General features: G+C 60.9%; 53 protein-coding genes (2 of these 53 only partly in view). 37 read left to right on the top strand and 16 right to left on the bottom strand.

Translation table 11 applies throughout. The annotated features are described in order from the left end of the window. Both AC1DD5_RS10260 and trxA read right to left on the bottom strand, forming a co-directional pair. Positions 1-445, bottom strand: partial view of a hypothetical protein gene (locus AC1DD5_RS10260; protein WP_477521368.1) — the 5' portion only. Its footprint begins 38 nt before the window's first position; the window shows 445 of its 483 coding nt (coding positions 1-445); its start codon is at positions 443-445; its stop codon lies off the left edge, out of view. A gap of 98 nt (positions 446-543) precedes the next feature. Then, positions 544-924: a thioredoxin gene (gene trxA / locus AC1DD5_RS10255; RefSeq protein WP_442005139.1), complete on the bottom strand. Its 381-nt coding sequence runs from the start codon at positions 922-924 to the stop codon at positions 544-546. Between the two features lie 470 nt (positions 925-1,394). Between trxA and AC1DD5_RS10250 the strand changes: the two genes are divergently transcribed. The 3 genes from AC1DD5_RS10250 (at position 1,395) to AC1DD5_RS10240 (ending at position 3,182) form a co-directional block, all read left to right on the top strand. Continuing rightward, on the top strand, positions 1,395-1,883 hold the full coding sequence (locus tag AC1DD5_RS10250) for a GNAT family N-acetyltransferase (RefSeq protein ID WP_477521367.1): 489 nt from the start codon (positions 1,395-1,397) through the stop codon (positions 1,881-1,883). A gap of 72 nt (positions 1,884-1,955) precedes the next feature. Further along, entirely contained in the window at positions 1,956-2,183 is a 228-nt protein-coding gene (locus AC1DD5_RS10245) for a hypothetical protein (RefSeq protein ID WP_477521366.1), read from the top strand. 45 nt (positions 2,184-2,228) lie between these two features. Next, positions 2,229-3,182, top strand: coding sequence for an NADP-dependent oxidoreductase (locus AC1DD5_RS10240; RefSeq protein WP_477521365.1), 954 nt, complete (start codon positions 2,229-2,231; stop codon positions 3,180-3,182). 43 nt (positions 3,183-3,225) lie between these two features. Here AC1DD5_RS10240 and AC1DD5_RS10235 read toward each other — a convergent pair whose 3' ends face one another. After that, positions 3,226-5,610, bottom strand: coding sequence for a glycosyl hydrolase family 95 catalytic domain-containing protein (locus AC1DD5_RS10235; RefSeq protein ID WP_477521364.1), 2,385 nt, complete (start codon positions 5,608-5,610; stop codon positions 3,226-3,228). Then, on the bottom strand, positions 5,610-6,611 hold the full coding sequence (locus AC1DD5_RS10230) for a LacI family DNA-binding transcriptional regulator (RefSeq protein ID WP_477521363.1): 1,002 nt from the start codon (positions 6,609-6,611) through the stop codon (positions 5,610-5,612). Before AC1DD5_RS10230 ends, AC1DD5_RS10235 begins: the two co-directional genes overlap by 1 nt. A 235-nt stretch (positions 6,612-6,846) precedes the next feature. Here AC1DD5_RS10230 and AC1DD5_RS10225 point away from each other — a divergent pair, with 235 nt between their 5' ends. The 4 genes from AC1DD5_RS10225 to AC1DD5_RS10210 all read left to right on the top strand — a co-directional run bounded on the left by AC1DD5_RS10225 (position 6,847) and on the right by AC1DD5_RS10210 (position 12,388). Beyond that, the gene (locus AC1DD5_RS10225; protein WP_477521362.1) at positions 6,847-8,118 is read left to right on the top strand and encodes an ABC transporter substrate-binding protein; all 1,272 of its coding nucleotides are present in this window, start codon (positions 6,847-6,849) and stop codon (positions 8,116-8,118) included. 66 nt (positions 8,119-8,184) lie between these two features. Further along, entirely contained in the window at positions 8,185-9,144 is a 960-nt protein-coding gene (locus tag AC1DD5_RS10220) for a carbohydrate ABC transporter permease (protein ID WP_477521361.1), read from the top strand. Next, on the top strand, positions 9,144-10,049 hold the full coding sequence (locus AC1DD5_RS10215) for a carbohydrate ABC transporter permease (RefSeq protein ID WP_477521360.1): 906 nt from the start codon (positions 9,144-9,146) through the stop codon (positions 10,047-10,049). The genes AC1DD5_RS10220 and AC1DD5_RS10215 overlap by 1 nt, the downstream gene beginning before the upstream one ends. Then, the gene (locus AC1DD5_RS10210) at positions 10,049-12,388 is read left to right on the top strand and encodes a beta-glucosidase (protein WP_477521359.1); all 2,340 of its coding nucleotides are present in this window, start codon (positions 10,049-10,051) and stop codon (positions 12,386-12,388) included. The genes AC1DD5_RS10215 and AC1DD5_RS10210 overlap by 1 nt, the downstream gene beginning before the upstream one ends. A gap of 420 nt (positions 12,389-12,808) precedes the next feature. On the opposite strand, the gene AC1DD5_RS10205 is transcribed toward AC1DD5_RS10210, so the two are convergent. From AC1DD5_RS10205 to AC1DD5_RS10185, 5 genes are all read right to left on the bottom strand, one after another. Beyond that, a complete protein-coding gene (locus tag AC1DD5_RS10205) occupies positions 12,809-13,630 on the bottom strand; it encodes an HTD2 family dehydratase (RefSeq protein WP_477521358.1) in 822 nt (273 codons plus the stop codon). Further along, positions 13,590-15,038 carry an MmgE/PrpD family protein gene (locus tag AC1DD5_RS10200; protein ID WP_477521357.1) on the bottom strand — a complete coding sequence of 483 codons (1,449 nt, stop codon included), beginning with the start codon at positions 15,036-15,038 and terminating at the stop codon, positions 13,590-13,592. Before AC1DD5_RS10200 ends, AC1DD5_RS10205 begins: the two co-directional genes overlap by 41 nt. 8 nt (positions 15,039-15,046) lie before the next feature. After that, positions 15,047-16,231, bottom strand: coding sequence for a cytochrome P450 (locus AC1DD5_RS10195; protein ID WP_477521356.1), 1,185 nt, complete (start codon positions 16,229-16,231; stop codon positions 15,047-15,049). Next, on the bottom strand, positions 16,228-16,419 hold the full coding sequence (locus AC1DD5_RS10190) for a ferredoxin (RefSeq protein ID WP_477521355.1): 192 nt from the start codon (positions 16,417-16,419) through the stop codon (positions 16,228-16,230). The genes AC1DD5_RS10195 and AC1DD5_RS10190 overlap by 4 nt, the downstream gene beginning before the upstream one ends. A 198-nt stretch (positions 16,420-16,617) precedes the next feature. After that, positions 16,618-17,529: a LysR family transcriptional regulator gene (locus AC1DD5_RS10185; RefSeq protein ID WP_477521354.1), complete on the bottom strand. Its 912-nt coding sequence runs from the start codon at positions 17,527-17,529 to the stop codon at positions 16,618-16,620. Positions 17,530-17,646: 117 nt separating this feature from the next. Between AC1DD5_RS10185 and AC1DD5_RS10180 the strand changes: the two genes are divergently transcribed. The 9 genes from AC1DD5_RS10180 to AC1DD5_RS10140 all read left to right on the top strand — a co-directional run bounded on the left by AC1DD5_RS10180 (position 17,647) and on the right by AC1DD5_RS10140 (position 26,021). Further along, positions 17,647-18,852 (top strand): FAD-dependent oxidoreductase, encoded by a 1,206-nt coding sequence (locus AC1DD5_RS10180; RefSeq protein ID WP_477521353.1) that lies wholly within the window; start codon positions 17,647-17,649, stop codon positions 18,850-18,852. A 54-nt stretch (positions 18,853-18,906) separates the two neighbouring features. Further along, on the top strand, positions 18,907-20,055 hold the full coding sequence (locus tag AC1DD5_RS10175) for a CaiB/BaiF CoA transferase family protein (protein WP_477521352.1): 1,149 nt from the start codon (positions 18,907-18,909) through the stop codon (positions 20,053-20,055). Next, positions 20,052-20,933: an HpcH/HpaI aldolase/citrate lyase family protein gene (locus tag AC1DD5_RS10170; protein WP_477521351.1), complete on the top strand. Its 882-nt coding sequence runs from the start codon at positions 20,052-20,054 to the stop codon at positions 20,931-20,933. Before AC1DD5_RS10175 ends, AC1DD5_RS10170 begins: the two co-directional genes overlap by 4 nt. Next, positions 20,930-21,727: an SDR family oxidoreductase gene (locus tag AC1DD5_RS10165; protein WP_477521350.1), complete on the top strand. Its 798-nt coding sequence runs from the start codon at positions 20,930-20,932 to the stop codon at positions 21,725-21,727. The genes AC1DD5_RS10170 and AC1DD5_RS10165 overlap by 4 nt, the downstream gene beginning before the upstream one ends. Before the next feature lie 31 nt (positions 21,728-21,758). Next, positions 21,759-22,475 (top strand): alpha/beta fold hydrolase, encoded by a 717-nt coding sequence (locus AC1DD5_RS10160; RefSeq protein ID WP_477521349.1) that lies wholly within the window; start codon positions 21,759-21,761, stop codon positions 22,473-22,475. A gap of 60 nt (positions 22,476-22,535) precedes the next feature. Then, a complete protein-coding gene (locus AC1DD5_RS10155; protein ID WP_442005088.1) occupies positions 22,536-23,450 on the top strand; it encodes a dioxygenase family protein in 915 nt (304 codons plus the stop codon). Next, the gene (locus tag AC1DD5_RS10150) at positions 23,447-24,511 is read left to right on the top strand and encodes a maleylacetate reductase (RefSeq protein WP_477521348.1); all 1,065 of its coding nucleotides are present in this window, start codon (positions 23,447-23,449) and stop codon (positions 24,509-24,511) included. The genes AC1DD5_RS10155 and AC1DD5_RS10150 overlap by 4 nt, the downstream gene beginning before the upstream one ends. A gap of 119 nt (positions 24,512-24,630) precedes the next feature. Next, positions 24,631-25,866, top strand: coding sequence for an NAD(P)/FAD-dependent oxidoreductase (locus AC1DD5_RS10145; protein ID WP_477521347.1), 1,236 nt, complete (start codon positions 24,631-24,633; stop codon positions 25,864-25,866). Further along, a complete protein-coding gene (locus AC1DD5_RS10140) occupies positions 25,863-26,021 on the top strand; it encodes a hypothetical protein (RefSeq protein ID WP_477521346.1) in 159 nt (52 codons plus the stop codon). The genes AC1DD5_RS10145 and AC1DD5_RS10140 overlap by 4 nt, the downstream gene beginning before the upstream one ends. A gap of 128 nt (positions 26,022-26,149) precedes the next feature. Here the strand turns inward: AC1DD5_RS10140 and AC1DD5_RS10135 are convergent, their stop codons facing one another. After that, on the bottom strand, positions 26,150-27,511 hold the full coding sequence (locus AC1DD5_RS10135) for an integrase core domain-containing protein (protein ID WP_477521345.1): 1,362 nt from the start codon (positions 27,509-27,511) through the stop codon (positions 26,150-26,152). A 157-nt stretch (positions 27,512-27,668) separates the two neighbouring features. On the opposite strand from AC1DD5_RS10135, the gene AC1DD5_RS10130 reads away from it, so the two are divergent. The 3 genes from AC1DD5_RS10130 to AC1DD5_RS10120 all read left to right on the top strand — a co-directional run bounded on the left by AC1DD5_RS10130 (position 27,669) and on the right by AC1DD5_RS10120 (position 29,671). Then, positions 27,669-28,973, top strand: a complete 1,305-nt coding sequence (locus AC1DD5_RS10130; RefSeq protein ID WP_477521344.1) for an MFS transporter — start codon at positions 27,669-27,671, stop codon at positions 28,971-28,973. Between the two features lie 23 nt (positions 28,974-28,996). Then, positions 28,997-29,302 (top strand): antibiotic biosynthesis monooxygenase family protein, encoded by a 306-nt coding sequence (locus AC1DD5_RS10125; RefSeq protein WP_477521343.1) that lies wholly within the window; start codon positions 28,997-28,999, stop codon positions 29,300-29,302. A gap of 180 nt (positions 29,303-29,482) precedes the next feature. Further along, complete coding sequence (locus AC1DD5_RS10120) at positions 29,483-29,671, top strand: hypothetical protein (protein WP_477521342.1); 189 nt, start codon at positions 29,483-29,485, stop codon at positions 29,669-29,671. Positions 29,672-29,690: 19 nt separating this feature from the next. Here the strand turns inward: AC1DD5_RS10120 and AC1DD5_RS10115 are convergent, their stop codons facing one another. Beyond that, positions 29,691-32,120, bottom strand: coding sequence for a LuxR C-terminal-related transcriptional regulator (locus AC1DD5_RS10115; protein WP_477521341.1), 2,430 nt, complete (start codon positions 32,118-32,120; stop codon positions 29,691-29,693). Positions 32,121-32,583: 463 nt separating this feature from the next. On the opposite strand from AC1DD5_RS10115, the gene AC1DD5_RS10110 reads away from it, so the two are divergent. The 7 genes from AC1DD5_RS10110 (at position 32,584) to AC1DD5_RS10080 (ending at position 39,646) form a co-directional block, all read left to right on the top strand. Next, complete coding sequence (locus tag AC1DD5_RS10110; protein WP_431114914.1) at positions 32,584-33,774, top strand: acyl-CoA dehydrogenase family protein; 1,191 nt, start codon at positions 32,584-32,586, stop codon at positions 33,772-33,774. Between the two features lie 12 nt (positions 33,775-33,786). Then, on the top strand, positions 33,787-34,293 hold the full coding sequence (locus AC1DD5_RS10105) for a flavin reductase family protein (protein WP_431114915.1): 507 nt from the start codon (positions 33,787-33,789) through the stop codon (positions 34,291-34,293). 80 nt (positions 34,294-34,373) lie between these two features. Continuing rightward, positions 34,374-35,852: an aldehyde dehydrogenase gene (locus AC1DD5_RS10100; protein ID WP_477521340.1), complete on the top strand. Its 1,479-nt coding sequence runs from the start codon at positions 34,374-34,376 to the stop codon at positions 35,850-35,852. 66 nt (positions 35,853-35,918) lie between these two features. Then, entirely contained in the window at positions 35,919-36,293 is a 375-nt protein-coding gene (locus AC1DD5_RS10095; protein WP_477521339.1) for a nuclear transport factor 2 family protein, read from the top strand. Positions 36,294-36,352: 59 nt separating this feature from the next. Further along, positions 36,353-37,363 carry a fumarylacetoacetate hydrolase family protein gene (locus AC1DD5_RS10090; protein ID WP_477521338.1) on the top strand — a complete coding sequence of 337 codons (1,011 nt, stop codon included), beginning with the start codon at positions 36,353-36,355 and terminating at the stop codon, positions 37,361-37,363. Between the two features lie 64 nt (positions 37,364-37,427). Beyond that, positions 37,428-38,633, top strand: coding sequence for a VOC family protein (locus AC1DD5_RS10085; protein WP_477521337.1), 1,206 nt, complete (start codon positions 37,428-37,430; stop codon positions 38,631-38,633). A gap of 71 nt (positions 38,634-38,704) precedes the next feature. Beyond that, positions 38,705-39,646 carry an NAD(P)H-binding protein gene (locus AC1DD5_RS10080; RefSeq protein ID WP_442015766.1) on the top strand — a complete coding sequence of 314 codons (942 nt, stop codon included), beginning with the start codon at positions 38,705-38,707 and terminating at the stop codon, positions 39,644-39,646. Between the two features lie 89 nt (positions 39,647-39,735). Here AC1DD5_RS10080 and AC1DD5_RS10075 read toward each other — a convergent pair whose 3' ends face one another. The 3 genes from AC1DD5_RS10075 to AC1DD5_RS10065 all read right to left on the bottom strand — a co-directional run bounded on the left by AC1DD5_RS10075 (position 39,736) and on the right by AC1DD5_RS10065 (position 42,467). Continuing rightward, entirely contained in the window at positions 39,736-39,912 is a 177-nt protein-coding gene (locus tag AC1DD5_RS10075; protein ID WP_477521336.1) for a hypothetical protein, read from the bottom strand. Between the two features lie 65 nt (positions 39,913-39,977). Then, positions 39,978-40,787 (bottom strand): alpha/beta fold hydrolase, encoded by an 810-nt coding sequence (locus AC1DD5_RS10070; protein ID WP_477521335.1) that lies wholly within the window; start codon positions 40,785-40,787, stop codon positions 39,978-39,980. A gap of 108 nt (positions 40,788-40,895) precedes the next feature. Continuing rightward, positions 40,896-42,467 (bottom strand): GMC family oxidoreductase, encoded by a 1,572-nt coding sequence (locus tag AC1DD5_RS10065; RefSeq protein WP_477521334.1) that lies wholly within the window; start codon positions 42,465-42,467, stop codon positions 40,896-40,898. A 186-nt stretch (positions 42,468-42,653) separates the two neighbouring features. Here AC1DD5_RS10065 and AC1DD5_RS10060 point away from each other — a divergent pair, with 186 nt between their 5' ends. The 3 genes from AC1DD5_RS10060 (at position 42,654) to AC1DD5_RS10050 (ending at position 45,655) form a co-directional block, all read left to right on the top strand. Then, a complete protein-coding gene (locus AC1DD5_RS10060) occupies positions 42,654-43,661 on the top strand; it encodes an AraC-like ligand-binding domain-containing protein (protein WP_477521333.1) in 1,008 nt (335 codons plus the stop codon). A 357-nt stretch (positions 43,662-44,018) separates the two neighbouring features. Further along, positions 44,019-45,245, top strand: coding sequence for an acetyl-CoA C-acyltransferase (locus AC1DD5_RS10055; protein ID WP_477521332.1), 1,227 nt, complete (start codon positions 44,019-44,021; stop codon positions 45,243-45,245). Continuing rightward, on the top strand, positions 45,242-45,655 hold the full coding sequence (locus AC1DD5_RS10050; RefSeq protein WP_477521331.1) for a hotdog fold thioesterase: 414 nt from the start codon (positions 45,242-45,244) through the stop codon (positions 45,653-45,655). The genes AC1DD5_RS10055 and AC1DD5_RS10050 overlap by 4 nt, the downstream gene beginning before the upstream one ends. A gap of 127 nt (positions 45,656-45,782) precedes the next feature. On the opposite strand, the gene AC1DD5_RS10045 is transcribed toward AC1DD5_RS10050, so the two are convergent. Together AC1DD5_RS10045 and AC1DD5_RS10040 are read right to left on the bottom strand one after the other, a co-directional pair. After that, the gene (locus tag AC1DD5_RS10045; protein WP_477521330.1) at positions 45,783-46,802 is read right to left on the bottom strand and encodes a dihydrodipicolinate synthase family protein; all 1,020 of its coding nucleotides are present in this window, start codon (positions 46,800-46,802) and stop codon (positions 45,783-45,785) included. 40 nt (positions 46,803-46,842) lie between these two features. Further along, entirely contained in the window at positions 46,843-47,856 is a 1,014-nt protein-coding gene (locus AC1DD5_RS10040) for an ornithine cyclodeaminase family protein (protein WP_477521329.1), read from the bottom strand. A 140-nt stretch (positions 47,857-47,996) separates the two neighbouring features. Between AC1DD5_RS10040 and AC1DD5_RS10035 the strand changes: the two genes are divergently transcribed. The 8 genes from AC1DD5_RS10035 to AC1DD5_RS10000 form a co-directional block, all read left to right on the top strand. Then, positions 47,997-49,373, top strand: a complete 1,377-nt coding sequence (locus AC1DD5_RS10035) for an aldehyde dehydrogenase family protein (protein WP_477521328.1) — start codon at positions 47,997-47,999, stop codon at positions 49,371-49,373. 103 nt (positions 49,374-49,476) lie between these two features. Further along, the gene (locus AC1DD5_RS10030; RefSeq protein WP_477521327.1) at positions 49,477-50,979 is read left to right on the top strand and encodes a bifunctional 3-(3-hydroxy-phenyl)propionate/3-hydroxycinnamic acid hydroxylase; all 1,503 of its coding nucleotides are present in this window, start codon (positions 49,477-49,479) and stop codon (positions 50,977-50,979) included. Positions 50,980-51,027: 48 nt separating this feature from the next. Next, complete coding sequence (locus tag AC1DD5_RS10025; protein ID WP_477521326.1) at positions 51,028-51,966, top strand: VOC family protein; 939 nt, start codon at positions 51,028-51,030, stop codon at positions 51,964-51,966. A gap of 30 nt (positions 51,967-51,996) precedes the next feature. Further along, positions 51,997-53,028, top strand: coding sequence for a fumarylacetoacetate hydrolase family protein (locus AC1DD5_RS10020; RefSeq protein ID WP_477521325.1), 1,032 nt, complete (start codon positions 51,997-51,999; stop codon positions 53,026-53,028). Continuing rightward, positions 53,025-53,876, top strand: a complete 852-nt coding sequence (locus tag AC1DD5_RS10015) for an ABC transporter substrate-binding protein (protein WP_477521324.1) — start codon at positions 53,025-53,027, stop codon at positions 53,874-53,876. Before AC1DD5_RS10020 ends, AC1DD5_RS10015 begins: the two co-directional genes overlap by 4 nt. 87 nt (positions 53,877-53,963) lie before the next feature. Next, positions 53,964-54,980 (top strand): fumarylacetoacetate hydrolase family protein, encoded by a 1,017-nt coding sequence (locus AC1DD5_RS10010; RefSeq protein ID WP_477521323.1) that lies wholly within the window; start codon positions 53,964-53,966, stop codon positions 54,978-54,980. Then, positions 54,980-55,588: a cupin domain-containing protein gene (locus AC1DD5_RS10005; protein WP_477521322.1), complete on the top strand. Its 609-nt coding sequence runs from the start codon at positions 54,980-54,982 to the stop codon at positions 55,586-55,588. Before AC1DD5_RS10010 ends, AC1DD5_RS10005 begins: the two co-directional genes overlap by 1 nt. Next, positions 55,585-56,989, top strand: partial view of an acetoacetate--CoA ligase gene (locus AC1DD5_RS10000; protein ID WP_477521321.1) — the 5' portion only. It continues 566 nt past the right edge of the window; 1,405 of the gene's 1,971 nt are visible here — the first part of the coding sequence; the start codon lies at positions 55,585-55,587; its stop codon lies off the right edge, out of view. The genes AC1DD5_RS10005 and AC1DD5_RS10000 overlap by 4 nt, the downstream gene beginning before the upstream one ends.

Here is a 56,989-nt window from a genome sequence, read left to right as displayed (position 1 = left end):
TCGTTCCCGTCCGTGCGGGCGGGTCGTCATCCCCTGCCTCAAAAGACACGAGCGCAAGGTCGAGTGCGGCGTTGAGGGGCAGAGGGTCTTGAGCGATCTGACTCAGCGTGCTGCCTCCATGAAGCGCCGCAAGAATCAGAACAGCCGTCTTCTGAGGATCGACATCGCTCTTCGGACCTCGTGGGGAAGGGCACGGGTTCCGCCGCATGACGCCGGACCGGAGCAAACGATCCAACGCCTCGGCGAGGAGCTCGCGCCACTGATCGAGGAAGTCGGAGCGGTCACGCACGTCGCCGGTCTGGCGCAACGCCAACGCGTATGGGGACTGCGGGGTCATGAGCTCCTCGACGATGCGATGGCGCCAGCTGGTCAGCATCGCCCGGTCAGTGATCCCAGCCAGGTGAACTCTTTCGCGGGCCAAAACCTCCCCGAAGTATGTCCTCATCCCATCCTCCTTCCAGGTCGGCTCGATCGGCCGGGATGGCCTTCCCGGTTCCGGACCGGTCTTGTCCAGGTACGGGCTGGTTTCCGTTCCTGACGACGTCAATTCTCCGACAGGGACTTATTCGTCCCGGCGGCAATGGCAGTGCGAACCTCGCGCATGTCGAGGTTCTTGACGAACTCTACGACCTGCGCGAGAGCGGTAGCCCGAAGGGCGCCAACCTGATTGAAGACAAGGACTCCCTCACGAAACGCCATCAGCGTCGGGATGGAAGTGATGCCTGCGGCTGCTGCGACGCGCTGCTCCGCTTCGGTATCGAGCTTGCCGTGAACGATGCCAGGATTATCCTTTGCGGATCGCTCGAAGATTGGGCCGAACTGCTGGCAAGGGCCACACCACGGGGCCCAAAAATCAACGAGAACAATGTCGTTATCCTTAATGGTGGTCTCGAAATTATCGTCCCTGAGCTCGACGGTTGTCATAAATTCCTTCTCCTCGATACGCGTGCTAAACAGTGGGTCTTGCCGTGCTTTGGACGTGAAGTCGGGATAGGCCAAGGGCCCGCGCCACGGCGCTGTTGCGGGGGACGCACGATGAAGTCGTCCGCGCCGACGGCGTCGTTGCCGGTACATCCACGTCTGCAGCCTCCTGCTCTCGTTCGGTCGGCGTGACCGTACTCCCAGTGGTTCCCGCCATGCTGGCTCCCTATCAGTCCGGTTGTGGGCTGCACATACTTATATGCGTCGGTCCTTTGCGCCGTCTTACCAACAACCTCAACCGCGATCCTCTTTGGAACGACATCACCAGGGTGAGGATCCAGCCCCTTTCAAGGGCGCAACTCTTATCGATGTGTCGCGGTAAGACATGCCCGTTTTGTGCCGCTAACCTTGCAGATCCAAAAATGCGCTGTAGAAAAAAGCGTTTAGGTGATGGGTCGGATGTAAGGAGATGAATGATGAAGTCGATTGTGATGCCGGAACAGGCCTGGAAACGGGGGATTCCTTTTTCGATGTCAACCCGGGCAGGCGGGTCAAGACAAAGACGATCTTTCTACATCGGGCCGTACGGATACGGCATACCCTGCACAGTCAATCAGCGAAAGGACGCCTCAATGACCGCCTTCGAATTCCAAGTCGTCAACGACGAGAAAACCGGCATCTACGAGGCCATTCTCGGCGACACCGAAATCGCAGGGCTGCCCTACAACCTCGTCGACGACGATCGACTTGTGCTGCTGGCCACCTCAGTGTTCCCCAAGTTCCGTAAACAGGGAATCGCCACCGAGCTAATCCGCCGCGTCTTCGATGATGTGCGCGCACAAGGAAAAACGGTCACCATCATGTGCCCGATCGTTCGTACCTTCATCGAGCGCAACCCGCAGTACGCCGACCTCATCGACCCCAAGCACCCAGGAGTGATCAGAGGGTCACACGGATCCTAAACCCAACGCTCTGGGGGAGTGAAACGAGAAGTGTTGGAGACGTGCCGAATTTTCCAATTGAAAGGTCGAACGATGGCAATCGCATTTGGTTTTATCAAGCGAAATTTTCGTCCGGTTTGGTGGGCTTACGTCCTTTTGGGCCCCGCATCGCGGGGCGATTACTTCGCACCTATCGTGCATTCGCACGACGACTTCGAACAGGCATCTGAAGCGGACCTTGCCGGCTTCGAAGTGGAGACGGACACGCACGCGTACCGCTACGCGGTACGGCGGGACGACCTTCCGAACGAACACCTCTGAGATCACGGAGGGAGCTACAGCTGGCGCTCAACGCAAGGATCAACTATGAGTCATGAGACAAGACAACAGACAGGCAACCAAATGAAGGCGATAGTGGTAACGGATCAGGCCGCAGGGGCGGTCGGAATGAGGCTGCTGGAGCGTCCAGAGCCAGCCGCGGCAATCAACGACGTCATCGTTGAGGTCCATGCGTCGGGATACGTACCGACTGAGGTGGAGTGGTCGTCTACCTGGACGGATCGGGCCGGACGTGAGCGGTCGCCGTCGATCATCGGACACGAACTGGCTGGAGTGGTGACGGCCCTTGGTTATGGCACTACAGGGCTTTCGCTGGGACAGCGGGTGTTTGGTATCTCGGACTGGCATCGTGATGGCACCCTAGCGGAGTATGTGGCTGTCGAGGCACGCAACCTTGCGCCCTTGCCGGGCGATGTCGACTTCCAGGTCGGTGCGAGCCTGCCGATCTCGGGCCTCACAGCCTGGCAGGGGCTGTTCGTGCACGGCCGCCTCCAGCCGGGGCAGACCCTCCTCGCGCATGGGGCGGCCGGCGCTGTGGGGACCATGGTGACACAGCTCGCGCGCGAGGCCGGTGCCTATGTCATCGGCACCGGACGCGCCGCCGACCGTCAGAAGGCGCTTGACTTCGGCTCTCACGAGTTCTTGGATCTCGACAATGGCACCCTCGAAGACATCGGCGCAGTCGACCTGGTGTTCGACGTCATCGGCGGGGACATCCAGAAGCGGTCCGCAAACCTAATCCGGGCCGGGGGAACGCTGGTGACCGTCACCGGGCTGGCCGACGCGCGGCCCAGAGACGGGCTGGCGGTCGACTTCGTGGTCGAGTCCATTCCCGCCCAACTGACCGAGATCGCCCAGCGCGTGCGGGATGGCCGGCTGCGAACGAACATCGGGAACGTCTCTATTCTCGACGACGCCATTGCCGCCCTCAACCCGACCGAGCGACGAAAGGGCAAGACCATCATCACCGTTCGTTCATAGGCACTCCGCACGCTGATTGGTGGTCGACCGCCCGCCGGAGTTCCTAGCTCCGCAGCCATTCCAGCTCGACGTGTAGCGGACGCTCGCCGATGGTGAGCTGTCCGCCCGCCAATGGCTCGCCGTCAACGCGGATCGACGCCGGCCGGGGGAGCCGCACCCGCGTCCCCGCCAACGGTGCCAGCCACCCCGCTCCAGGAAGTCGATGCACGGTGAAGGAGGCACCGTGCCTGTCCCAGCTGAGATGGTCGATGGCGAGCCCTCCGCGTGCGCGAAGTCCCGTCACGGACCCGCGCGGCCATGCGGCAGGTACCGCCGGCAGTACTGACAGCGAGTCGGTGGTGGACCCGAGCAACATCGAGGCGACGAGTCCTGGAAGACCTCCGCTTGCGTCCAGGTTGAAAATCCTGCCCGCATCGTGCGTTGTTGTGAGCGTCGGGCTCCAATGATCGATCGCGAGCCAGTTGATGCAGGTCTCCGCCGCCGCAGCATCACCGAGCGCTGCAGCGGCCATCCCGAGCTGGACGAGGCCGAAAGCCATCTCCATACGTCCAGGCGGCGCGGTGGGCGCCTCAGCACGCCACGCTATCTTGTTCCTCACCGTTTCAGAGGCGGCTGCACGCAATCGCGTCGCCTCCTCGCCGTCGCCATCAAAGGCCGGATCAATCTCGTACCACAGCGGGTAAAGCTGGGAGGCGTGGCGGTGCGCGATGTTCTCGTTCCACTGTGGGTCAAGCCATTCGGCAAGTGTGCCGTCGCCTGCGACGCGATAGGCCGGCAGGTGGCGCAGGACATGTGACCATCGTTCATCCAAGGAGTCGTCGCCCCGGGCCCGGCCAAGCAGTCTGGTCGCCCGGGCAGCATCGCGGAGAATGGCGACGTCGATCGTCGCGTCAGTCGCGAGGGGGACCCGGGCGCTTCCCGGTGTGTTTTCGGGTGAGTAAGAGGGGACAATCCTGCGCACGCCGTCGACTTCAGGAAATGCGGTTTCGGCAAAACGGAGGACTCCTTCGGCCAGTTCCCACACTCTGTCGTCCACGATCGATCGATCGCCGGTAGTGGCCACGGCATCGGCTATGACCCGCAGAACCCACCCGCCGCACCCGGTCCAGAACAGGTGGGGATATTGCTCGGCGAAATGGTTGGTGCGGCCGTGGGTCGACATCCGCGACGGTAGTAGCATTCCCTCGGCACCGAAGACCAGTCGTGCGTTATCCCGGTAGTCGTCAAGATGCGGGAGTACGAGGTTGAGGAGCGACAGGGCAAGCTCCGGGGTGCCTGTTGGAGTCATACCTGCCATGGCGCCATTCTGTACGTTGCCGTTCAGGGTGTAGTCGGCCGACCAAGCAGGCCGCCAGGTTCCCTGCCAGACACCCTGGAGGGTCGGCGGCAGCTCGCCGGTGGAGGCGATGATGTTCGCCCGTCCGCTCAAATACGCTGCCTCGACCACCCGGCGGAGCGCATTTTCGTCACCGATGCGGGCCTTTGCCCATAGTTCCTCGGTTCGTGTCTCGGACGAGCCGCTTTGCAGATCGAGCATTGACGCGGCAGCGAGGGGATAACGCGCTTCCCGCTGCTCGTTGCGGACTTCATCCCACGACGCCGGAATGGCGCCGGCCGCTTTGGCGTTTCGCCCGGTGGTCGGCAGCGCGATGTCGACGCGGATCAGCCGAGGGACGTCGGGCCCCGTCTGTGCATCCGAGCGTGTAACGTCTCCATCGACCTCCCACGTCGTCCCCGTCACTGCCGTAACGGCAGCACGGATGGCAGTGGGCCCATCGCCTGCAGAAGCCACGAGTAAGCCACGGGCCCCGCCCTCGAAAATCGCATTGACAGCGGCTGAAGCGTCGGGAACCCCGGTATCAAAGGACGTCGGCTCGCCGGCACCCAGGCTTAGCTCGACCATGCTGGTGCTCTCCCATTCCGACTCGAGCGCAAGCAGGACAGACTCGCTACCGTGCGGGGCGATGAGCCGGAGCGCGTGCCGCCTAAGTTCGAGGTCGGTCCACTCAACCGCGATCTCGCCAAGAAGCGGATCTATGGTCCGCTGCGACATAGAGACGCCGCCGGGGGTATGTATAGTCAGTGTCGCGCAGAGACCAAGTGGGTCCGTCCAGATCAGGTCGTCGCCATACCCGCTGGCGCGGACGCCGTCGCTGAGCGCGCCGCTTGCGGCGTCGGCATCAGCACAGAGGAGGGCGTCCCGCAGCCGCCCACGCACAGGAGCGAGGTCGGGTGCGTCAGGTCGGGGATTCACGGGGAGGAAGTAGCCCTCGTGCGCGAGGGAAATGGTGATGGCGTCGGCCGGACCGTACGCGACGGCACCGACCCGACCACTGCCGACGATAAGCCCTTCCTCCCAGGTAAGCGCCTTCGTGGCCGTCACAAAGACGGGTCCCTGTTGTGCGGGGGCAGCGGGAAGGCCAGTCATTAAGCCGACTCTCGCTGCACGAGGGAAGTGCTAAGAATCGGCCGTCGGTCGACTTCGCGCCCTCGCAGGACCGCGAGGATGGTCTCCGCGGCGACGTGGCCCATATCCTCCAACGGCTGCCGAACTGTTGTGAGTGTTGGATCCATGGTGGTCGCGATGGTGACGTCGTCGAAGCCGATCACGGCGACGTCGGACGGAACGCGTCGACCCGCTGCCTGGAGGACCCGAATCGCCCCGCTCGCCATCAGGTCGGAGGACGCGAAAACGCCGTCGAGGTCCGGGTATCGCTTGAGGAGCCGCGCCATCGCAGCTGAACCGCTCATCAGGGTGAAGTCGCCATGCACGATCGGGCTGTGGTCGATGCCGAGCTGCGTGAGCTCGTCGCGCCAACCCCTGATACGCTCGCGGGCTGGCTCCATATCGTTCGGGCCAGCAATGATGCCCAGTCGTCGCCGTCCGGCGTCGGCAAGCGCCCGGGCAGCGAGCCTTCCGCCACCGTAGTTGTCAGAGTCGATGACGATCGCGTCGGGAGCAAGTGGGACGCGGGGTTGCCCAACCCACGCGATCGGAATGGGGGAGTCCGTGAGCACCTGCGCCAGATGCGTGATCTCGTGCTGAAGGATGACGATCGCACCGTCGATCGCCCCCGAGCGCAGAAACCGTGGGATACGGTCGCCCTCGTCGTGGTCGGCCGGGACCAGTATGGGTTGGACTTCGCCGGCGTAAAGGCCCTTCGCAGCGCCCTTGAGCACCGAAGTGAAGAACGTGCCTGTCAGGCTGTCAAGCTCGTTGAAGGCGACGATGAGAGCGATCGCCCCCGCGCGCCCGCCGCGCAGCATGCGTGCTGCACTGTTGGTCTCATAGCCCAACTCCTTTGCGGCGTGCTCGACAGCCGCTGCCATCGTGACGTCGACATTCGTCTCACCGGCGAGTACCCGCGCAGCCGTGGCACGGGACACGCCCGCCATTTTGGCAACATCCACCAGGGTGGGTCTTGGCATTGTACATCCTTCTGAAGGTTGTCGACGGCGGACCTTGGTTCATCGAAACGCGTCCCATTGGCGAAACTTTGTTATCCAACAGTATAGAGATCGATACCCCGACGATTGAAGTGTTGTCCCAAAAAGCTATTGCGTGGCGCCAAACTGCAAGCTACGGTTGGCCCAGAGATCGTTCTCTGGCCCCAGACTGAACGCTCTGAAATCCCTTCCAAGTCCCCAAAGAAGAGGAATTGTCGTGAAAAGAAGCTTGTCGGCGATAATCGCCGCTGCAGCAGCACTTGCCGTCGCTCTCACCGGATGCTCCTCCGGCGGCAGCGGAAAAGCAGCCGATCCGAATGCGGAGGTTTCCTTCTGGTCCTTCACCGGGATCAACGCGAAGGACAGCGTCAATGAGTACGCCAAGAAGGTGCCCGGCGCGAAGGTCAAGCTGACTGAGGTCGGAAGCACCACCGAGACTGCAACTGCCCTCACCGCCGCGCTGGCCGGGGGCAAGGTCCCCGATCTCGTCATGATCCAGAATGACGATTTGCCCAAGTTCGTCGAGAACAGCACCAACTTCCTGGACCTGCGAAAGCTGGGCGGTGACAACATCGCCCACGACTATCTCGACTGGGCCGCGGGTGCTGCGACCGCGCCGGACGGCTCCGTCATCGGCATTCCGACGGATGTCGGAGGACTGGGTTTCGCCTACCGTGCGGACCTCTTCGAGCAGGCCGGCCTGCCGACGAACCCTGATGAGGTCGCTGCCATGTGGAAGGATTGGCCCTCGTTCATCGAGATGGGACGGAAGTACACCGCCGCCACGGGTAAGCCTTTCGTGGACAATATTGAGACCAGCGTCTTCTTCTCGACCGTTAACCAGGTCAGTGAGAAGTACTATTCGGACGAGGGAAAGCTCGTCTACGACACGAACCCCCAGGTGAAAGACGCGTTCGACGTCGCGGTCAAAACCCACGACGCCGGCATCAGTGCAGGTATTGCGGCGTGGTCCTCGGGCTGGGCTCCAGGCCGTGCGAACGGTGCCTTTGCCGTCACCATTGCTCCCTCATGGATCCTCAAGGGCATCAAGACTGATGCCCCTGACACCGCGGGCAAGTGGCGCATCGCCAGCGTGCCCGGCGTCGGTGGCAACTGGGGTGGCAGCGTCATTGCCATCCCGGCCCGCGCGGAGCACCCCGAGGCCGCCTGGCAGTACATCAAGACAATGATGTCGGCTGAGGGTCAAACGGACCACTTCACACAGTCGGGCACCTTCCCGGCGGCGACCTCCGCCGTCGCAAGCCAGTCAGTCCTGGACTACTCCGACCCCTTCTTCGGAGACTCGAAGATCGGAAAGGTTATGGCCACCTCCGTCCAGCACTTCCCGTCGTTCTATAACGGCCCCGACACCACCCCGATCAACGGTGCGCTCCTGAACACCCTCGTCCAGCTGGAAGCCGGCGGTGTCACTTCCGATAAAGCCTGGACGACCGCCCTCCAGACGGCCAAGCAGGCCATCGGCGGCTGATCGTCCCACCCACCCGAGTGGCCCGGTGCGGACAGGGCCGGGCCACTCTTCGACGGAGGTACACCTATGTCATCGGCGACAGCCACTCTCTCCCGCAAACAGCGCAAAGCCCCGATTCAGAAGGCCACGCGGATCCGTAACCCGCTCGCTGAGCGAATCGCTCCCTACGCGTACGTTGCGCCCTTTTTCATCATCTTCATTGTCTTTGGACTTTTCCCCCTCGTCTTCACCTTTTACGTCTCGCTTTTCGACTGGAATCCCATTGGAAAGCAGACCTTCGTCGGCTTTAAGAACTTTGAGCAGCTCTTCGCCGACGGACGGTTCTGGAATGCGCTACTGAACACGTTTGGGATCTTCCTGATCTCGACGATCCCGCAGCTGCTCCTAGCGCTTTTTCTCGCGCACCTGCTCAACCATGCGCGTCTTCGCTGGGCGAACTTCTTTCGCATGGCACTGCTGGTTCCTTACATCACCTCAGTGGCAGCGACCGCGATCGTCTTCGCTCAGATCTTCGACAAGAACTTTGGCCTCATCAACTGGTTCCTAGGACTGTTCGGGCTCCCGTCGGTGAACTTCCTTGCCACCAACTACGGCTCCTGGATCCTCATCTCGGCAATGGTGATGTGGCGCTGGTTCGGGTACAACACCCTGCTTTACCTGGCTGGATTGCAATCGATGCCCCGGGAGATGTTCGAGGCGGCCTCCGTGGACGGCGCTTCGAGCTGGCAGCAGTTCCGGCATCTGACGATCCCATCGCTGCGTCCCATCATCGTGTTCAGTGTCATCATGTCAACCATCGGTGGGCTGCAAATCTTCACGGAGCCGCTTCTCGTATCGCCCGAATCCGGCCTCACCTGCGGGGCGGGCCGACAGTGCCAGACTCTTTCCCTCTTTCTTTATGAGCAGGGTTTTGGCCTCTTCAAGTTTGGCTATGGTTCCGCAATCGGCGTCGTGCTGTTTGTGATCGTGGTTCTCGTATCGCTCCTTAACTTCTTCCTGTCCACACGTACGAGAAAGGCCAGCTGATGTCCGATGTAATCGATGAGGTTATCCCGCAGCGCCTGGCCGTCCGTGGGGTGAAACCGGGCCGCCAACCCAAGCGGCGCGGCAAGGGCGGCGGAGTCAGCCGGCGCGTGTACATGTTCCTCGCCCTCGCCGTCATCGTGTCGGTGTTCCCGCTGTACTACATGTTCGTCATCGCGTCTGCGGGAGCCACAGCTGTGACCTCAATCCCGCCCCGAATGTATCCGGGCACGCAGTTCTTCGAGGTCGCCGCGAAGGTGTTCGACACCGTCCCGTTCTTCGCTTCGCTGATCAACAGTATTTTCGTCTCGCTCACAATCGCGGTCGTTTCCGCGATCATGTGCGCGATGGCGGGCTTCGCATTCGCCAAGCTTCAGTTCCCCGGCCGGAATTTGTTGTTCCTCATCGTCCTGTTGACGATGACTGTCCCTGCGCAGCTCAGTGTGATTCCGCAGTATCTGATCATTTCCGGACTTGATTGGGTGGACACGCTGCAAGCAATCATCGTGCCTGGGCTGGCCAGTGCGTTTGGTATCTTCTGGATGCGTCAACATATGGCGACCACCGTGAGCGACGAGCTTATCCAGTCGGCCCGGATTGACGGTGCTAATTCGTGGCAGATGTTCTGGGGGATCGCATTCCCGGTGGTGCGTCCGGCCGCGTTTGTGCTTGGACTGATTACGTTCACCAGCGTGTGGAACGACTTCATGTGGCCATTCATTGTCCTGAAGTCCCCGGAGCTGTTCACTGTGCAGATCGCGCTGAAACAACTCCAGGCCAACCGTACGATTGACGTTGCGTTGGCCATGGGCGGCTCGTTCCTGGCTACGCTGCCCCTGCTGATCGTGTTCTTTTTTGTCGGCCGGCGCATGGTGTCCGGGATCATGGATGGGGCGTTCAAGGGCTGATGCTGCACAATATTTCCAGCGCAAATGCATTGCCCATCACCGGTTCTGCGGATAGCCCCGGTCAGCAGGGCTGGCGGGATCGCTCTCTCCCTGCTTGGGAACGCGCTTGCTTGCTTACCGCCGAGCTGACCCTTGAAGAGAAAGCCGCCCAGCTAGGATCCGTTTGGCTTACCGATTCCGCTGACGACTTCGCGCCCAAGCTGGAGGGCGGTGTTGAGTCCGGCGCCGATCGGTTTGAGGGTGGACTCGGGCAGCTGACTCGCGTTTTCGGCACGGAACCGGTCACTGTCGCGGAGGGAGTGCGCCGTCTGCGCGAATTACAGGAGCGCGTCGTTGATTCCAACCGCTTCGGCATTCCAGCCATCGCACACGAGGAGTGCCTCACCGGGCTTGCAGCCTATGGCGCCACGGCATTCCCGACGCCGCTCGCCTGGGCGGCCACCTTCAATGAGGAACTGGTCCATCGGATGGCGGAAGCTATCGGCTCCGACATGCGCGCACTCGGCATCCATCAAGGTCTCGCTCCCGTGGTGGATGTGGTGAAGGACTACCGCTGGGGCCGGGTTGAAGAGACCCTCGGTGAAGACCCTTACCTCGTGTCGCAACTGGGTGCCGCATACGTAGCCGGACTGGAGAGCACGGGGATCATTTCGACGCTGAAGCACTTCGCCGGCTACTCAGCATCCCGCGGTGCCCGTAACCACGGCCCCGTCAGCATGGGTGCGCGTGAGTTCGCTGACACTGTACTACTGCCATTTGAGGCCGCGCTGCGCCAAGGAGGTGCCCGCAGTGTCATGACGTCGTATACGGATATCGACGGCGTGCCGAGCAGTTCAAACGGGCAACTCCTGACGACGTTGCTGCGGGACCGTTGGGGCTTCGAGGGCACCGTGGTGGCGGACTACTGGGCTGTGCCGTTCCTCTCAGCCATGCATCACGTCGCGGTTGATACGGCCGACGCGGGCCGCCTTGCCCTGAGCGCAGGAGTCGACGTCGAACTTCCGCAGACAGCGGCGTATGGTGAGTTGCCGCGCTTGATCCGAGAGGGCGTCGTGGACGAACACGACCTCGATCGCTCGGTCCAGCGCCACCTCCGGCACAAGTTCGAGCTGGGGCTGTTCGATGACGTACACCTTGTGCCGCTCGATGCCGAAAGCGTCGATCTCGACAGCGAGCACAATCGGTCGATTTCATCGCGGCTTGCAGAGGAGTCCGTAGTGCTGCTGCGTGACGAGGGCGCTCTTGCGCTTCTCGGCTCGGGGAACATCGCGGTCCTCGGCCCGGCGGCTGACCAATTCCGCAGCCTCGTTGGATGCTACGCGTTCCCCAACCATGTACTTTCGAAATACCCTGGCCACGATCTCGGCATCAGGATTCAGACTGTGCTGGCCGCTGTCAGCGACGAGTTCGGAGCGGACCGGGTGCAATTCAAGGCTGGGGCTGAAATAACGTCCGAGGACTCCGACGCCCTCTCCGCAGCTGTTGCGCTTGCCCGCGACAGCGACGTAGCGATCGTGGTGGTTGGAGACATTGCCGGGCTGTTCGGCGACGGCACCTCAGGCGAAGGCTGCGACGCCGCGGACCTTCGGTTGCCCGGCGGACAGGATGCACTCGTCACCGCCATTCTCGACACTGGAGTGCCCACTGTCCTGGTCGTCTTGTCCGGCCGCCCGTACGCCCTTGGTGCCTACGGGAAGGCGCGTGCCATTATCCAAGCATTCTTCCCCGGAGCCGATGGCGCCGCTGCGGTTGCCGGAGTGCTGTCCGGTCGCGTCCCGGCAACAGGACGCCTGCCCGTGCAGATTCCGCGCTTTCCCTACGCCTCGATGACGTACCTGCAGCCAGCGCTCGGGCTCTCGAATCCCGGGATCACCTCCCTGGACAACACGCCGCTGTACCCGTTCGGGTTCGGGCTCACTCGGGGCACGATCGTCTACGAAAACATCACCGTTGCCGCGAACCTCAGCACTGATGGCTCGCTCGTCGTGGACGTGACGATACGCAACGACGGCGATAACACCGTGGAGGTCGTCCAGCTCTACGCCGCGTTCCCGTCCGCCCCAGTGGTGCGCCCGGCCGTACAACTCATCGGATACGCACGGATCCCGATCGGATCCTCTGAATCGCGGACAGTCTCCTTCCACGTAGATGCAGCCCGACTCGCGATCACAGGTGTTGACGGGACGCTGGGAGTGGACCCCGGTCCGCTGCGGCTCATCGCCGGCCCCTCGGCTGCCGAGGCCGCGGTAACAGCTGAGGTGACCATCGTCGGCGAACGACGACTGCTGGCCGAGCGCGTCCTGCGCACACCCTGGTCGATCAGCGCCGCGACTGGCTAGATGGAGAGGTTCTTCCCGGCTCGGGCTCGACCTGCATTCCGTGAGGGGGAGACCGGCAAGCCTTCAGTCACGGCAGTCGGGCCAGAGTTGGCGGCTCGTTTCCTGAATGCCAAAGCCACAGGATTTGGGTCGCGGGTCCGTTTCGGAGGGAGTCCTGCACCCCGTCGTCGGATGTGCGGCTCCGCTCGGCACTTTGACCGGTGAGCTTCCCTTGGGGGCTCCGCCAAAGTTAGGGGTGACTGTTATCCGCTTCATGGCTCCTCCTGCATCCTTGCTGGTTCAACCATGCTGCAGCTGGATCAAGAGTTCCCCTGGTTTTGCGCAGCTTCGGCAAAGTTTATGGACAGGAAAAGGGGCAAGTCATAGGGGGGAGGGTCAGGGCGTAGCTTTGTAGCAACGCCATCTTGTTCTTCCGGCCTGCTAGATCCCGGACAAACTGCTGACTGCGCAGATTGCTCCTCCGGCGCTCCGCGCCTCGGCGCCGTTGGCCAGGCCATCCGGCCCCGGGACGATCGAGAATGTCTGGCGTTTGGTCATCGGGGAGGCCAGCCGGTAGCTAAAGGTTTTACCCGTCAGGTCGATTCCTTCACGGCGCATGTGCTCGCCCATCATCAGAGCCAGAAGAGGACCGTGGATCACCAGGCCGTCGTAGCCCTCATTCAGGCACCAGTCGAGGTCGTAGTGAATCCTGTGTGCGTTGTACGTCAGTGCGGAGAATCGGAACAGCAGTCGTTCATCGGCGGCTTGCTCCAGCACAGGGCCCTTGGGTGGGGGCGGCGGGGTTTGCGGGTCGGGTAAGGGGGCGCTGCCCGGGGCCCGGTAGACAATGTCCTGTTCTTCGCGGATCACCAGACTATTGTTTTGGAAGACTTCGTGGCGAACGGTGGTGAATGTAAGTGGCCCTGTGCGGCCGGCCTTCTCGACTGATCCGGCCACGGCAATGACTTTTGTGGCCGGGGTTCCGATCTTGAGTTGGCCGAAGGTTGAGACGCGACCCCCGGCAAACATTCTGCGCCGCCCCGGCCCAGGTGGGGCCGGAATACCCACAGTGGGATGACCATCCGGCCCCAGGTCGCTCTGCCGGTTGCGCTCCAGAAGGTAGAGCCAGTGCCATAGTGGAGGGACTGTTGTGCCCTCGTCGAAGGGCACGTCAATATCCAGTGCGGCCGCAAGGGATTCAACGGGTTCCGCGGCGATGAGTTCAGTGCGTTCGACCCGCTCGGTCAAGGTAGTTGTTGTCATAGTGAGTCTCACTCCAGATGGGTAGAGGGGTTGCGCTGAGGGCGTTGATCAGTTTGTCGAGGGTGGATGCTGAATCCAGGTTCTCCACCGCCTCGATTAGCTGCGCTGCGGCCTCGTTGCCGTAGGGGCGCAGAAGGGCCTGTGCTTTGGCGACGACTTCAGCGTGGGTCATGGGGTTCTTTTCGGAGCCTTTGGCATCGGTGGGGTTTCCGGCGAGGAGCGTAATTTTTTCGCCGGACTTCAGGTCAAAATCGAGGCGGGGCCCGTCCTCCAGTTGGATGGAGGAGTCCAACACCATCGAGATCTTGGCGAAGGTCTCTTGGATCCGGGGTTCCGAAATGCGCGGTGGGTCGAATTGCTCCAACCCTACTGAGCGGTTCTCCAGCGCCACGCTGATGGCGTAGGGCAAGCTGAATTGGGCATCAAACACGGTCTCGATGGGGTCAACATTGAGCATGTTGATCGCAGTTTCGCCTGCGGTCACGGTGATGGAGAGTACATCGGAGGGTTGCAGATCGCGTTCAGCGATCAGCTTCAGCACTGCGTCAACCGCTGAGTGGCTGCCTCGGCAACAGGCATAGGGCTTGAGATAGGACGTGGAGACGTTGAAGGTCTCACCAAGACCTGCAGTGACCCGTTCCGGGAAGCCCCGGCCGTCCCCATAGGTGGCAAAAATCCCACCCCATGGAGCCTCGAAGAGCCGATGAGGGCCCGTAATGCCCGCTCGGGCCAAAAACGCTGCGTCGATTCCTGACTCGCCGGCTTTGCCTGGGTGCACCCGCTTGGTCCATGCGCCATCTTCTATGAAGGCCCAGACCCCTCCAGTGAATGAGCCGGCAATGCCGAGCGCATTCGCGAAGGTGTCCGCGTCAAGATGCAGGATTTTGGCGCACGCGGCAGCCGCAGCAAACGTGCCAAACGTCCCCGTAGAGTGCCAGCCCCGGTCGGTATGCGCGGCAAATCCGCCTATGCCCTGCAAGAGCCGATAACTGACGTCGTAGCCCGCGCAGGCGGCGACGATCAAGTCCTTGCCGCTTGCGCCGACCAGTTCTGCGGCAGCGATCGCGGCTGGCAAAGTTGCCGAACCAGCGTGTCCGGGGCCGCCGCCGTCGTCGAAGTCCCGTGCGTGGGCCGAGGTTCCATTGGCAAGTGCCGCGTGGGCCGGGTTCAGCCGTCCGCGGGTGCCCCAGATGAGGCATGGACCACCGTTTGACATACCGGAGAGGGCGTTGCGGACACGGCGCGATTCCTCCGAGGGGATACCTGCCATAGCCACGGCCAGTGTGTCGAGGATGTGGTCTTTCATAGCGGAAACCACATCCCGTGGGAGGTCGTCGTAGGTGGTTCCGGACCAGTATTCGGAGAGAACTTCTGTGATGGATGGTTGGGAGCGGGATTCAGGTGACATGAATGACCTCAGCTTCGGGGGCCAAGGTGGACGGTTAGTTTCTTAATCGTCCACCGCCCGGCGGTCTGGCTTATGGCTGATTCGGGTTCGACGACGCTGGCCTGGGGGTAGTGGCGCGCGAGGTGTGAGACGACCTCTTCGATTTCCACCTTTGCCAGTCCTTGACCCAGGCAGTTGTGCGGGCCCGTGCTGAACGTGAGTGGCTGGTTTCGCTCGCGGCCCAGGACGAATTCGCCGGGGTTTTCGAACCGTTCAGGGTCTCGGTTGGCTGACCAGACGGCCACGTGCACATCGGCGCCGGCCGGGATGGTGACCCCGCCAACCTCCATGTCCTCCGTCGCAATCTTGCTGATAACACCGGTCCGGGGATACAGGCGGAGCGCTTCCACCACTGCCGTAGGTATCCACGTGGGGTCGGCAACAATCTGCTCCCAGACTTCCCTGTTACGCAGTAAATTCCACACCACCAGGCCGATCTGGTGGCCCGTGTTCACGGAACTTGCTTCAAGCATCGAGGTTGCCTCGTCGAACAGTTCCTGTGCGGTGAGCTTTCCCTCGTCTGCGAGTGTCATCAGGTGGGAGAGCATGTCGTCGCCAAGGCCGTGGCCACGCTTTCGCTTCATCAGATCATTGAGGTACCGGAACAGTTCGTCGTAGGCCGCGAGGATGTCGGTTTTCAGGCTGGGATCCCTCGCCAGAAGCGCCAATGTCCGTTCGGACAATTCCTGTACCTTGGGTGCGTCGGATTGCGGAGCTCCCGCTAAATGGCAGTAAACCAAGGAGGGGATTCTGCGATCAACCCCGGCATGAAAATCCACCGGCTTCGTGTCCTTGAGGTCGTTGAAGATGCCTGTCACGATGTCCGTGAGGACGTCGCGGGTGTTCTGCACTGTTGCCGGGCCCATGAAACGTGCAAGCGGAGTCCGTAAGCGCAGTTGCTGGGCTCCGTCTTGCATGATGATGCTGCGGGCTCGAAATCCGTGGACAGAGCCGTCGTTGATGCCGAACTCTTCCATCAGGCGCAATGCTGAGTTGGCAAACCGTGGATTGCGCAGCACCTCGGTAGAGAGTTGGTAGGACAGAACGGCGTAGCCACCGGATCCGACCGCGATTCCTCCATCGGGAAGCGCGCCGCCCTGGTGGTGGGTAGCCTGTGGGGAGAACAGTTCGAATGCTGGCACTGTGGTTGTCATGACCGCGAAATCGCCCCCATCGGGCAGCAAAGGATGACTTCTTCAAGTTCGCTTTCGCGATCGTCTTCGACGTCGGAAGCCAGCTGTACCAGCGAGCCATCCTTCTCTATGTGGAACACGTCCGGCATTAAGGCTGCGCAGGTGCCGTTGGCATCGCAGCGCTGCAGGTCCACGTTGACTTTAATCATGGGGATGCCCTTTCTCGGAATCATCGGGCCGGAGCAGCCCGGGTTTCCGGGCAAGGTGTGCGGCGACCATTTGGTGTTTCAAGGTCTACCTTGCTGCCGCCCGCGACATTTCACAAATACCTAAATTCCTTGATACCCATCTATTTCGCATATACCTTGATTGGTACCGCACCCGCTTGAGAGCGAAGGGGTGTTCCCTTACGCGGGTGTTTGATCGCCGGAAAACAGGGCTGCAAACCGCTCAGCTACCGGAGTTACTACGCCTTCGCGTCGCGTGACGATGGCAATCGGCACGTTGGGCCAACCGCCAACCACGGGAATTTGTGCGACATCCGGGTGGAGGCGGGCCATCTCCAAGCTTGAGAGGGATACTCCGACTCCGGCACCCACCAACTGCGCGGCAGTCATGACAGTCGGTACTTGGATCACCTCTGTCGGGTTTGCCCCCGAGGATGAGAACTTGTCGGCCCAGATTCGCCAGAGGATGCGCACTCCCGGAATTCGGGCGGGCAGGATCCAGGTGGCGTCTGTCAGCGTCGCAACGTCCACTGGCGTGGTTTCCGAGAGGCCCCAGGATCTGGGTGCAATGAGCGTCAGCGGCAGTTCGTCCACAACCGTGACGTCGAAATGCACTCCGTTGATGGGTTGCAGCGGCTCCTCGGCCACTATGGGCATGATCGCCAGGTCAAGGGTGCCGTCGGCCAGCCGGTCCAGCTGCACTTTGGGATTGGCGTCTGTCAGGTCCAGGGTCACGTTTCGGTAGATCGAGAGGAACTCCGAGATTTTGGTACTGCCGATCCGCCATAGGCACATCGGTTCGCACCCGAGGTGGAGTTCGCCGGCAAGCCCCTGCCCCATGGCTTTGAGCGTGTCTGAGATTCTTCGCTCTTCCGCCAGAAGCCGGCGGCCGGCATGGTGCAGATACTCGCCCGCGGCGGTCAATTCGATGCCCCGGGGCTTCCTGTCGAACAGGGTCACTCCGAGCTCTTTTTCGAGCTTCGCCATAGCCATGCTCAAGGGCGGCTGGGATATCCGCAAGGCTTGGGAAGCCTCGGTAATGGAACCGTTCTCCGCCACCGCGATGAAGTATCGAACATTCCTGAGATCCATGCATTCAGTATATGGAAACCTCTACTAATTGGTATTTGATGTATGGCCGGATGTGGACGACCGTTGGTTGAGGGCAGCGACGCTCACGTCATTTCGCAGGTTTACAACGGAGGCATCATGGAATACCAGCAGCAGGTAATTGTGGCCGGAGCCGGTCCTACTGGTCTGCTCAATGCACTGGGCCTGGCACAGCAGGGACTGGACGTTACCGTCGTCGAACGCTCAAGGGAGCCAACTGACGCCCCGCGGGCGATCCTCTACCACTGGTCCACACTCGACGGTCTGGAACGTCTCGGTCTTTTCGACGACGCTTCACGGGCCGGGTTCCTGAAGCAGGATTATGCCCATCACGTCCGGGACACCGGTGAAACTATTAATTACGGTTTGAAGGCGTTGGAGGGCCGCGTAACCCACCCCTACAACCTGCACCTCGGCCAGGGTGCGCTGGCCACGATCATTCTTCGCCACCTTGAGCAATTTCCCAACGTCCGCGTCCTCTGGGGACACCAGATCACGGGGCTGACCCAGGATGACTCAGCAGTGACAATCACGGCGGAGCACGACGGAAATCCTGTTAACTTGCGGGCTCCCTGGCTCATAGGCGCGGACGGTGCGGGCTCTGCCGTCAGGAATGCATTGAATCTGCCTTTTGAAGGTTTTACGTGGCCGGAGCGCTTTGTTGCCGCCAACATCCGTTTCCCCGACGACCGCAAGGGCTGGGCCCAAACGACCTTCTACGTCGACGATGTTCTCGGAGCAATCATCGTGAAGATCGATAACTCCGGGCCCCACGGGCTGTGGCGCTACACCTACATGGAGGATGCCGTTCTACCCGAAGCAGGCGTGGTGGACCGTCTGCCTCGGTTCCTGGAACAGATATTCGGCCCTGAGGTGGCTGCCGGCACCACCCTGGATGCCATTGCGCCGTATCGCATGCACCAGCGAAGTGCTCCAACCTACCGGCTTGGCCGCGTTCTGCTTGCCGGGGACGCGGCCCATGCAACAAACCCGACAGGCGGCTTCGGGCTGACCATGGGGCTCTTCGACTCCTACCTGCTGAACGAGGCATTGGGCGCCGTCATCGCGGGAAATGCCGATGAGTCCGTTCTTGATGCCTACTCCGAACTACGACGCACCGCCTTCATTGACAAGGCCAGTCCCCGTGCCACCGCAAACAAGCGGTTGATCTTTCACTCGTCGGACCCTGTTCAGAGGGATAAAGACCTGGAGCTGTTCCGGAGGATGGGCAACGATCCAGAACTGGCCGCAGAGGTCCTCTACTTCACCAAAACACTCGAGACACCCTCGCTTGTTGACGCATAGGGCGCCTTTGCCGCCATCAACAAGCCGGCACTATCTACTTCAGGAGTTAACATCATGCTTCCTCTGAGCGGCATCACAGTCGTCTCGCTTGAGCAGGCGGTCGCAGCACCGTTTGCTACACGCCAACTCGCCGATTTGGGGGCTCGAGTCATCAAGATCGAGCGCCCAGGCGTAGGAGACTTCGCCCGCGGGTATGACGAAACCGTCAAGGGCATGGCGAGCCACTTTGTTTGGCTGAACCGGTCCAAGGAGTCAGTCGCCTTGGACCTGAAGAGCCGGGAGGGTCACCATGCCGTGCACGAGTTGGTTCGCAGTGCTGACATCTTCGTTCAGAACCTGGCCCCGGGTGCGGCAGAACGTCTCGGGCTCGGCGCCGATGCCTTGCGTGCTGAGCGTCCGGAGCTGATCCACGTCTCAATTTCCGGTTATGGTGCCGACGGCCCATATTCGTCAAAGAAGGCTTATGACCTCCTGGTGCAGTGTGAAGCCGGTCTGGTGTCCATTACCGGCTCTGAAGAGACCCCATCCAAAGTGGGGATTTCGATTGCGGATATCGCCTCGGGTATGTACGCCTACTCAGGCATCCTGACCGCGCTGCTTCAGCGCGGTCAGACCGGGGAGGGGGCAACCATCGAATTGTCGATGCTCGAGGCGCTCGGTGAATGGATGGGATACGCCATGAACTATGCGGTGTACGGCGGAACCGCACCAAAGCGGACAGGTTCATCACATGCTGCCATCGCCCCGTACGGTCCTTTCACGTGTGGTGACTCGCAGCAGGTGTTCCTGGGAATCCAGAACGAACGTGAATGGGCAACCTTTTGCGACCGGGTCCTTGGCCGTCCGATGGTCGCCATGGATGAACGCTTCGCACGAAACTCCCTCCGTGTAAGGCACCGTGCGGACCTCACGTTGGTGATAGAGGAGGGGCTCTCCCGGTACACGGCGGATGAGGTTGTGAACTTGCTTGAGAAGGCCGGGATAGCGAACGCGCTGCTGCGTGACATGCAGGGCTTCGCTGACCACCCCCAACTGGCGGCGCGCAACAGATGGCGGGAATATGACTCACCCGTCGGGCCCCTACGCGCCCTGATTCCTCCGGCCACGTTCGTTGGGCAGGAGCCTGTGATGGGTCGCGTTCCCCAAGTGGGAGAAGACACCGAACGCATTCTGGCAGAGTTCAAAGTGCTGGAAACAACATGAGCAAGCCCCCTTATGAGGACTCTTTGGCGTTGCTTCAGAGCGCCCGCTCGTTCCTGTTTGTCCCGGGGGACCGGCCTGAGCGGTTCTCCAAAGCTCAAACTTCCGGGGCTGATGTGGTCATCCTCGATTTGGAAGACGCCGTCAGCGCTCGCAATAAGGATTCGGCCTTGCTGGCCGTCACCTCATGGTTGTCAGGAACAGGTCAAGCCGTGGTTCGGATCGAGCGGGACCAGGAGCTTGCTTCTTTGAGGGGCATCCCTGGACTTATTGGGGTAATGGTGCCCAAGTCCGAAAACCCAGACCACGTGTCCAGAGTCCATCAAACGCTGGGATGCCCCGTCCTAGCGCTCATTGAGTCAGCCTCCGGCGTTGTGGCTGCCCACTCACTGGCGAGTGTTCCGGGCGTGGCCCGACTGGCTTTTGGCGAACTCGATTTCGCGGCTGATATTGCCGCGCAGCCGAACCAGCGCGCAATGTTGCTGGCGCGTTCATCACTGGTCCTTGCCTCCCGGGCCCATGGCCTTCCAGGTCCCCTGGATGGCGTGACGCCAAAGTTCGACGACGACTCCGCGCTGACGCAGGACCTGCACGCCGCCATCGAGTTGGGAATGTCGGGAAAACTCCTTATTCATCCCCGTCAGGTGGCCGTAACGCACCACGTCTTCCGTCCCAGCGACGACGAGGTCGCGTGGGCGGAGAGGATTGTGAAATCCATCAGCGACGGGGGAGCCGTGGTCAAGGTTGACAGTTCCATGGTGGACGCCCCTGTTCTGCGGCGCGCGCAAGCCATCCTTGCGCGCCTCGCGTCCGATGCACGCGCGCTGGTCAATCACCGGGAAGCACACGCCGGCGGCAGCCTGGCGGAGGAGGACAAATGAGTCACCCTATGAATCATCGGCCTGTTGCCGTCATCAGCGGCGGCGGTGGCGGCCTCGGAAATGACATCGCCGATCGCCTGGCGGACGACGGGTTCGACCTTGCGCTCCTTGACGTCTCGTCGTCGGCACTACAGAGCGCAGCAGCCCGACTCTCGGAGAGATCGCCGAAGCTCAAAGTGCTGACCTATGCGGGGAACCTGGCCGAGGAATCAGTGGTCGCCGAGACCTTCACCCGTATCGAGGCGGAGTTTGGGCGCATCGATGTCCTCGTCAGCGCGGCTGGGGGCAGTGGCACTGCCAAGGTCCGTGAACTCTCGGAACTGAGCGCCGAGGTGTGGCGTGAAGTGATCGAAAGCAACCTCACCAGCACTTTCCTGTGCGCGCGGCAGGCTGTCCCGATCATGCTGAAGCGCGGCTATGGACGGATCGTAAATTTCTCGTCGCTGGTTGCCGACGGTCTCGATGGGCCGTCAGGAACTGTAGGCGCCCGGCTGGCCTATGCTGCGTCCAAGGGAGGCATCGTAAGTCTCACCAAGCAGCTCGGCAAAGACCTCGGTGGCACCGGGATTACCGTGAACGCCGTAGCTCCTGGACTCATCCTCCCCACCACTGGGCGGGTCCGGGACACCTTCGAGGTGATGGGGGCGGAAGAGAAGGCCGCAACCTCTGCCGCCATCCCCGTTGGCAGACCAGGAACCGGCCGCGAGATTGCCGCGGCCGTGGCATACCTCGCCTCAGCGGCAGCCGCATTCACGTCAGGCACCGTCCTGCACGTGGACGGAGCAGCATCTTGACCACCAACCCCACTTGCAACGGAGACTTCAGATGAAACACCCCCCGCTGATCATGCTTCCGGCCCTGGGCGCCGACTCCCGGCTATGGCAGCCGGTCATTGATGAACTCGGGGCAGAGTTCGAATGCTCCGTGGTCCGTGGTGAAGGGCACACGATCCAGGCCATGGCGGACCATGTGCTCTCAGCAGCCCCCAACGAATTTGTCCTGGTTGGAATTTCGATGGGAGGGTATGTCGCCCTTGAGATAGCGCTAAGGAAGACCGGAAGAGTCAAGGCTTTGGCGTTGTTCAACACCTCGGCCATTGCCGCGCCGCAGGATCGCCGCAAGAACTCGGAAGGCCTTATCTCACTAGTGAATTCCGGGGGATTTCTGGAAGCGATCACCCGCACAGCCCCGGCCGTATCGCGGGGGATCCCCGAGGTCCAGCGGGTAGTGGAGGCGATGACCAAGGAACTGGGCGAGCACGTTTTCGTCGATCAGCAGCTCGCCGTGATGAATCGGTCCGACCGACGCGCGGAACTGGCCGCCATGGACTGCCGCACCCTGGTGGTGGGCGCTGCCGAAGACATCATTACGCCGCCGGCTTTGAGCGAGGATCTCGCTGCACGACTCCCTGACGCGCGCTTTGTCCTTATCCAGGAGAGCGGGCATTTCGTTCCACTGGAGCAACCACAGGCGGCCGCAACCGCGCTGCAGGTTTTTCTTCGGAACCAGCCGGAAGGTTCGCCGCAGGTAGTCGGCAGGTGAGCATCACTTCCCTCCTTCCATCCTGAGATGGAAGACCACACCATTGAAAGGAAGTCCACGATGAGCAAAGACCTAGGTCCGGAATCGCTCACTGACGCTGTCATCGACAGTTTCAAAGACACTGCTGACCCGCGCCTTAAGACCATTCTGGAAAGCCTGACCCGCAACCTTCACAACTTCGTTCGTCAGGTGAGCCCCAGTATTTCCGAATGGGAAGCGGCAATCAACTTCCTTACCGCTACAGGCCGGAAGTGCGATGACGTGCGCCAGGAGTTCATCCTGCTTTCGGACGTACTGGGAGTTTCCATGCTGGTGGAGACGATCAACGATCAGGAAACCCCGGATGCTACGGATTCGACCGTCCTCGGGCCTTTCCATATGGTCGAGTCGCCCGAACGGCATCTGGGCGACAACATTTCTTCCGAAAGCGATGGTGACGTGTGCGTTGTCAGGGGGAGGGTCCTCTCAGTCACCGGACTGCCTATCCCCAACGCCCGGATCGACGTATGGCAGGCCAACACGACCGGCTTCTATGACGTCCAGCAGCCGGGCATTCAAAGCGTCGGCAATGGCAGGGGACTCTTCCGTACCGACGAAAATGGTGCGTTCCATTTCCGCAGCGTTGTACCGAGCTTCTATCCGATTCCAACCGATGGGCCGGTTGGAGGTCTACTCAAGGCCACCGGAAGACACCCCTACCGTCCAGCCCATATCCACTTCCTTGTCACCGCGGCCGGTTTCAAGGAGCTAACCACCCACATCTTTATTGGTGGAAGCGAGTACATCGACTCGGATGCTGTCTTCGCTGTCAAGGAAAGCCTCATCAAACCCTTCACCCACAACGAGGACCCTGTGGCGGCCGCAGAGTTTGGGGTGGATTCCCCGTTCATCGAGGGAGTCATCGACATTCTGCTGCACCCGGAGAACCAATCTCCCAGCTCAAGTTTCCAAGTATCCGAGGAGGTAGTCCGGTGAAGGAATTCCGCTATGAAGCCCGGCCGATGCGGGTAACTTTCGGCGCGGGGTCGCTGAAGACACTCCCCGAGGAGGTCCGTGCGTTGGGCCTCAGGCGTGTACTGGTCCTGGCCACTCCGTTTCAGGAAGATCTGGCCTGGACCATATCCAGGCAATTGGGTGAGCTGAGCGCCGGGGTGCACGCCGAAGCCGAGATGCACGTCCCGATTGAATCAGCCCACAGGGCACGTGATGCAGCAAGGGCAGCGGATGCCGATGGTTATGTAGCAGTAGGGGGTGGATCCACCACGGGACTTGGGAAGGCAATAGCTTTGGAGTTTGGCGCCCCCATCATCGCGGTGCCCACCACCTACGCCGGATCGGAAATGACGCCGATCTGGGGGCTGACGGCCGACGGCGAAAAGAAGACCGGCCGTGACCCGCGAGTGTTGCCTGCCAGCGTCATTTACGACCCGGAACTTACGCTGACCCTTCCGGTGGGCATGTCGGTCACCAGCGGTTTCAATGCGATAGCCCATGCAGTGGAAGCGCTCTATGCCCCCGACGGATCTCCTGTTATTTCGCTGATGGCAGAGGAAGGAGCTCGTGCAATGCTCAACGCCTTGCCGAAAATCGTCAAGGATCCAGCCCATGGGGAGGCCAGGTCCGATGCGCTGTACGGGGCATGGCTTTGTGGTGCCACTCTGGGAGCGACCACGATGTCGCTGCACCATAAGCTCTGCCACATCCTCGGCGGGACCTTCAATTTGCCCCATGCTGAAACCCATACGGTAGTGCTGCCCTATGCCCTTAACTACAACGCTGGGCATGCTCCCGATGCCATCTCCGCATTGCAGCGGGCCACAGGGGTGCAGAATCCGGCCCGCCACTTACGCGAACTCGGCGTGGACCTGGGCGGTCCGCATTCTCTGCGTGAGCTGGGTTTGACCGACGACGACATCGATAGGGTCATCGAACTGGCAACGCATCATCCATATGCCAACCCCCGTCCATTGACAGCAACAGGCCTCCGTGGCCTCCTCACCGCCGCGCTTGACGGGGACGCCCTGCCATCTCCCTAGCCATACATCAAATAGATGCCTACCGGAATTAATTGGTATTTGTGCAATACCAACCGCGGTCACAGAGTAGAGGAAAGCAGTGATTCACGTCACGCAAACTCACAACAGAAAGACAGGCCATGGTCCAAACCACTACGGACATTGTGATTGTTGGGGGATCGACGGCGGCACTTCGGGCGGCTGAGATTGTCAGCCGGCGGGCCCCGGGCTTGAAGGTCACGGTGGTCAGTGCCGAGCAGCATCTGCCCTATGAATTGCCCCCCTTGTCGAAGATCCCCTTGAAGGAATCCGTCGACATTGAAGCGTTGATCTACCCCTCTGCGCGCGCTCTGCAGGAGAGCGGCGTGGAGTTCCGACTCGGAGACACGGCCACGGCCCTTGACCCGCAACGTCAGGTGGTGACCACAGGCAGTGGCGACATCAAATATCGGGCAGCAATCATCACCACAGGATGTGAACCGATCATGCCTCCAATATTCGATGGGGAACAGGACGTGTTCGTCTTGCGGCGCTTTGAAGACTCCGTAGGACTCCGGGAAGCCGTCAATGATCGCCGTCGCTCCGTGGCCATCGTGGGTGCAGGGTTTATTGGTGGAGAATTCGCCTCGACCTTGATCGGGGACGGCCGCGAAGTATCCCTGATCGATCTCTCCGAACACCCGCTTATCCGCTTCGGTGAAGAAGTTTCCAGGGTTTACGAGGACCTGCATCGAGGCAAGGGAGTGGAAACATTCTTTGGATTGGGCGCAACAGCCACCATCGAACGGAACGGCCGTCGATTCCTGAAGCTTAGTGATGGCCGTGAAGTTGCCGCTGATGTGATTGTGGTGGGAGTCGGGGTGCGGCCCGCCGTTTCCTGGTTGGCTTCTTCGGGTATCGAACTGGAAAACGGCATTCTTGCCGACGAATATCTGCAGAGTACCCGGGGCGTCTTCGCCGCAGGTGACGCCGTCCGGTGGCCCAATAAACGATTCGATGCAGCCATGCGCATTGAGCACTGGACCACCGCAGCCGAACAAGGGCGAGCAGCCGGACTGAACGCGGTGAACTATCTTGAGGGATCACCACTGGTGCCCTGCACTACTGTTCCCTTCTTCTGGTCCGACCAACATGGTCAAAGGGTGCAGTGGGCCGGACATCAGTCCGGAGGGGAACAAGTGTATTCCAGCCAGAATGACAACGGATCACTTTTCCTCTTCCGTCAGGGAGGTTTCCTCGCCGGGGCCTTGGCCTTCGAACGGCGCCAGGAGTTCGTGCAATTGCGCGCAAAACTACGCCAGCCTCTCGCCTGGGAAGTAGCCATGGGCATGGTCCCGGGGCTCGAGCCCATGAGCAGCGCGGTCCTGGTGCCATGACTGTTAATCGGCGCCGCTATGTCTCATGCCCGTGCGGCATCCTCCTGGATGCGGTGGACGATGAGGAGCTGGTCATCGCGGTGCGTGCCCACTTGAACGAATCTCATCCAGGACTGGACTACACACGGGACCAGATCCTTCTCATGGCCTACTGACATCAAACAAAGGAGTTTCAATGTCTGTTAAAACTGTGATCTCTCAGGACATCGGTGACAGTTCTGCCTCACGACTTCGGTGACATTTGGTGTCTCAGGACATCAGTGACGGTATTCCCCCTCACGCGCTACCTGCGGAACCGGGTGAGGGACTTGCTGATCCCGAGGTATCCGGTGCCTTCTGATGGCCACGCGTATTCCGCGATGACCTCGCCTTCGGTGTTGGCGAACATGACACCCTCCTGGTCCCAGACGGCAACGACGGTTCGTCCGCCCATCCGTTTGGTCAAGGAGAACAGGGTCCTGCCAATATTGACGACGCCGTTGGAATAGACCCGGAGCTTCTGGCTGCCGGTGGGTGCCGGGTGAGAAATGCTGCCGGTGATTTTCTCGGTCGCACTGGTTTCGAGCTCAGTTTCCGTTTGCAGACCGTTCGTGGTGCTGCGATCCGGCGCTCCCGGCCCAGCATCCACCACAGGTTCGACAGGGCCCGGATCCACCGGCGCGGGTGCGTTGGTTTCGTGAAGAACCGCGATTGGTTGCGGCCTGGGTGCATCGGCGACGGTCGTGGCGTCCCATGACTGCCGTGGAGTGATGCGCCCGGGCAGTCCCTGGTGCGGGCGTTCGGTGTTGTAGATCAGGTCAAACTTGTCAACCATCTCCTGCAACTCTTGATGTGTTGCCGCGAGGGGTTGCTTGTCCAGCCACCGGAACAGTGTCTGGTGGAACCGTTCGTTCTTCCCCTGCGTGGTGGGTTTGTATGGTTTGCCGGTGATCGCCTTGATCCCCAGCGAAGTCACGTAGGTGACCAGTTGGCCTTCGAGTCCACGGCGTGAGGGATTCAGAGCCGCCCCGTTGTCCGTCAGCAATCGTTGCGGCACGCCATGGGCTGCGATTCCCTTTTTCACGACCGCCAAGGCCGCCTGGCTGGTTTCACCGGATGCCACGTGGGAGGCGATCGCGAGCCGTGAGTGGTCATCTTGCAGCTGGAAGATCACGCACTTGCGCCCACCGGTGAGCACGTACTCGGTGGCGTCCAGTTGCCAGCAGGCGTTCGGGGCCGGGTAGACGAACCTGCGGTACGAGGCGCGGGGTTTCTTCGTCGGCTCGGACCGGGCCACGTTCTTTTCCCGGAAGATCCGCGCCAGCGAAGCGGGCGAGGGGGCCTGCATCCCCAGGGACACCATCTTGTCGTGCACGCTGATCGGCCCGTGATCCAGGCCGGAGGACTCCAGGGCCGCTCGCACCTTCAGCGCCTCTTGCTTCAGGTCCTCGGAGAGCCGGGTCGGCGAAGTTTTTGGGCGGCGGGAGCGTGGCTCCAGGGCCGCGGCTTGGCCCTCCTCACGCGCTCTGGCCCGGATCGCATAGAACGTCTTGCGGGTGATGTCATGCTCGGTGCAGAACGTGCTGACAGCGCCGCGTGGTGCGTCATCAGGCCACTGGGCGATGGCGAGGCGGATACGGGCGTTGACAGGCTCATTCTTGTTCACCCGTCATTCTTTGCCGCCGCCACGGACCGGTCAGTAACCCGTTAACACCCGGGGAAGTGTCACCACCAGAACCCGCGAAACTGTCACCGATGTGTTGAGGCAGAACGGTCACCGATGTCTTGAGACATAACAAATGTCTGTTAAAACACCAGGGCGAATGAAATCGGTACTCTTTTCAAGTTTCATGGGAACAGCCATCGAATTTTACGACTTTCTGCTCTATGGACTGGCTGCCAGCCTGGTTTTCGCTCCGCTCTACTTCGCCAATCTCTCACCCGCATTGGGCATCGTGGCGTCGTTCGCGACCCTGGCAGTCGGTTACTTGGCGAGACCACTGGGTGGTCTGATCTTCGGCCACTTCGGTGATCGGATCGGACGAAAGGAGATGCTCGTCCTGACCATGCTCCTGATGGGCGGTGCAAGCTTCTGCATCGGTCTCCTCCCAACCCAGGCAGCAATCGGCCAGCTGGCGCCCCTGCTGTTGATTGTGCTCCGCGTGATTCAGGGCATCGCTGTCGGAGGCGAATGGGGTGGGGCTGCCCTTATGGCCATGGAACACTCGACGCCGGAGCGGCGGGGCTTCTCCGCCAGCTTCGCCAACATGGGTGGCCCTGCCGGCGCTGCCTTGGCAACGGTGGTCTTCAGCCTCTGCAGCATGATGCCTGAGGAACTGTTCATGACATGGGGATGGCGGTTGCCGTTCCTGTTCAGTGCAGTCCTGGTTGGCGTCGGACTCTTCGTGCGCCTCAAGGTCGCTGAATCGCCAGTCTTCCTGGAAACGCAGCGCAAGGAAGCTGCGTCGCAACACCGCAGGGTGCATCCGCTCCTGGAGGTAGTCCGGAAGTATCCGCGCGCCGTCGTGATCGCTTGCCTGGGTACGATCATGGCCTTTGCCATGCAGTCACTTCTCGCCACCTTTGCCATGCCGTATGCCGTTGCCGCCGGGCACAACCGCTCGGAAGTCCTGTGGATCAGCCTCGCGACCCAGGTAATCCATGTGTTCACGATCCCTATGTTTGCAGCGTTGTCAGACAGGGTAGGGCGACGCAAAGTGATGATGACCGGCGTAATCGGCATGATTTTGCTCATCCATCCCATCTGGTTGATGATCGCTGCAGACAACGTTGTGCTGTTGTTCGTGGCTTTCCTGATTGGAAATCCACTGCTCCAGGCCATGGTGTACGGACCCACAGCGGCCTACATCTCCGAGATGTTCGGCGCCGAATCCCGCTATACAGGCGCATCCTTGGCGTATCAGGTGTCCGCGACGTTGGGTGGCGGACTGGTTCCCCTTGCGGCAACCGCGTTGCTGGCAGCCCGTGGTGGAAACGACCCCGTCTACGTGTCGGGCCTGGTCATTGCCATTGGCATTGTCAGCCTGTTGGCCTTGTTGGTACCCGGCCGCCGTCAGAACAAAGATCAGGCGCCGGCGGACACCGAGGCGTCGACTTCCGTGCAGTAATCGGGACAAACGAGAGGATCAAAATGATCTACGAACATGCCGATCTCCGGATCAATCCTGACACCGAGGAGAAATTTGTCAGGGACTTCAGTGCCGTGGGGAAATTACTGGTCGAGGCGGAAGGGTGTCATTCAGTTGAGTTGCTGGTTAGCGTGGACAGCCCCAATACATATCTTTTGCGGGTAGGTTGGGAGAATATTGAAGACCACACCGTAAGATTTCCAGGTACCTCGGAAGCAAACGAGCTACGCCGGGTCCTGATGGAACACTGCGTCACTCCGCCACAGGTTCTCCATTTCGGTGGACAGGACGTTTCGATCTCACTGTGAGGCCGGTGCCTTCGACTCAAATCTAAACGGCTACGCGCTGTTTTGCAGCTCTTTTCTGGCATATTCTCCACGTATGGCGGATCAATGAATATTGTATTTGTGCTCAAGGCGGATGAAGCACAGGCTGGACTTAGTCCCGCATTGTTGCGAGGCAATCACCACACTCAATGAGGAGTACAAATGGGTACCATCGGCACTTATCTTGGAACAATACTGAGCCTGCATTCCGTGTCACCCTCCAACCCGGGCCCCTCGTCCTGGAACGTGGGCCACCACGGGCCCTCGGGGCGCATAGTGACCCATCCATGGGCAGGCTGGTTCATCGAGGACAGCGCCGAGGCAGAACCGGAAACCGACACTGTCGCGTAACGCGAGAGGAGCTGGTGCCCTATTGTGCCCTGGTCCGACCTGCCAGCCAGGATGCGACTTGGGTTCGTGAAGTGAAACCAAGCTTGGACAATATTCGCTCGATGTGACCACCGACCGTCCTTGGGGACAGAACCAGTTCGGCAGCGATTTCCTTGTTGCTGCGCCCTTGGGCAACAAGGGCCGCAACTTGCGTTTCCCGCTCGGTCAGCTGTGGCCCGCCCGGGCTGTATAGACCCACAAACTCCGCTTTGTTTGAACGACGCAGTTCGGCACGGTTCCTGCTCTCAACGGAGTGCCTGCTCTCAACGGAGTCCGCCCGGGGCGAAACATAGGAGCTTTTGGCCAGGTTCAATGCGAGCTCAACAGCTTGGTCCTTGGACAGAGCCGGCCCGCCGTCGAGTATTGACCGGAATCGCGCCTCCCCGAGCTCCCGTCGAATCTGGCCCACAGTCTGCTTGAAATCTGTTTCCAGCGGACCGAAGGCAGAAACGGTGGTGCCGATCCCTTTCCAAACCGATTGAGCTGCGTGAAGAAGTGCTGCTGCCGATTCAAACTGCCTGTTCGAAGCGGCTGTCCAGGACATTTGCTCGATGGTCAGGGCGATGCAAAGCCCATCGTGAAAATCGCGTTGAATTTCCAGCGCGGAGATCTGGCATCGGCGGGCATCCTCGAGCTGACCAAGGTGCCAGTGGCAAAGGCCCATGACCGCGTGCCCATACGCACGGCTCCACCGCTCACCGTGCCTGCCGCTTTCAGCCAGTACCCGCTGGCAGGTCGCGAGGGCTTCCTCTATCCGCCCGGCATACATCTGTGCCCAGGCCAAAAGGAAAGTCGCCGTAAGTTCTGAAGCACAGTCCTCCTGCAACCGGTGGACGGTTGCTGCGCGGCCAAAGAGCCCTATAGCCTCTTCGAGCCGACCTCCGAGGACTTCGCTTAAAGCCTGCCAATGGTCGGCATGAGCTGCCAGCACCGGATCATCCAGGTCATGAGCGATTTCACGGCATTCGGCCAAGTACCCCTGTGCGGGTTCCGGATCGCCCTGAAGCAGGGCTACCCACGCAGCTACCCATAGGACATTTCCACGCTCGCGCGTTCTGCCCGTAGCCAGACCAAGCATCCGCTCAAGCCACCCACGGCCATCTGAAAGGTTGCCCCCAGCGACCCAGTGGTACCTGAGAAGGGCCGCCAGATTCATCCCTGCCAGTTCCTCACCCGGAGTGCTTGCCGACCATTCCAACGCCGAGAGAATATTCGTATGATCCCGCCGCGCGGCAGCGAGGCGCGTTGACTGTTCCGGACCGCACCAGAGCGCAACAGTTTCGGACGCTTTTCCGAGGTAGTGGTCGCGTTGGCGACGGCGGAGTTCGGAAGACTCGCCGTTGCGGTCAAGCAACGCCGCCCCGTATTCCCTGAAGGTCATCAGTTGCCAGTACCGCCTTGGCTGGTCGCCCGCAGACACGACGTCAATGACGTTTTCTGCGACCACCAGAGACTTTGCGACGAGGTGATCCAGCAGGTCCAGGACATCCACTTTGTTGATCTCGCCAAATCCGCAGACCTCCTCCGCGGCCTCGACGTCAAAGCCGGCCGGGAAGACCGCAAGCCTGGCCCACAAAATCTGTTCCTCCCGGGTACAGAGTTCATAGCTCCAATCCACCAGCGCCCGCAGCGTCTGCTGCCGGGGAATTGCTGCCCTGTTTCCGCCCTTAAGGATGTCAAAGCGCCGGTCCAGCCGCTCCACGAGTTGAACAACCGATAATGAGCGCAGTCGGGCAGCAGCAAGTTCAATGGCAAGAGGTATACCGTCCAACATCTGGCACAGTTGGGCAACGGCCTGCCGGTTGCCATCGGTGATCTCAAATCCAGCGTTTATGCTTTTCGCTCGATCAACCAACAGCCGAACAGACTCAAAAGCCTCAATCGTTCCGGCTTCGATGTCGGACGCCGAAGGGGCACTGAGCGGTGGCACTTGGTAGACCTGCTCACCGAAGATCCCCAGGGGTTCCCTGCTGGTTGCAATGACACGCAGCTCTGGTGAAATTTCCAGGAGCCTTGCCACCAAAGCCGGTATCACGTCCAGAAGATGTTCGCAGTTGTCCAGGACCAAGAGCAGTTGCCGTTCCTGGACGTACTCCGCAATCCTCTCTGCGGGTGATCGGTTCGACTGGTCAGGCAGTCGGAGGGAAGCCGCAATCTGCGAAACAACCAAAGAGGTGTCTTCCAAGGCTGCAAGTTCAACTATCCAAACGCCATCGCGAAACGCCTTGCGGGTTCGTGCGGAAAGCTCCGCAGCGAGGCGCGTCTTACCGACGCCTCCGGGTCCGGCAAGCGTAAGGAGGCGGGAGCGTGACATCAGCTCCCTCGCTGCGCCGAGTTCATTGCGTCGTCCAATAAAGCTCGTTAGGTTATGGCCCCCCAAGGAGCCAATGGTCACTGCTTCGGTACTCATGACCCTCCTGTGATGCAGATAACAATACAGGTAGCAGATGGGGTCATTTGACCCGTCCGCTGCCAGTCGCAGCCGCGCACACTGGATGCAGTCAGAACGACTCTTGGAGCAAATCGGAAGGCAAGCGCGATGAGGCGCAGAGCAGCAAATCCAAGCACCTGCCGGAACGGCGGCAACGGATCAAGTGCAAGCACTAATCCAGCCACTGTATTTTCCGGTTTCTCCAAAGACGGCGGCCCTGCCGGCGCCGTTTCCAATCCATGGGCGGCGGACAATTTCTGGCCGGACTGTATTGACACACAAGCCCGCGAATTCCTGCCTGTTTTCCCCACAGAGTACAGCAGTAAGCAACGCTAACTCGATATCTGAGGGCTATTTCCTCAATCCTTAAGGCAAAATGCGGCGGGAATTCGCCCACCTATTCCACTGTTTACCACAATTACTCAGCAATGAAAGAGGCGCCATGACAGCGACGTCAATCACCGAATTGTCAGACATCAACGTTCCGGATGCGGAATTAGTGGCCCGCGCTGCCAATTTGGTGCCGTTGGTCCGGGAGTTCGCAGCGCAGGGTTCCGAAGCCCGCCGCGTTGCCCCGGAAGTGGTATCGGCACTGGAAGGCGCCGGACTTTTCCGGATGTTGGTTCCGAAGCGATACGGGGGCATGGGTGCTTCATTGCGCACAGCCGTGGAAGTGACGAAGGAAATATCCCGCGGTGATGGTTCCACGGGGTGGGTCACCACGCTCATGATGGTGGGAACAGGTTTCGCCTCGACTTTTTCGGAGCAAGCCCAGGAAGAGGTCTTTGGAAGCAATCCCTTGGCGAAGGTGGCTGGCACGTTCAGCCCCGGAAGCAAGAGTGAGCGCGTTGACGGTGGCTATCTGATCAGTGGCCGGTGGCCATATTCCTCCGGTTCCTTTGCTGCGGACTGGGCGACGCTTGGTGTGTTGCTTGATGGCGATGATCCGATGGCGCTGGCCCTCATCCCCGCCGAAGCGTGGACCATCGAGCCGACCTGGTTTGTCGCGGGTATGAAAGGCACGGGCAGTGACACGATTGTGGTCGAAGACCACTTCGTGCCGGAGCACCGGGTGCAGCGACTCAGCAACATGCTCACCTCGAATTTCCTGTCCCCGTACAAGGACGACCGCATGGCAAATGTGGCCTTCAACGCCGTGGCAGCCGCTATCCTCATTGCCCCGCAGATCGGCCTGGCGCGGCACGCACTGGAAATCACCTTGGCCAAGCTGCCCGGCAAACCGGTGGCCTACACCATGTACAGCAACGCCAAAGATTCCCCCACCCATCAGTTGGCTGTTGCGAAGGCAGCTTCAAATCTGCATATCTCTGAGCTCCTGCTGAACAGGATGTGCCTGGACATAGACACAGCGGCCGACGCCGGTGAGAAATTGGACCTTCCCACAAGGGCCCGCATCCGCAACGACACTGGAGTTATCGCCGAATTGATCGGGCAGGCCATCGATGCGCTGATGACCGCCAACGGTGCAGGATCCTTTGCCGAAGCCAACGTTCTTAATCAGATCTGGCGCGATTCCGAAATTGCCGCACGGCATGCCTTTGTGACTCCTGAAATCGGTAAAGAAGCCTACGGCCGGGTCCTGATGGGCCTGGAACCCACCATCAACCTCTAAGGCAAGGTCAACATGTCCATTCCCACGATCCCCGAAGCGCCCGCTGAAGACCCCGCACGAACCTACCGGCACGTTCTCGGGCACGTCCCCACGAGCGTCGCGGTAGTGACAGCCGGCTTAAGGTCCGGGCCTGTCGGCATGACTGTGGGCTCCTTCACATCGGTGTCACTGGAACCACCCCTGGTGGCGTTTTTTGTAGACAAGTCGTCCAAAACATGGCTTCGGCTCTATGAGGCAAGCCACTTTGGCGTCAATATCCTCGGCCAGGACCAGACCGAGCTCTGCAAGGCGTTTGCCCGCCGTTCGGAAGACCGCTTCAACGAAGTGGACTGGACGCCGTCCGAGCGTGGGGTGCCACTGCTGAACGATGCCATAGTCACGCTTGAATGCACCCGTTACAAAATCGATCTCATTGGAGACCACTACCAAGTCGTCGGGCGGGTCGAGTCCCTGGAACTGCGAGCCACCAACCCACCCTTGATCTTCCTTCAAGGCAGCTTCCTCAACCTCTCGGTTTAGTGGCGAAGTACGCCACCGGAAGGACCGCCCCAGGCAATTGGGCAGCCCTTCGTCCCAACAACTTTTAGCAAGGAGAACGCATGTCTCTCATCGTTGAGAAGCCAAACGATCTGGACCGCAAGCATTTCTTTATCGACGGCGTTTGGGTCAAGCCCACAGGGGGTCGGACCCGAAACCAGGTGGAGGCAGCCACCGGAGAAGTGATCGGCATAGCCGCTATGGGTTCGGAAGCAGACATCGACGCCGCGGTCAGGGCAGCCCGGCGAGCCCTGGACGATGGGCCTTGGGGTAAAACGTCTCCGCAGGAGCGCGCTGAGGTGATGCGAAGATTCGCCCGTGAGCTTGACTTCAGATCCACCTACACATCCGAGCTGGTCTCTCGCGAGAATGGGATGCCAATCGGGTTGTCGCAGATGTTGAATGGCGTGGCGCCATCCGTCCTCCTGAACATCTATGCGGACGTCATCGAGAACCTCTCCTTGGAAGAGGTGCGCACCAGCCAGGCTGGCTCGACCATTGTCCGCCGAGAGCCCGTCGGAGTAGTCGGCGCGATCGCACCATGGAACTTTCCGCAAGCGTTGGCCATGTTCAAGATCGCGCCAGCCCTTGCTGCCGGTTGCACAGTGGTGCTCAAGCCCTCGCCCGAAACAGCATTGGATTCCTATGTCTTTGCCGATGCGGCAAAGGCCGCCGGTCTGCCTGATGGCGTATTGAACATCGTCCTGGGTGATCGGGACGCAGGAGCAGCGCTCGTCTCCCACCCTCTGGTGGACAAAATCGCGTTTACAGGTTCAACTGCCGCGGGAAGAATTATCGGCGCCGAGTGCGGGCGCTTGATCCGTCGTTGCACGCTTGAACTTGGCGGCAAATCCGCAGCTGTCTTCCTCGAAGACGGCGACGTCAACACCCTGCTGGCCGGCCTGGACAATGCCTCCTTCCTGAATAACAGCCAAACCTGCACCACCCAATCACGAATTCTCATCGCTCGATCCCGGTACAACGAAGTCGTTGACGCGATCGGGAGCTTCGCCGACTCGTACAGGTTGGGGAACCCGCTCGATCCAACAGTGACCATGGGGCCAATGGCCACACATGAGCACCTGGAACGGGTGATGGAGTACATCGATATGGCAAAAGCGTCCAACGCCCGGTTGGTGACAGGAGGCGGCCGCCCTGATGGCCTTGACAGCGGGTGGTTCGTTCAGCCCACAGTCTTTGCCGACGTCGATAATAATGATCGCCTCGCACGTGAGGAAGTCTTTGGTCCCGTCATGGCACTGATTCCTTTTGACGATGACGACGACGCCGTTCGGATGGCAAACGACAGCAACTACGGTCTTGGAGGATCGGTGTGGAGCGCCGACGAGGACAGGGCCTTGTCCGTTGCGCGGCGGGTAAGGACCGGGACCATCGGACTCAATTACTACACCTTGGACCTGGGGGCGCCGTTCGGCGGATTCAAGGATTCCGGTGTCGGCAGGGAACTCGGGCCCGAGGGTATCAACGCATACCTGGAATACAAGTCAATCTATGCCTCTACCAGGTATCTCAGCGTCTGACCCAAAAAGCCCAGTAACAACGCCATGCAACCTTCAACGGGTTGCAATGGAAGGAGATCGAACCGTATGAGTAATTCAGCTGAGATTGTCGCGGCCTATTTCGACGGCGTGAAAGCGGGCGATGCGATTGCAGTGGCCGAGCTGTTTGCCCCTGATGCGCAGTTGATCAATGCTGCGGGGATCCTCAAAGGGGCTGATGCCATCAGACGGATGTACCAAAACGGATTGACGCCCGGAGCGATGACGCCAAGCCCGCATCCGCCGGTGGTGAACGGAGAACACGTAGCCGTCGAGATAGACCTGAATGCCAACGGGGTCAGCCTCAAACTCGGCGATTTCTTCACCATTCGCGATGGGAAGATCCACAGTCTGACCATTTATAGCCTCACCCCATCCGACGCGCGCCTCTTCGACGACGTCGGAATAGACCCTGCGCGGTAGGGCCGGATCCATCTCCCAACCGCAGCCAGTCCGAATTCGTGAAAATATCAGGAGAACACATGAAAATAGCTGTCTTTGGCCCTCATCGTCGTGTTGGTGTCATCAAGGAGGATAAGATCGTCGACGCCAATGGAGCCTACGCAAAGTTCCTGTCCGAAACGTCAGAGCTGACGCGCCCCCAGGCACAAGCCGACGCTGACGTCCCTTCGGAACTTGGGGCGTTTATCGCAGAGGGGGACCGGGCCCTGGAAGGCGCCCAGGCCGCCGTCGAGTACTTATGGGCCAAAGCCCAGGACGATCGTGGGCTCGCGGGGGAGCCGCTCTTCTTTGGCTTCGGTGAGACTGAACTTCATGCCCCGGTGGCCCAAGGCTCCCGGATCTTTTGCGCTTTGGCCAACTTCTTCGATCACATGGAAGCCGCCAGCAAGAACAGTGCAGGTAATGACACCGCTGAAGTCCTTGACCGGCTGGTCCAGGGTGGGCCGAAATACTTCCTGAAGGACCACCGGGCAGTGGGAGCTGACGGCCAGCCGGTGCGTTTCCCCGCAAGGACCCGGCGCTTGGATTACGAGGCCGAGGTGGCGATTATCGTCGGGAAACAAGGTCGCGATATCGGCCGCGATGATGCTCTTCCCTATATCTGGGGATACACATTGCACAACGACTGGTCGATCCGCGACAACGTGTCCTTCGGGCCGGACTTCATGCACTCCAAGAACTTCGATACGTCCGCAACCATTGGGCCCTGGATCGTTGTCAATGAAGGCATTGACCCGCAGGACATTCCCATTGAGTGCCGTGTCAACGGGGAGGTCCGGCAAAGCGGCAACACCAAATCAATGGTGCACGATTTCTCCGCCTTCATCCAACACCTCTCAGCTGACACCACCCTGTATCCGGGCGATCTCATCAGCAGCGGAACGCCAAAGGGAACCGCCGTCGATTCCAGCCGGCAACAAACTGATGGATCTCATCCGGACACGCTGTTCGTGAAGCCCGGCGACGTCGTCGAGGTGTCCTCGAGTCTCATCGGCACGATCCGGAACGAAGTTATCAGTCCGGCCACGTGAGATTTCAGATCAGCGTGAAGTCTTCAGCCATTGCTCCCCTTGGCACACATAAAGAGAGATGACCATGAGCGAACAGCAGCACAACGTGGGCGGTGTTCTCTACGACCGCCCCTTCAAAATCCGCCGGCTCAACCATTTTGGCATCAGCGTCGAAGATACAGGCGCGTCGCTGGCCTTCTACCGGGATCTCCTCGGATTCCAGGTGGCCGATGCCCTTGACCTGGAAAAGTATGACCCAGGGGTATGGCTTGATGGCCTCGCCGACAAACATATCTATTTCCTTCGCCACAACAGCGATCACCACACCTTCGTCCTGATGCCGAAGGCCTGGGTGGACCATATGGATTCCCCGGCCAGGGGTGACCTGACCATCAACCAGATCACGTGGCAAGTTGGAAGCCTTCGCGAGGTGGTCCAGGCACGGCTATGGCTTGAGTCCCTGGGTAACAAGATCGAACGCTATGGCCGGGACCCCGGATCCAATTGGCACACTTACTTCCCCGATCCCACAGGGCACACCAACGAACTGGAATATGGCATCGAACAGGTCGGTTGGGATGGCCGGAGCAAACCCGAAGTCTTGTGGCCATGGGCGAACGAGCACCCTTCGCTTCCCACGACGTCGGAGGGCAGCGAGCTCGCTGCCGCCGAGGCCGATGGTGTGGACCTCACCAGCGGCTATCGGTGGGTGGACGAGTTGCCGAAGACGTTCGATGTAGGCGGTGTGCTCCTTTCCCGCCCGTTCAAACCCGTTCGAATCGGACCTGTCAGCATCTTCGTTGAGGACGTCGCCAGCGCAGAGAAGTTCTACACGCAGCGGCTTGGCCTGGTGAAGAGCGAGGAAACGGTGGTCCATGGTCACCGTGCCGTCTTCCTGAGGGCAAACACGGAACACCACAGCCTGGGACTCTTCCCGATGGAACTCCGGAAAAACCTGGGAGTCAGCGAACACACCACGTTGCTCTCCTTCGGCATCCAACTCGGCTCGTACGAACAGTTGCGAGCAGCGCGAAGCTACCTCGAAGAGCGCGGTGTCAAGCTCCTGGACCTGCCACAGGAGATCCATCCCGGCGTCGACTACACGCTTCACGCAGTCGATCCCGACGGCCACGTCATGGAGTTGTACTACTACATGGAACAGGTGGGATGGGACGGGACCGTGCGGACACCAGCACAACGACGCGTCATCGATCCCGAGGTTTGGCCCGAGGCGCTGCCTCCCATGTCCGATACGTACGGCGGCGAAACCTTTTGGGGTCCCCTCGGCTGACGCCGGATCACTTGCACCACCGTTCCCGCCAAAGAGGCCGGGAGCAAGAAACTACAAAAAGGAGGCCTGAAGTGGGCCGTATCATCATCAGTGGGGCGTCGGGGGATCTTGGGCGCAGAGTCACAGAACTGCTTCTGGCGGCTAACCCGGACATCGAACTAACGCTGGTATCACGTACCCCGGAAAAGCTGTACAAACACAAGAATCCGGGCATCCGCGTGATGCGTGGGGACTACCAGGAGCCTGAATCCCTCAACGAGGCCTACATCGGCGGCGAAGTTCTGTTCCTCATCAGCGGACTCAATCTGGGCCGTCGGGTTTCCGAGACGAGGAACGCGATTGCCGCGGCACAGCATGCCGGTGTCCGGCACATTGTGTACACGTCCGTGGGCGGCATTCACCCTAACAACCCGGCTCTTTCAGCCAGGGACCACTATCAGAGCGAATTGGATCTCCGGAATTCGGGCTTGGCCTACACCTTCCTCCGCAACGCGCTGTACGCGGAGATCATCAGCAACATTCTTGTTGCTCCTGCGGTAGCCAGCGGAGTCATGGCACAGGCAACGGGTCATGGACGGCTGGCGCCGGCCGCCAAAGCCGATGTCGCCCGCAGCGCAGCCGCTGTATTGCTTGCTGCAGAAAGGCATGCGGGTGCTGTCTATGAAATCACAGGACCTGAACTGCTGACTTTTGAAGACATTGCGCGCATTGGTTCGAAGGTGCACGGCGCGCCAATTGATTATCAGCCGATTTCCGATGATGAGCGGCTCGCCTTCTTCGATTCAATCGGTATCCCAAGGACTTACGACCCCTCCATGCCGCCGAGTGCCGACGGCCACATGTGGGCAAGTGATGAGTTGGTTACTGCCGAAGTCGCGATTGCCGAGGGGTATCAGACCGTTCTCTCAGGACACGTTCAGCTGATCACCGGGCGCAGTCCCGAACCGCTGCAATCGGTGATGGAAGCCGTCAAATCCGTGCCGTACGACCAAATCCCGGCGCAGGTGTCATAGCTCCTTACTTCAGGCATGCGTTCCACAGGACGGCTTCGCTCATAGGAATATGGGCGAAGCCGTCTGCGCGGTATGACCCGGGGAAGGATCTAGGATATTGCCGTTGCCCAGCCCACGGAGGTGGCGAGTGAACCATTGCGGAGATGATCAGGGCCTGCACCGAGCAGCTCCATGCCTTGGCCGATCGCGGCGAGGTCCGCTGCGGCAGTCCGTGTGTTGGCCCCCAGCAGCGCCGTGACCAGGATTGCAATGATGAGCGGGTTCAAGGGCCTGGCTGGTTGGCCCTCGGCTGGCTCCTTTGTTGCAACTGGTTGCAGCCCTCGTCCTACATCTACTCAACGGCACCAAGCACGACGCGAACAAATGCTTCGGGACGCTCGTGATGCATGAGGTGTGAGGTCAGGGGTACTTTCTCAACACGCACTGACGGGATTTGGCGGGATGCATCCTGTGCGATGCGGTTGTACCACCTGTCGCTCTCGCCACCAACGAGCCATGTGATAGGCAACCCTGATTTGGCGAGCGCCTTGTAGTCCACATATGCTCCGAGCGGTCCGAATCGGCTTGCACCCAGTTCTGCCAGGATTGTTTCTGTGTTAGCCAACAGGGAGGCGCGCGATTCGGAAGGTGCACGGTCGAAACCGTTGCCGCCGTCGACGGTTTTGGAAGCGAACTGAAGAAACAGTGTCACAGCTTCTTCCCCGCGTCCGCGGGTTTGGAGCCATCGAACTCGGGCAACGATTCTGAATAGCTCCATGGAGCCATTCCTGATGCCGTGGACAGGCGCTTCCATAACAACCACATGGGAAATCAAGTCGGGCCGCCGACCGGCCAGGTCCAAGCAGACTGTGCCTCCGGAACTCCAACCCACCAGGCAGGCAGGGCTGGCGGTCCGTTGTTCGATGAGAGCCTCAAGGTCGTGACTGTGGACCCGGTAATCGACCACGGCCGGATGCACGGAACTTCCGTATCCGCGCCGGTCGTAGTCAAGGACCCTGTGGTCTTTAGCGAGGGATGGCAACACCCCATCCCAGGTGCTGCCATCGGCGCCCGTGCCATGGACAAGAATCATGGTGGGACCGTTGCCTGATTCGCGAACGGCGATATCGGCTCCGTCCAGATTCAGCGTTGATCGTTTCACTGATTGTTCCTTGCTGTGTGACAAACGTTGGGATATAGGGATGCCCGTGGCCGGTAGGGCGTAGCTATGGGCGACTGACCACGAGGTGGTCAGTCGCCCACGGGCCAATCAGTTTGCAGTTCTGGCAAGGATGGTTTCATCGCTCGCGGAATTATGGGTGGCGGCCGACAGGATCAGATCGGCGGCTTTCTCACCAATCATGATGGCTGGGGCGTTGGTGTTGCCGCTGGGAACAGACGGAATGATGGAGGCGTCCGCCACCCTCAGGCCTGCAATCCCGTGCACTCGGAGCTCTGGGTCTACTACAGAGAGGTCATCGATGCCCATCTTGCATGTTCCAACCTGGTGATGATAGGTCCCGGCCACTCGGCGCACAAACTCCCGAAGGGTGTCCCTGTTGGCGACGCCCGATGGGCTGAACTCGGACTTCCGGAATGGGGCGAAGGCGTCCTGCTGGCCGATTTCCCGACAGATTTCGACCGCATCAACGAGCGCTTCAACGTCATACTCGTCTGCCAGAATGTTGGGGTCCACCACCGGCGCCACTGTGGGGTCGGCTGACGCGAGCCGGAGTGATCCGCGGGAGCGGGGGCGGACGATGCCTGGTGCAATGGTGTAGCCGTGCGCCGGGGCAGCTCCACCGTCTGTGGGGTATGGCAGATGAAGGAACAAGGGCTGAAGATCCGGCGCTTCCTCGTCGGTTTGCTTGCTGTGAGCGTACAACTGGCTCTCGAGCAGGTTGTGCTTTCCCGCCGCTAGTGGCTGGCTGGCTTCATAGATGTTGCCGGCCAAGAGGTGGTCATGCAGGTTTTCACCGACGCCGGGAAGGTCCGCGACGGAAGCTATGCCAAGTTGCTGTAGCTGGTTCTTGGGTCCAATTCCGGAGAGGAGCAAAATCTGAGGAGACCCGATGGCCCCTGCGGAGAGCACTACTTCGGAGTTGGCGGCTGCACGGTGCGCGCCATCGGCTGACTGGTACTCGATGGCGATCGCCCGCCCGCTCGCCACCACAATCCGCGTGACAAGTGCACCAGTGGTGACGGTCAGTCCGGGATGGTCCAGCAGGGGCGCCATGAAGCTCTGCCATGCGCTGGCTCGTTTCCCGGCACGGGTGGTGGTGTGATTAAAGCCGACGCCGGTCATGCGGCTTCCGTTGAAATCCTCCGTTTCCGCGTGGCCAAGCGCCTTTGCGGCATCCACAAAGGCTTGAGCGGTTGGATGACGGTTGATGATGCGTTCGACGTGGAGCGGACCTCCCTCACCGTGGAACTCGTTGGCTCCGTCCGCATGGTCCTCTGAGCGCTTAAAGAGCGGGAGTACTTCATCCCAGGACCAGCCCGCCGCCCCGTTCGCTGCCCAGACATCGTAGTCGTTGCGGTGGCCGCGGATGTAGATCATACCGTTGAGGGAGCTGCTGCCGCCCAGAACCTTGCCCCTTGGCCAGTAAAGAACCCGGTTGTTGGCGTGCTTTTGTGGCGTGGTCATCACGGCCCAGTCATTGGCGCCTGTGAGCAGCGCTGGCCACCCTTGGGGGCTATGGATGTTTGGATCCGTATCCGCGGAACCGGCTTCCAGGACGTGGACGCTGTAACCGGCGTCGAGCAAACGCCGGGCAATTACACTACCCGACGAGCCTGCCCCGATGATGATGTAGTCACTGGCAATGGTGTTATTAGCCATGAGTTCCTCCTTGAACGTAGGCGTGATGATGGATGGCGATGTATTCAGAACTTTGCCGTCCTTGCCTCGGGAAGGCTTTGGCCTCAGGCGCACGGGGCTTTGCACGATGCGCAGGATCGTGATGCGGATCACGCTAAATCGCGCTCGTGTGCCAGACTGAACGGGGTGTTGTAGAGGAGGATGTCCGTGACCGAAGTTGCGCTCCCAGAGCCGCTGCAAGTCTTTAACGCTTCCCTATTGGACAGCGGGGAACGTTTCGAGGCTTGGAAGGAAGCGGTTAACGCTGCCTTTGTGCCCTTGACTGTCACAACCACTGAACCGGGTTGCTTCAGCGGCTCCCTGGTCGGCCAAAGTGTGGGTGCAATGCATGTCAGCGAAGTTTCCGGAAGCGCGAGTCAGGTCCAGCGGACTTCACGTCAAATTGCCGCAAATGATCCTGGCCTGATAAAGCTCGGCCTGCAAGTGCGCGGCTACTCGGTGGTTGCCCAGGACGGCCGCGAGGCTGCCCTGACGCCCGGCGACTTCGCGATTTACGACACCAGCAGACCCTACGACCTGTACTTTGACGATGCTTTCCGGATGCTCGTGGTCATGTTTCCGCCGGACGCGGTGCAGCTGAGCCGCCGTCACATCGCCTCCCTGACGGCCTCCCGTGTCTCCGGGAGGCATGGCCTTGGCTTACTGATGTCCACACTCCTGAGCGCGTTGGGGCAGCAGCTGCACGACGGTAAGATGCCCGGAACCGCAAGCGTCTCCGATGCACTGCTCAGCCTTGTCTCAGCAGTATTTGCCGAAAGGATTGATCCGGGTTCGCCGCAGAACTCAGCGCGATTAGTTCTGCTGGCCCGTATCCAGGCATACATCTCCTCTCATTTGGGAGATGCGGAATTAACGGTCGTTCAAGTGGCAGCCGCACACCACATCTCCGTCCGCTACTTGCAAAAGCTCTTCGAAGAGCACGGCGAAACGGTGAGCTCCTGGATCCGGCGCAAACGCCTTGAAAAATGCCGTCTGGACCTTGAGAACCCGCAATTGAGCGGCAGGCCGGTATCCGCCGTAGGAATGCAGTGGGGCTTTGCGGACGCCTCCAGCTTCTCCCGCGCCTTCAAATCGGCCTTCGGCCAAGCGCCGGCTGAATACCGCTACTCTTTCACTCCCCATCGAAGGTTCAAGGAGCAGAAGGACGATAGCTGACTAATCCGCGAATGGTCACAAACCTCCGCCATCAATCAGGCGCGACTGACGATCGACGGCAGCCGAACTCGCAGACAGCTTCCAGTGGACGTCTACCTCATTGAAATGAAACAGGCCTACGTCAATGTGAATGCAGGGTTGGCCCTTGAATGCCAACAGGACCAGGTGGCGATGACGGAATTCCAGAAGCATTTCTGGCTGTTGCTGCAGGCCTTGTGCAATACGATACGGTTCGTATAAGTTGGGTGGACTGAGATGCAAGGGCGGGCCCCTGGGCTTAGCAAATCTGCGTTCTCAATCTCGTCCTTCCCAGGCCAAGGACCAGCGGCGTGCAGCGGGTCCGAATGAAAGGAAAGCATGATCGTGAAGAGTGCCTTGGAGCCGCGCGATGCTGTGGTCGTCGCCTACCGCCGAACACCGATTGGCCGGGCCCGTAAGGGTTCATTGGCCGCTGAGCGCCCCGAAGACCTCGCCCTCGCAGCCATTCGGGGAGCACTCGCGGCCGTTCCGCAGCTGGGCTCTGACGAGTTCGCGGACGCCTACGTGGGTTGCGCTGTCCCGCAGGGCGCACAGGGCGACAACATCGGACGTCGAATCATTGTGCTTGGAGGTATGGACACCGTCCCGGCGGTCACAGTAAACCGCTTCTGCGCCTCCTCGCTGCAGGCTACGGCAATGGCAGCACAGGCTGTCCGTGCGGGAGACGGCGATGCCTTCCTGGTTGCGGGTGTCGAATCGACCAGCGCAGTTCCTCCAGTGACAGACAACCCCCACCCGGCCTTTGCCGAGGCAGCGCGACGGGCCGATGCCAGCTTCGAAGCCGGTCAGCCGTGGGTCGACCCCCGGGATCGTGGCGAGCTGCCGGATGTGTATCTTTCCATGGGCAAAACTGCCGAGTTCGTAGCCCGTCAATCCGGGACCTCGCGCCGGGACCAGGACGAATGGGCTCTTGAGTCTCAACGGCGGGCGGAACGGGCTGTCCAATCCGGGTACTTTGCGAGAGAGATTGTCTCAGTGACCACGGCTTCCGGCATGGTGGTAAGCGCCGATGACGGCCCGCGACCGGGAACCACCATGGAAGCCCTGTCAGGTCTGAAGCCTGTGTTCCACGAGTCCGGAACTGTCACGGCGGGCAACGCCAGCCCGCTGAACGACGGCGCGTCGGCCTTGGTGGTAATGAGCGCCCGCCGCGCCGGCAAACTTGGATTGCGGCCGTTGGCCCGGATTCTGGGCAGCGCCGCCAGCGGCCTTTCACCAGAGATCATGGGCCTGGGACCGGTTGATGCGTCCAGTCGTTTACTTGATCGTTTGGGACTGTCGATCGGTGACATTGACGTCGTCGAACTGAATGAGGCCTTCGCCGCCCAAGTGGTACCAGTAGTCCGCAAGCTCGGGGCGGATCCGGAGCGCGTCAACCCGTTTGGCGGCGCAATCGCCCTGGGCCACCCCTTCGGTGCAACGGGTGTGAGGTTGGTTGGAACGATCATCAATGGACTGCAAACCACTGACGGATCCCTCGGCCTGGCCACCCTGTGCGTGGGCGGCGGCCAGGGCATGGCCATGGTGCTTGAGAGGCTCTCGTGAAGCCAGTAGCACTTATTGCAGACCCGGCCCGCTCCATGCTTGCCGCAGACCGCTCCTTGGAAGGCCTGGGTATTCGGGTGTTGAACGCAAGTGAAGGGCGGGCCACTGCAGTCCTGACCGTTATGCCGCAGATGGCCAACGGGCACGGGATCGCTCACGGTGGCTTTGTCTTCGCGTTGGCAGACACCGCATTCGCCATGGCCGCGAACACGTTCGGAGCCGGAATCGCCACTGCGGAGGCTTCGATCTCCTATGTTTCCCCGGCCCGCATCTCGGAGGAGCTTGTTGCCTGCGCTGAAGTGACATTTCACGAGGGCCGCCGGATGATCGTGGATGTCATGGTGCGGGCGGGGGAGCGGACTGTCGCCATCTACCGCGGAACAGGCAGGGCGCTTCGCGCGACGGACTGATTCTCGTGCACGACGTCGGGGCCACGCGATGGTCCAGCCATGCACGAGGAAACCCCTTGGATCACTGGGCAATAAACAAGTCGGCGGTCCAAGGGGCTTTCCGTGCCAGCTCACGGCCGGTCACTATTTATGCGGTGACGCGTCCGCGGAGGAACTCGGAGTCAGGTGAGTCCGTGACTGGAAGCCCCGAAGCTTGCAGGCTGGCGCGTAGCTGCTTCATGAAGCGGTCGGGGAGCCTGACTGCCGGAGGACGCAGCGCGCCCCCATTAAATCCGGAGAGCCATTCCTGGTATTTCCACTGGGTGCGGTTGATGGAGCTCGTTCCCGGAGTGGAAGTGGACGACACCGCAATATTCGCGGCCCGGGCGGGCTGCACCTCCCAATACCGTTCCATGGCCTCCTCCCACTTGCCGGCGCGCGCGAGCTCAAAGGCCTTGGGGTAGTAGTCGCCCATCCAGTTCGTGTTCGCAGTGCCGGAGAACTGAACGTCCAGGACCGACATCAGGGGGATGAGTTCGGCCTCAATGGGGCAGGAGATCACTACTTCATCGCGGAAGTGGTGGTACATCTCCATGACACCTGGAATGCCCGGGTATCCCTGTTCGGCCTTGATGGCAACAATGCTGGGCATGGCAGCAAGGACGCGGCGCACGAAATCAACGCTCATGCCCGCGGGGTGAATCCTCTCGAACCCCCAAGCCGGCAGCGGGAACAACATGGTTGCAAGGTCGGTTTCGTCGGTAAACCGCTTGGTGTAGTCGAAAACCTCGTCGTATGAAGTGGGCCAGAACGAGGAAGGATAGGCCAGCAGGGCACGGTCAGCGCCCGCCTTCGTCGCCAGGTTTGCGGCGTGGATGTTTTCTTCCAATGTCCCGAAAATGGCGTGGAAAAAGAGGCCGAAGTCTTCCCCGGCAGCCTCGCGGGCCACCTCCGTGATCCGGGCATTCTCCTCCGGAGTTATGTTCGCTTCGGCTATCAGCAGGGAACCCTTGTAGCCGCGTTCCTTGAGCAGGAGGATGTCGTGTCGGATTGCATTTTCGTTGATGCCGGAGAAGTCCGGGGTGAAGGACGGGTGCGTGACGGCGACAGTGCCGACAAAGTTCTCCCGGGCCCAGGAACGTGCCTCGGATTTGGTGTAGTCCACCATGATGTACTCCTTGTTTTTTCCGTTTTTTCTGATCTGGGGCCTATTTGCGGCTGGTGACGATGCCAACCGGAAGGATCGTGCCAACGCCCTCGGCGCGGGCGCGATCCACGAGCATTTCGGCCACCACGATGTCCTGCAATCCGGAACCCGTTGACTTATATATCCTGATCCCGCGCTCCACATCGATCGCAGTTTCCCCGCTGAGGACCGCATTGAGCGTGACGACGAGCGAATCGACGTCGACGCCGTTCGCCCGGGCCGCGATCATGTCCCCGCTGCCGTGAACTACCTCGTCACGGGTGTCCACCACTACTGTTGTGGCCCTTGCGATCAGCTCTGCAGGCAGTTCCCGTTGGGCTGGGGTGGTGGAACCGATGGAAACTACCGCGGAGTCGGAGCCGACCCATTCGGCCTGCAGGGTAGGGGACTCATCCCGGGAGCGGGCCGCGCACAAAATCAGATCAGCCCCTGCCGCAGCCTCGCGGGCGGAACCGACAGCGCGTACGGGGGCGCCAAAGACGCCGTCAAACCCGGCGGCAAAGGCCTCGCGATTGGCGGCCGTAGGGCTGAACACGCGGATGTCCGCGAATTCAAGGACATGCGAAAACGCGGTCAGATGGGAACGTGCTTCAAAGCCGGAGCCGATCACCCCGACGCTCAGCGGCCGTGGCGGGACAATGCTGGAGGCGCCCACTGCTGTGGTTGCGGCGGTGCGCAGGCCGGTCACACGGTTTCCATCCATCAGCGCCACAAGATCCGCGGTGTCTTTATCGAAGAGGGAAATCAAGTAGCTGACGCGGAGTCCATCCGCGAAGGACCCTGCGATGGATTTCGCGCCGAACAGTTGCCCGCCTGGTGGGACCGAGGGCATGACCCGCAGCCATTCCCGTGGCGTCTGGGCGAATATGCGTCCAGGCGTGCCGGCGTCGTCAGCGGGATTCTTATAAGCGGCGCGGATTGCCTGGATCGCCGCAGGCCAGTCCGAAATGCTGGCCACATCGGCGTCGGTAAGAAAGAGCGGAAGGTTCGTCGGTAGGTCACCGTCGGTGCTCACGGGCACTCCTTTGTGTCGTGCAGCCGAAGCGGCTGCTGGGTGGTCGGGATAAATCAGGAGAAACATCGAAGATTGTGTCCGATACGCATCGTATCCTATAGTCGTGACGAAGAACACGTCTCGAGGAAGAGGACCCACGTATGGCAATCGCAACCGTCAACCCCACCACCGGTTTGACCGAATTGATCATTGAGGCGCACACCGCGGAGGAAGTCCAGGAGCGCATTGCGGAATCGGCCAAAGCAGCGCAAGTGCTGCGGGGGACAACCTTTGCCCAGCGCGCGCGGTGGATGCTCGCTGCGGCGGAAATTCTCGAGGAGCAGGCGGAGGGCCTGGGGGAGCTGATCACCGTTGAGATGGGTAAGCCAATTGCGCAATCCATTGCCGAAGTGCACAAGTGCGTTAAAGCGATGCGCTTTTATGCCGCGCGGGCCGAGGAATTCCTTGCTGATGCTCCCTTGGACAACCCGTCATCGGTGGGTGCCAGCAGGGCGTGGACGCGCTACGAACCGTTGGGGACCGTCCTGGCGGTCATGCCTTGGAACTATCCGTTGTGGCAGGTCATTCGTTTTGCGGCCCCCGCGCTCATGGCTGGCAACTCCGGCTTGCTCAAACATGCATCAAACGTGCCGCAGGCCGCGCTCTTTCTGGACACGCTCTTTGAGCGGGCGGGTTTCCCACCTGGCTCTTTCCGCACCCTGCTGATTGGCGGCTCTGCGGTGGCCTCCGTGCTGGCCGACGAGCGGGTCAAGGCCGTCACCCTGACCGGCTCCGAGCCGGCAGGACGTTCGGTGGCTGCCATCGCCGCCGATCATGTGAAAAAATCCGTGCTGGAGCTAGGCGGCTCAGATCCCTTCATTGTCATGCCTTCGGCCGATGTTGCGGTGGCGGCAGCGACCGCCGTCCGTGCACGTATCAGCAACAATGGCCAGTCATGCATTGCCGGCAAGCGCTTCATCGTGCACACCGAGGTCTACGACGCATTCGCCGCCGAATTCGTGAAGCTGATGTCGGAGCTTTCCGTGGGGGACCCGCTGGACCCCGCAACCCAGGTGGGACCGTTGGCCACCTTGTCCGGACGCGACGAGCTGGCTGAACTTGTCCAGGATGCCAGGGTCCTGGGGGCCCAGGTGTTGACCGGCGGGACAGTTCCGGAGGGTCCGGGCTTCTTCTACACCCCGACGGTGCTCGCCGGGCTAACTGAAGAGATGCGGATCATCCAGGAAGAGGCCTTCGGCCCGGTCGCGTCGCTGTACCGCGCCCGTGATCGCGAGGATGCCTTGCGGATTGCGAACCAGACTGCCTTTGGGCTTTCGAGTTCGGTCTGGACCGGCGATGTTCAGGAGGAGGAATGGTTCCTGGCGAATCTCGACGCGGGGGCGGTCTTTATCAACGGAATGACGGTTTCGTATCAGGAGCTTCCCTTTGGCGGAATCAAGCGCTCCGGCTTTGGTCGTGAACTGGCTGCCGACGGCATCAGGGAGTTCTGCAACCTCAAGACAGTCTGGAAGGCCTAAGCCGGCAGGCCCCGTTTTAGGCGCTTCCCTGCACCCTTGTGCCCCTGCGTGATGCATGTTACTTTTTATTCGAAACGATACGTACTGAACTTGAAGGAGCGAGATGACTAACGTCAACGTCGACGTCGTAGTGATCGGGGGAGGGCCCGTTGGAGTCACTGCCTTGGCCTTGTTGGGGCGCGCAGGTCTGACCGCAGTCGGGGTGGAGCGGGATACCCAGGTTTGGCCAACCGCCCGCGCCGTGCATTTTGATGGTGAAACCTTCCGTACCCTCCAATCGCTGGGGGTAGCAGAGCGCTTTGCCGAAGCAACTTTGCCGATGTCCTCCTTCCACATTGAGAATGAGGAACGGGAAGTCCTCGTGTCCGTGCCCACTGGCCAATTCGGCACTCAGGGCTGGCATGATGACCTCACTTTTCACCAACCGGACATCGAAGTTCTGCTACGGGGCGTGGTGGAAGAACTTCCCGGTGTTGACTTCCGACAAGGCGCCACCGTGATCTCAGTGCGCAACCAGGGAGCCGGCGTCGCGGTGGCGGTGCGGGACGCTGACGGCACGGAATCACTCATCCATGCCCGCTGGGCCATTGCTGCGGATGGGGCCCGTTCGTCAATCCGCCAGGCGCTGGGGATTGAGTGTGAAAAGCTGGGTGAAGATGCGCAGTGGCTGGTCGCAGACGGCATTTTGGAAGAAGGCCCTGGGTTGTCTTCCGACATGATCTTCCTGGGCCATCACACCCGGCCCTCCCTGTGGATCCGCCTGCCCGGCAAGCGTGTTCGCATGGAGTTCATGTTGATGCCGGGGGATGACCCCGAAGAAATTGCAACCCCCGCGGGTGTTGAAAGAATCAGCCACGGCGTCCTGCCGGCTGGGAAGTTTATGGCAGACCGTCTCGCCACCTATACCTTCCGCGGCCGCATCGCGCAGCAGTGGCAGGCCGGCAACATATTCCTGGCAGGAGATGCAGCCCACCAGGCACCTCCACTTTTTGGGCAGGGACTTTGCGCAGGAATGCGTGATGTGGCCAACCTCGTCTGGAAGCTTGGCGCTGTCAAGCGGGGCACGGCCAATGAAGGCCTGCTCGACACCTATGAGAGTGAACGCATGCCGCATGCACGGTTCTGGGTGGAGCAGGCAACAAGAGCAGCGGGTTTCATGCAAACAACCGACGCCGAGGTCGCCAAGCAGCGTGACGCCTTCATTCGCGCAAACCCTGCTGCCTCCGCCCCGGTAGCCCCCGCACTGGGGCCGGGCCTGCACGAAGGTGGCGTCGATGAACGTGCCGGCAGGTTGGCCATTCAACCGATCCTCAGCGACGGAGTGCGTCTGGATGACATGGTGGGAAGCCGGTTCCTGGTGGCAACAACACACAAAATCTATTCCGCAATCCCATCCCAACTCCGCGAACAACTCGAGGATTCTGCCGACGTCGTGGTCCTGTTTGATCCGGCAAAAGTGGGCCAGATCCTTCAGGCCGCCGGCGCCCAGGCTGTTGTCATCCGCCCCGACCGCTACATCCTGGGCTTAGGCGATACCCCTGAGGCCTTCGAGCGCCTCATCAGCAGAATCCCGGGCCTTGCCCGGGAAGTGCCGGCACCTCTCTAAGGCAAAAATTCGACAGACCACACACGGACAGGAACACAGGAGCGCATCATGGCATTCAGCCCGATCACACACCTCAGGCACTTCGACATCGCAGTGCCCGATTACCAAAAGCAGGTTGAGTTTTACAAGAACCACTGGGGACTCACCGAAATGGAGAACGACGGCGACGTGACGTACTTCGCCGCCGAAGGCTCACCGGAACAGTATTCGGTTCGTGTTCGTAAGGCCGATGAAAAGCGCCTCGACATGGTCGCTTTCGGTGCAGCGGACAAGTCCTCAGTGGACCAACTCGCCTCGGATCTCATTGCCAAGGGCGTAAAGCTGATCGGGGAACCCGATGACGTCAAGACCCTTGGAGGTGGGTACGGCTTCCGGTTCTTCGACCTGGAGGGACGCACTATTGAGGTCTCCTCAGACGTAGATGTACGCAAGCATCGCAAGATTGAGGAACGCGAGGCGATCCCGGTGCGGCTCTCCCACGTGGTGCTGAACTCTCCTGAGCCCGAGAAAATGCGCGCCTGGTATGAGCAGCACCTGGGTTTCCGTCTCTCCGACACCCTGAAGCACCCGCACATGGGGGACCTCTTCTACTTCATGCGCTGCAACGCCCAACACCATTCCATAGCGATCTCCCGCGGCCCGCACGCTTCACTGCAGCACGCATCCTTCGAACTCCGCGGTATCGACGAGTACATGCGCGGCAGTGGCAAACTGCTGCGTTCGGGATTCAAGAAGATCTGGGGTCCCGGCCGCCACAAAGCCGGAGACAACACCTTCACCTACTTCCACGATCCCAACGGGAACACCATGGAGTACACCACGGAGCTGGACTCGGTGGACGAGGATACGTGGCATCCCAGCATCTTCGACACCCGCGACCCTGAGACGTCTGACCAGTGGGGAACCGGTGGCGACATGGACGAATTCATCGCCCGCGAGATGTTCAACGACCAGGACAAGGGCCTCTATGTCGCCCCGCCCGTTTAGCGGCACCAGATGATGGCCATTGGAGGATTCATGGAAGAAAACCAAGTGAACGGCTTCACGCTGGGCACCTTCGAAAAGGCGGGGGAGAGCTTCCCCGGTGCGGTCTTTGGGGACCGGGTAGTTGACCTGCGCATCGTGCTGCCGGGAATTTCACGCATCGGCGATCTCTTCGCCGATTGGGACGCACACCTGGATGTGCTCGGGTCCATCGACGTGGCCGCCGCGGCTACCCTCCCGCTCAAAGGGCTGAAGGTGCAGGCGCCGGTCCAGCCCGTGGGCAGCATCATCGCTGCCGGGGCAAACTACCGCGAGCACGTCGTTCAAATGAGCGTCGCCCACAAGCTCGGCAAGGAAGGCGCCGACCCAGCGCAGCTGGCAGCTGACGCGGCGGCCGAAATCGATGAGCGGGGCCGCTCGGGGGATCCGTATGTCTGGACGGGTATACCCTCGGCGGTGTGCGGAGCCTACGACGACGTACAACTTCCTGATGTGGGTGGCAACGTCGACTGGGAACTGGAGTTGGGAGTGGTCATCGGACGCAAGGCCCACAGGGTCTCAGCCGAGGACGCTTTTGACTACGTGGCCGGATACACCATCGTCAATGACATCACCGCACGCACGTTGGTCCCGCGCAACGACATTGCGATGATGGGTACCGACTGGTTTCGCGCAAAAAACCAGCCCACGTTCTTTCCTACGGGCCCCTACCTCGTGCCAAAGCGGTTCGTCCCGGATCCGGCAAAGCTGCGGATCCGCCTGAGCCTGAACGGCAATCCAATGCAGGATGCTCTGGCCGATGACCTGGTCTTCGACATTCCGAGCCTGATCGCCTACGCATCCTCCGTAGCGGTACTGCTGCCTGGGGATGTCCTTATCACCGGTTCCCCGGCAGGCAACGGTTCTCATTGGGGCCGTTTCTTAAGGGACGGTGACGTCATGGAGGCGGAAATCAGTGGACTGGGTACCCAACGTTCGACTGTTCGCGGGCCCAGCGGGCAGTTGCCTCCCTGGTATGTGGATCGGCCGCTCGCCGTCGCTGCTGCTCGCGGAGCCGCCCAGTGACCCTGCGCCAGAGCCATTTTGTCCCGCCGGTGTCCTATCTGCTGGCGGAAGATCTTGGATTCCTGCGAGGATCAGACGTGGTGCTCACCCGCACCACCTCAAGCGCCGAACAGCTTCGAGCCCTGCTCGCAGGGGAACAGGACATGGTTGTCACGGCGATCGACAACCTGTTCGAGTGGACCCTGGCCGGGGCCGACCTTCGCCTGGTGGCCCAGATGGAGGCGACCACGCCGCTGGGCATCCATGCCCGCAGTGGCCTGGAGACAATAGCGGATCTGGCAGGTTGCCGGTTCGCGGTTGACGCTCCCAACAACGGTTTCGCGCTCATTGCCAAGCGTCTGCTGGGGGACGCCGGCGTCGAAGTCGACTACGTAGTGGTGGGCGGTGTGCGCGAACGCCTTGAGGCACTGCTCGACGGCGAAGTGGACGTGACTCTGCTCGGGGCGCCGTTCGACAAACTTGCGGAGAAAGCCGGATTCGCCCGAATAGTGGACATCAATACATGGCTGCCGGAGCTGCCGGGCCAAGGACTGGTGGTCCGTGCCGACGTTGTCGGATCCGTGGAGCTGGAACGCTACCTCCGAGCCCTGGTGCGCGGCGTGGAGGCCGGAGTTCCAATGTCAGATGCGCAGGGCATCGAATTACTTCAACGGTGCGGTTTCCATGCTGGGGCTCCGCGCGCATGGGACTCACGGGCGCGGACGCTAACCGTGGACCAGCGCGGGCTGGAGCTGTTGACCGGGATCCGACAAAGCCTGGGTATGCTTCCGCCGGGCATCGGTCTGGAGGAGCTCTACAACGGCGAACCGCTCTTGCGGGCCAGCCGGTCCGCCCCTATCTGTAACTGAGCATGATCCCCACGAAGTTGCCTATTGCAACCGCATCAAGCCGATACGATACTGTACGTATCGTATGAGAAATCTAAAGGAGCAATCATGAAATTGGGAAGAATTGCAGTGCCAACGCCTGATGGCGAACAGATTCGACTCGTCGCGGTCCAGCCCGAACAAGGCCGGGTAATTGACCTTGCCCGCGCCTACGCCCTGACACTTCAGCGCAAGGCCGCCGAGCCGGATCGTGCCCGTGCGCTCGCGTTGGCGGTGCTTCCAGGAAGCTTGGCAGCGGGAATCGGAGGAGGCTCCATCTTCCTGGACGCCGCGCACGATGCGCTCGCTGCGGCAGACGACGCTTCCTACAACATCGACGACGTTTTGTGGCGCGCAGCTGTTGACGCCCCAGTCATCCGCGACGGGCTGACTTTCGAAAAGCACATCCAAAACTTCCACCGTATTGTCGCCAAGGCCCAGCCGGCACGCTCGATTTACGAGCGGCCGGGTTATTTCAAGGGAACCACGGCCATGTCCTACGGGCACAACGAGGAGCTGCCTTACCCCGACTTCACGGAGGCCCTGGACTGGGAACTTGAGGTCGGGTATGTGGTGGGCAAGTCGGGAAGCGACCTGACCCCTGACACGGCGATGGACCATCTCTTTGGCATCACCGTCTTCAACGACTTCAGCGCACGCGATGTCCAGAGCGCGGAAATGGCGATCGGCATGGGCCCGCAGAAGTGCAAGGACTTCGGTTACGGCATCGGCCCCTGGGTCACTACGATGGACGAAATCGATTCGATCGAGGGGCTGCGCGGCCAGGTCCGTGTCAACGGCGAGGTGCTCTCCGATACCAAGGTCGAGGACTTCGTCTACACCCCCGCGGAGTTGCTGGCCTACGTCTCGATCTCCGACCGCCTACAGCCAGGGGACATTATCGGGTCCGGCACCATGGGCTTCGGCGCCGGCGTGGAGATCGGAAAATTCCTAAAGCCCGGCGACGTTATTGAGTTGGAACTCGAGGGTGTGGGCACACTGCGCACCCCGATTTCCACTGAACGCCAAAAGGCCCCCTGGTGGCCCGAACCCCGCACCTACCCGCATGAAGAATGGGTGGCCTGATGACCCGGCCCGCAGTTCGCCGCATCGTCACCGGTCACGACGACGAGGGACGCGCCATCATCCTCTCGGATGGAGCGGCACCCAACAACTGGTCCTCGGACATGATTCCGGGATTTGGTGCCACAGTCCCCTGGGTGACCGAGGCAGGGGCGATCGATCATGTGAGCGACGAGGATCCGGCTGGCGCGGACGTCGAGATCCCCAGCTTCCCTGCCCCGGGCCAGACGATACTGCGCGTCGCCGATTTTCCGCCGGACTCTGTGTACCCGGACGAGGCTGGCTCGGTCATCTTCAACGAGATCGACGGACACGAGGAGGCTGAAGCCGGGGCCGAGCACAGCGGTTCCAGGCATTTCTGGTTCCACCGCACGGACTCGCTGGACTATGCGGTCGTTCTTGAAGGTGAAATCACGCTGCTGGTTGACGAAGGTGAGGCAACCATGCGCGCCGGTGATGTGGCCGTGCAACGTGCCACGAGCCACGCCTGGTCCAACCGCACGGAGCAGACCGCCAGGGTCCTGTTCGTACTGATCGGAACCGAACCGCTGACCGCGGCACAGATTGCCGAGCAGCGCAGGAAGGCCTCCCGGCACTTGGAGAGGGCATGATTACCAACGCCCAGGCCGCAGATGGCGAATTGATCTGGCAACCTGATCCGGAACGGGCGCCCGAGACCGGCGTTGGCCGATTCGCCGAGTTCCTGGCCGGCCACAGCGTCGGGATTGGGGCGGGCTACGACGAACTGTGGCAGTGGTCAGTGGATGAGCCCGGGAAGTTCTGGGAGCTTTTCGCCGAGTTTGCCGGCGTCGATTTAGGTGGAACTCCGGGGCCAGTGTGCAGCAGCGACCCCATGCCACACACGCGCTGGTTCCCCGGCCGCACGCTCAACTTTGCAAAGCATCTGCTGCAGGGCCACGAGGGAGTCGCCCTCATCGGCATCGATGAGGATGGGAAGCGCGAGGAGGTCACATGGGCTGCGCTGAGGCGGGACGTTGCCTCCTTGGCTGCCCATCTTCGTAGTTGCGGCGTAGGCCAGGGGGACAGGGTTGTTGGAATACTTCCCAACGTTGCCGAGGCCGTCGTCGGGCTGCTTGCCAGTGCGTCCCTCGGCGCTATCTGGTCGGTCTGTGCCCCGGAGTTCGGCCCGGGTGCAATCTTTACACGCTTTGCCCAGCTCGAACCAAAGATCATCCTTGCCGCGCCGGGCTACCGACTCGGCGGGAAGGACCGGGATCGCCGTGGTGAGCTGGTGGAAATCATCGCAAAGCTGCCTACGCTCGAGCACATCATCTGGGTGGGGCGGCATACTTCCATTCCAAGTATCCCCATCCAGATCCCGGGCACGGATTGGGAGCAGGCCATCGCCGATCCAGCGGAGCTTGTCTTCACCGACCTCGAGTTCAGCCACCCCCTGTGGGTACTGTTTTCTTCGGGGACCACAGGGATTCCCAAGGGGATCGTTCACGGTCACGGGGGAGCGCTGCTTGAGGAGCTGAAAATGCTCCTTATACATTCCGACCTGCGCCCGGGGGATCGATACCTCAACGTTGCTTCAACGAGCTGGGTGTTGTGGAACTCGCTCGTCTCTGCGCTCGGAGTTGGTGCCACGGCGGTGCTCGTTGATGGAAACCCCACTTTCCCGTCCTTGGACCGGGTATGGCAGATCGCCGCAGCAGAGCAGATTGCTGTCCTGGGCGTGGGTGCTGGTTTCATCCACGCCTGCGCAAAGGCTTCCCTGGCACCGATGCGCGACCATGACCTGGCTGCCTTGAAATCCGTTCAGGTCACAGGTTCACCGCTCTCCGCTGACGGCTATCGCTGGGTTTACGGCAATGTGGGCGATGTCTGGTTGAACTCGATGAGTGGCGGTACTGACATCGCCTCCATTTTCGTAGGGGGATGTCCCACACTGCCCGTCCACGTCGGCTATATCCAGGCGCCTGCCCTTGGGGTACGTGTGGAGTCCTGGGATGAAGCCGGCAATCCCACGCGTGGCAAAGGCGAACTGG

Source organism: Paenarthrobacter sp. 10L420 (genome assembly GCF_056395385.1).
This window is presented reverse-complemented; position numbering and strand designations above follow the sequence as displayed.

Bases quoted from the DNA above. Each gene is read 5' to 3' on its own strand.
- AC1DD5_RS10020 (WP_477521325.1), top strand. From the start codon at position 51,997: ATGGAAGAAAACCAAGTGAACGGCTTCACGCTGGGCACCTTCGAAAAG.
- AC1DD5_RS10185 (WP_477521354.1), bottom strand. From the start codon at position 17,529: ATGGATCTCAGGAATGTTCGATACTTCATCGCGGTGGCGGAGAACGGT.
- AC1DD5_RS10035 (WP_477521328.1), top strand. From the start codon at position 47,997: ATGGCAATCGCAACCGTCAACCCCACCACCGGTTTGACCGAATTGATC.
- AC1DD5_RS10055 (WP_477521332.1), top strand. From the start codon at position 44,019: ATGATCGTGAAGAGTGCCTTGGAGCCGCGCGATGCTGTGGTCGTCGCC.
- AC1DD5_RS10200 (WP_477521357.1), bottom strand. From the start codon at position 15,038: ATGTCACCTGAATCCCGCTCCCAACCATCCATCACAGAAGTTCTCTCC.
- AC1DD5_RS10245 (WP_477521366.1), top strand. From the start codon at position 1,956: ATGGCAATCGCATTTGGTTTTATCAAGCGAAATTTTCGTCCGGTTTGG.
- AC1DD5_RS10045 (WP_477521330.1), bottom strand. From the start codon at position 46,802: ATGGTGGACTACACCAAATCCGAGGCACGTTCCTGGGCCCGGGAGAAC.
- AC1DD5_RS10210 (WP_477521359.1), top strand. From the start codon at position 10,049: ATGCTGCACAATATTTCCAGCGCAAATGCATTGCCCATCACCGGTTCT.
- AC1DD5_RS10105 (WP_431114915.1), top strand. From the start codon at position 33,787: ATGTCCATTCCCACGATCCCCGAAGCGCCCGCTGAAGACCCCGCACGA.
- AC1DD5_RS10205 (WP_477521358.1), bottom strand. From the start codon at position 13,630: ATGACAACAACTACCTTGACCGAGCGGGTCGAACGCACTGAACTCATC.
- AC1DD5_RS10140 (WP_477521346.1), top strand. From the start codon at position 25,863: ATGACTGTTAATCGGCGCCGCTATGTCTCATGCCCGTGCGGCATCCTC.
- AC1DD5_RS10250 (WP_477521367.1), top strand. From the start codon at position 1,395: ATGATGAAGTCGATTGTGATGCCGGAACAGGCCTGGAAACGGGGGATT.
- AC1DD5_RS10095 (WP_477521339.1), top strand. From the start codon at position 35,919: ATGAGTAATTCAGCTGAGATTGTCGCGGCCTATTTCGACGGCGTGAAA.
- AC1DD5_RS10130 (WP_477521344.1), top strand. From the start codon at position 27,669: ATGAAATCGGTACTCTTTTCAAGTTTCATGGGAACAGCCATCGAATTT.
- AC1DD5_RS10090 (WP_477521338.1), top strand. From the start codon at position 36,353: ATGAAAATAGCTGTCTTTGGCCCTCATCGTCGTGTTGGTGTCATCAAG.
- AC1DD5_RS10010 (WP_477521323.1), top strand. From the start codon at position 53,964: ATGAAATTGGGAAGAATTGCAGTGCCAACGCCTGATGGCGAACAGATT.
- AC1DD5_RS10220 (WP_477521361.1), top strand. From the start codon at position 8,185: ATGTCATCGGCGACAGCCACTCTCTCCCGCAAACAGCGCAAAGCCCCG.
- AC1DD5_RS10235 (WP_477521364.1), bottom strand. From the start codon at position 5,610: ATGACTGGCCTTCCCGCTGCCCCCGCACAACAGGGACCCGTCTTTGTG.
- AC1DD5_RS10160 (WP_477521349.1), top strand. From the start codon at position 21,759: ATGAAACACCCCCCGCTGATCATGCTTCCGGCCCTGGGCGCCGACTCC.
- AC1DD5_RS10175 (WP_477521352.1), top strand. From the start codon at position 18,907: ATGCTTCCTCTGAGCGGCATCACAGTCGTCTCGCTTGAGCAGGCGGTC.
- AC1DD5_RS10215 (WP_477521360.1), top strand. From the start codon at position 9,144: ATGTCCGATGTAATCGATGAGGTTATCCCGCAGCGCCTGGCCGTCCGT.
- AC1DD5_RS10005 (WP_477521322.1), top strand. From the start codon at position 54,980: ATGACCCGGCCCGCAGTTCGCCGCATCGTCACCGGTCACGACGACGAG.
- AC1DD5_RS10025 (WP_477521326.1), top strand. From the start codon at position 51,028: ATGGCATTCAGCCCGATCACACACCTCAGGCACTTCGACATCGCAGTG.
- AC1DD5_RS10180 (WP_477521353.1), top strand. From the start codon at position 17,647: ATGGAATACCAGCAGCAGGTAATTGTGGCCGGAGCCGGTCCTACTGGT.
- trxA (WP_442005139.1), bottom strand. From the start codon at position 924: ATGACAACCGTCGAGCTCAGGGACGATAATTTCGAGACCACCATTAAG.
- AC1DD5_RS10030 (WP_477521327.1), top strand. From the start codon at position 49,477: ATGACTAACGTCAACGTCGACGTCGTAGTGATCGGGGGAGGGCCCGTT.
- AC1DD5_RS10240 (WP_477521365.1), top strand. From the start codon at position 2,229: ATGAGTCATGAGACAAGACAACAGACAGGCAACCAAATGAAGGCGATA.
- AC1DD5_RS10195 (WP_477521356.1), bottom strand. From the start codon at position 16,231: ATGACAACCACAGTGCCAGCATTCGAACTGTTCTCCCCACAGGCTACC.
- AC1DD5_RS10085 (WP_477521337.1), top strand. From the start codon at position 37,428: ATGAGCGAACAGCAGCACAACGTGGGCGGTGTTCTCTACGACCGCCCC.
- AC1DD5_RS10120 (WP_477521342.1), top strand. From the start codon at position 29,483: ATGGGTACCATCGGCACTTATCTTGGAACAATACTGAGCCTGCATTCC.
- AC1DD5_RS10190 (WP_477521355.1), bottom strand. From the start codon at position 16,419: ATGATTAAAGTCAACGTGGACCTGCAGCGCTGCGATGCCAACGGCACC.
- AC1DD5_RS10065 (WP_477521334.1), bottom strand. From the start codon at position 42,467: ATGGCTAATAACACCATTGCCAGTGACTACATCATCATCGGGGCAGGC.
- AC1DD5_RS10230 (WP_477521363.1), bottom strand. From the start codon at position 6,611: ATGCCAAGACCCACCCTGGTGGATGTTGCCAAAATGGCGGGCGTGTCC.
- AC1DD5_RS10115 (WP_477521341.1), bottom strand. From the start codon at position 32,120: ATGAGTACCGAAGCAGTGACCATTGGCTCCTTGGGGGGCCATAACCTA.
- AC1DD5_RS10125 (WP_477521343.1), top strand. From the start codon at position 28,997: ATGATCTACGAACATGCCGATCTCCGGATCAATCCTGACACCGAGGAG.
- AC1DD5_RS10100 (WP_477521340.1), top strand. From the start codon at position 34,374: ATGTCTCTCATCGTTGAGAAGCCAAACGATCTGGACCGCAAGCATTTC.
- AC1DD5_RS10155 (WP_442005088.1), top strand. From the start codon at position 22,536: ATGAGCAAAGACCTAGGTCCGGAATCGCTCACTGACGCTGTCATCGAC.
- AC1DD5_RS10110 (WP_431114914.1), top strand. From the start codon at position 32,584: ATGACAGCGACGTCAATCACCGAATTGTCAGACATCAACGTTCCGGAT.
- AC1DD5_RS10170 (WP_477521351.1), top strand. From the start codon at position 20,052: ATGAGCAAGCCCCCTTATGAGGACTCTTTGGCGTTGCTTCAGAGCGCC.
- AC1DD5_RS10165 (WP_477521350.1), top strand. From the start codon at position 20,930: ATGAGTCACCCTATGAATCATCGGCCTGTTGCCGTCATCAGCGGCGGC.
- AC1DD5_RS10145 (WP_477521347.1), top strand. From the start codon at position 24,631: ATGGTCCAAACCACTACGGACATTGTGATTGTTGGGGGATCGACGGCG.